General features: G+C 43.6%; 51 protein-coding genes and 1 riboswitch (1 of these 52 only partly in view). Of the genes, 13 read left to right on the forward strand and 38 right to left on the reverse strand.

Annotation, left to right across the window (positions count from 1 at the left end; translation table 11 throughout):
• On the reverse strand, positions 1-191 hold a 191-nt coding region (locus tag HMPREF9447_RS28825; protein WP_009131249.1), incomplete at its 3' end, for a peptidase associated/transthyretin-like domain-containing protein.
• A gap of 1097 nt (positions 192-1288) precedes the next feature.
• On the opposite strand from HMPREF9447_RS28825, the gene HMPREF9447_RS29285 reads away from it, so the two are divergent.
• Positions 1289-1423, forward strand: a complete 135-nt coding sequence (locus HMPREF9447_RS29285; RefSeq protein WP_259300996.1) for a hypothetical protein — start codon at positions 1289-1291, stop codon at positions 1421-1423.
• Between the two features lie 51 nt (positions 1424-1474).
• Here HMPREF9447_RS29285 and HMPREF9447_RS18265 read toward each other — a convergent pair whose 3' ends face one another.
• Positions 1475-2677 carry a hypothetical protein gene (locus tag HMPREF9447_RS18265; protein WP_009131250.1) on the reverse strand — a complete coding sequence of 401 codons (1203 nt, stop codon included), beginning with the start codon at positions 2675-2677 and terminating at the stop codon, positions 1475-1477.
• Positions 2678-3114: 437 nt separating this feature from the next.
• Between HMPREF9447_RS18265 and HMPREF9447_RS18270 the strand changes: the two genes are divergently transcribed.
• The 4 genes from HMPREF9447_RS18270 (at position 3115) to HMPREF9447_RS18290 (ending at position 6669) form a co-directional block, all read left to right on the forward strand.
• The gene (locus tag HMPREF9447_RS18270; RefSeq protein WP_009131251.1) at positions 3115-3804 is read left to right on the forward strand and encodes a response regulator transcription factor; all 690 of its coding nucleotides are present in this window, start codon (positions 3115-3117) and stop codon (positions 3802-3804) included.
• Positions 3779-5563, forward strand: coding sequence for a sensor histidine kinase (locus tag HMPREF9447_RS18275; protein ID WP_009131252.1), 1785 nt, complete (start codon positions 3779-3781; stop codon positions 5561-5563). Before HMPREF9447_RS18270 ends, HMPREF9447_RS18275 begins: the two co-directional genes overlap by 26 nt.
• Before the next feature lie 86 nt (positions 5564-5649).
• A riboswitch (cobalamin riboswitch) is annotated at positions 5650-5855 on the forward strand.
• A gap of 230 nt (positions 5856-6085) precedes the next feature.
• Positions 6086-6388 carry a GNAT family N-acetyltransferase gene (locus HMPREF9447_RS18285; protein ID WP_009131254.1) on the forward strand — a complete coding sequence of 101 codons (303 nt, stop codon included), beginning with the start codon at positions 6086-6088 and terminating at the stop codon, positions 6386-6388.
• Positions 6389-6435: 47 nt separating this feature from the next.
• Complete coding sequence (locus tag HMPREF9447_RS18290) at positions 6436-6669, forward strand: (4Fe-4S)-binding protein (protein ID WP_009131255.1); 234 nt, start codon at positions 6436-6438, stop codon at positions 6667-6669.
• A gap of 68 nt (positions 6670-6737) precedes the next feature.
• Here HMPREF9447_RS18290 and HMPREF9447_RS18295 read toward each other — a convergent pair whose 3' ends face one another.
• The 6 genes from HMPREF9447_RS18295 to mutY all read right to left on the reverse strand — a co-directional run bounded on the left by HMPREF9447_RS18295 (position 6738) and on the right by mutY (position 12727).
• Positions 6738-8111, reverse strand: a complete 1374-nt coding sequence (locus tag HMPREF9447_RS18295; RefSeq protein ID WP_009131256.1) for a tryptophanase — start codon at positions 8109-8111, stop codon at positions 6738-6740.
• A 123-nt stretch (positions 8112-8234) separates the two neighbouring features.
• Positions 8235-9125 carry a M23 family metallopeptidase gene (locus HMPREF9447_RS18300; RefSeq protein ID WP_009131257.1) on the reverse strand — a complete coding sequence of 297 codons (891 nt, stop codon included), beginning with the start codon at positions 9123-9125 and terminating at the stop codon, positions 8235-8237.
• Positions 9126-9144: 19 nt separating this feature from the next.
• Complete coding sequence (locus HMPREF9447_RS18305; protein ID WP_009131258.1) at positions 9145-9777, reverse strand: 4'-phosphopantetheinyl transferase family protein; 633 nt, start codon at positions 9775-9777, stop codon at positions 9145-9147.
• A 6-nt stretch (positions 9778-9783) separates the two neighbouring features.
• On the reverse strand, positions 9784-11130 hold the full coding sequence (locus tag HMPREF9447_RS18310) for a gliding motility-associated protein GldE (protein WP_009131259.1): 1347 nt from the start codon (positions 11128-11130) through the stop codon (positions 9784-9786).
• Between the two features lie 23 nt (positions 11131-11153).
• Positions 11154-11615 (reverse strand): single-stranded DNA-binding protein, encoded by a 462-nt coding sequence (locus HMPREF9447_RS18315; RefSeq protein WP_009131260.1) that lies wholly within the window; start codon positions 11613-11615, stop codon positions 11154-11156.
• A 71-nt stretch (positions 11616-11686) separates the two neighbouring features.
• A complete protein-coding gene (mutY, locus tag HMPREF9447_RS18320; RefSeq protein ID WP_009131261.1) occupies positions 11687-12727 on the reverse strand; it encodes an A/G-specific adenine glycosylase in 1041 nt (346 codons plus the stop codon).
• Positions 12728-12944: 217 nt separating this feature from the next.
• Between mutY and HMPREF9447_RS18325 the strand changes: the two genes are divergently transcribed.
• A complete protein-coding gene (locus HMPREF9447_RS18325) occupies positions 12945-13220 on the forward strand; it encodes an HU family DNA-binding protein (RefSeq protein WP_009131262.1) in 276 nt (91 codons plus the stop codon).
• A gap of 332 nt (positions 13221-13552) precedes the next feature.
• Complete coding sequence (locus HMPREF9447_RS18330) at positions 13553-15127, forward strand: Rne/Rng family ribonuclease (protein ID WP_009131263.1); 1575 nt, start codon at positions 13553-13555, stop codon at positions 15125-15127.
• A 96-nt stretch (positions 15128-15223) separates the two neighbouring features.
• Here HMPREF9447_RS18330 and HMPREF9447_RS18335 read toward each other — a convergent pair whose 3' ends face one another.
• The 7 genes from HMPREF9447_RS18335 to HMPREF9447_RS18365 all read right to left on the reverse strand — a co-directional run bounded on the left by HMPREF9447_RS18335 (position 15224) and on the right by HMPREF9447_RS18365 (position 23154).
• A complete protein-coding gene (locus HMPREF9447_RS18335; RefSeq protein WP_009131264.1) occupies positions 15224-16405 on the reverse strand; it encodes an iron-containing alcohol dehydrogenase in 1182 nt (393 codons plus the stop codon).
• Positions 16406-16551: 146 nt separating this feature from the next.
• Entirely contained in the window at positions 16552-17484 is a 933-nt protein-coding gene (locus HMPREF9447_RS18340) for a phosphatase PAP2 family protein (protein ID WP_009131265.1), read from the reverse strand.
• The gene (locus tag HMPREF9447_RS18345; protein WP_009131266.1) at positions 17481-18134 is read right to left on the reverse strand and encodes a CDP-alcohol phosphatidyltransferase family protein; all 654 of its coding nucleotides are present in this window, start codon (positions 18132-18134) and stop codon (positions 17481-17483) included. The genes HMPREF9447_RS18340 and HMPREF9447_RS18345 overlap by 4 nt, the downstream gene beginning before the upstream one ends.
• A gap of 7 nt (positions 18135-18141) precedes the next feature.
• Positions 18142-18651: a GtrA family protein gene (locus HMPREF9447_RS18350; protein WP_009131267.1), complete on the reverse strand. Its 510-nt coding sequence runs from the start codon at positions 18649-18651 to the stop codon at positions 18142-18144.
• Positions 18636-19109 (reverse strand): phosphatidylglycerophosphatase A family protein, encoded by a 474-nt coding sequence (locus HMPREF9447_RS18355; RefSeq protein WP_009131268.1) that lies wholly within the window; start codon positions 19107-19109, stop codon positions 18636-18638. The genes HMPREF9447_RS18350 and HMPREF9447_RS18355 overlap by 16 nt, the downstream gene beginning before the upstream one ends.
• A 101-nt stretch (positions 19110-19210) precedes the next feature.
• Positions 19211-20500, reverse strand: a complete 1290-nt coding sequence (locus HMPREF9447_RS18360; RefSeq protein WP_009131269.1) for an inositol-3-phosphate synthase — start codon at positions 20498-20500, stop codon at positions 19211-19213.
• 107 nt (positions 20501-20607) lie between these two features.
• Positions 20608-23154: a DUF5686 and carboxypeptidase-like regulatory domain-containing protein gene (locus tag HMPREF9447_RS18365; protein WP_009131270.1), complete on the reverse strand. Its 2547-nt coding sequence runs from the start codon at positions 23152-23154 to the stop codon at positions 20608-20610.
• Between the two features lie 336 nt (positions 23155-23490).
• Between HMPREF9447_RS18365 and aspT the strand changes: the two genes are divergently transcribed.
• Positions 23491-25185, forward strand: a complete 1695-nt coding sequence (gene aspT / locus HMPREF9447_RS18370) for an aspartate-alanine antiporter (RefSeq protein WP_044138362.1) — start codon at positions 23491-23493, stop codon at positions 25183-25185.
• A 139-nt stretch (positions 25186-25324) separates the two neighbouring features.
• Complete coding sequence (gene aspD, locus HMPREF9447_RS18375; RefSeq protein WP_009131272.1) at positions 25325-26941, forward strand: aspartate 4-decarboxylase; 1617 nt, start codon at positions 25325-25327, stop codon at positions 26939-26941.
• A 4-nt stretch (positions 26942-26945) separates the two neighbouring features.
• Here the strand turns inward: aspD and HMPREF9447_RS18380 are convergent, their stop codons facing one another.
• From HMPREF9447_RS18380 to HMPREF9447_RS18430, 12 genes are all read right to left on the reverse strand, one after another.
• Positions 26946-28259, reverse strand: coding sequence for a sensor histidine kinase (locus tag HMPREF9447_RS18380; RefSeq protein WP_009131273.1), 1314 nt, complete (start codon positions 28257-28259; stop codon positions 26946-26948).
• A 66-nt stretch (positions 28260-28325) separates the two neighbouring features.
• Positions 28326-29687 (reverse strand): sigma-54-dependent transcriptional regulator, encoded by a 1362-nt coding sequence (locus HMPREF9447_RS18385; protein ID WP_009131274.1) that lies wholly within the window; start codon positions 29685-29687, stop codon positions 28326-28328.
• Between the two features lie 123 nt (positions 29688-29810).
• Positions 29811-31304 (reverse strand): TolC family protein, encoded by a 1494-nt coding sequence (locus HMPREF9447_RS18390; protein WP_009131275.1) that lies wholly within the window; start codon positions 31302-31304, stop codon positions 29811-29813.
• Positions 31305-31515: 211 nt separating this feature from the next.
• The gene (hisB, locus tag HMPREF9447_RS18395; RefSeq protein WP_044138449.1) at positions 31516-32664 is read right to left on the reverse strand and encodes a bifunctional histidinol-phosphatase/imidazoleglycerol-phosphate dehydratase HisB; all 1149 of its coding nucleotides are present in this window, start codon (positions 32662-32664) and stop codon (positions 31516-31518) included.
• A gap of 2 nt (positions 32665-32666) precedes the next feature.
• The gene (gene hisC / locus HMPREF9447_RS18400) at positions 32667-33704 is read right to left on the reverse strand and encodes a histidinol-phosphate transaminase (protein WP_009131277.1); all 1038 of its coding nucleotides are present in this window, start codon (positions 33702-33704) and stop codon (positions 32667-32669) included.
• Positions 33705-33742: 38 nt separating this feature from the next.
• Entirely contained in the window at positions 33743-35035 is a 1293-nt protein-coding gene (gene hisD, locus HMPREF9447_RS18405; protein WP_009131278.1) for a histidinol dehydrogenase, read from the reverse strand.
• A 9-nt stretch (positions 35036-35044) separates the two neighbouring features.
• Complete coding sequence (gene hisG, locus HMPREF9447_RS18410; protein ID WP_009131279.1) at positions 35045-35899, reverse strand: ATP phosphoribosyltransferase; 855 nt, start codon at positions 35897-35899, stop codon at positions 35045-35047.
• Positions 35900-36310: 411 nt separating this feature from the next.
• Positions 36311-36802: a PaaI family thioesterase gene (locus tag HMPREF9447_RS18415; RefSeq protein ID WP_009131280.1), complete on the reverse strand. Its 492-nt coding sequence runs from the start codon at positions 36800-36802 to the stop codon at positions 36311-36313.
• Positions 36803-36825: 23 nt separating this feature from the next.
• Positions 36826-38385 (reverse strand): hypothetical protein, encoded by a 1560-nt coding sequence (locus tag HMPREF9447_RS18420; RefSeq protein ID WP_009131281.1) that lies wholly within the window; start codon positions 38383-38385, stop codon positions 36826-36828.
• 94 nt (positions 38386-38479) lie between these two features.
• A complete protein-coding gene (locus HMPREF9447_RS18425; protein WP_009131282.1) occupies positions 38480-38932 on the reverse strand; it encodes an N-acetylmuramoyl-L-alanine amidase in 453 nt (150 codons plus the stop codon).
• A 19-nt stretch (positions 38933-38951) separates the two neighbouring features.
• Positions 38952-39047 carry a smalltalk protein gene (locus tag HMPREF9447_RS28525; protein WP_009131283.1) on the reverse strand — a complete coding sequence of 32 codons (96 nt, stop codon included), beginning with the start codon at positions 39045-39047 and terminating at the stop codon, positions 38952-38954.
• Positions 39048-39123: 76 nt separating this feature from the next.
• On the reverse strand, positions 39124-39609 hold the full coding sequence (locus HMPREF9447_RS18430) for an HU family DNA-binding protein (RefSeq protein ID WP_009131284.1): 486 nt from the start codon (positions 39607-39609) through the stop codon (positions 39124-39126).
• 186 nt (positions 39610-39795) lie between these two features.
• Between HMPREF9447_RS18430 and HMPREF9447_RS18435 the strand changes: the two genes are divergently transcribed.
• The 3 genes from HMPREF9447_RS18435 to HMPREF9447_RS18445 all read left to right on the forward strand — a co-directional run bounded on the left by HMPREF9447_RS18435 (position 39796) and on the right by HMPREF9447_RS18445 (position 42672).
• Entirely contained in the window at positions 39796-40026 is a 231-nt protein-coding gene (locus tag HMPREF9447_RS18435; RefSeq protein ID WP_009131285.1) for a DUF4248 domain-containing protein, read from the forward strand.
• Between the two features lie 81 nt (positions 40027-40107).
• Positions 40108-42219 (forward strand): BT4734/BF3469 family protein, encoded by a 2112-nt coding sequence (locus HMPREF9447_RS18440; protein WP_009131286.1) that lies wholly within the window; start codon positions 40108-40110, stop codon positions 42217-42219.
• Between the two features lie 84 nt (positions 42220-42303).
• A complete protein-coding gene (locus HMPREF9447_RS18445; protein WP_009131287.1) occupies positions 42304-42672 on the forward strand; it encodes a helix-turn-helix domain-containing protein in 369 nt (122 codons plus the stop codon).
• A 467-nt stretch (positions 42673-43139) separates the two neighbouring features.
• Here HMPREF9447_RS18445 and HMPREF9447_RS18450 read toward each other — a convergent pair whose 3' ends face one another.
• The 10 genes from HMPREF9447_RS18450 to HMPREF9447_RS18490 all read right to left on the reverse strand — a co-directional run bounded on the left by HMPREF9447_RS18450 (position 43140) and on the right by HMPREF9447_RS18490 (position 54655).
• Positions 43140-43604: a DUF4405 domain-containing protein gene (locus HMPREF9447_RS18450; protein ID WP_009131288.1), complete on the reverse strand. Its 465-nt coding sequence runs from the start codon at positions 43602-43604 to the stop codon at positions 43140-43142.
• Between the two features lie 68 nt (positions 43605-43672).
• A complete protein-coding gene (locus HMPREF9447_RS18455; protein WP_009131289.1) occupies positions 43673-44515 on the reverse strand; it encodes an AraC family transcriptional regulator in 843 nt (280 codons plus the stop codon).
• 52 nt (positions 44516-44567) lie between these two features.
• Entirely contained in the window at positions 44568-44792 is a 225-nt protein-coding gene (locus tag HMPREF9447_RS18460) for a hypothetical protein (protein WP_244267645.1), read from the reverse strand.
• Positions 44793-44805: 13 nt separating this feature from the next.
• Positions 44806-44937 (reverse strand): hypothetical protein, encoded by a 132-nt coding sequence (locus tag HMPREF9447_RS29290; RefSeq protein ID WP_009131290.1) that lies wholly within the window; start codon positions 44935-44937, stop codon positions 44806-44808.
• A gap of 15 nt (positions 44938-44952) precedes the next feature.
• Positions 44953-46722, reverse strand: a complete 1770-nt coding sequence (locus HMPREF9447_RS18465) for a glycerophosphodiester phosphodiesterase family protein (protein ID WP_009131291.1) — start codon at positions 46720-46722, stop codon at positions 44953-44955.
• A gap of 43 nt (positions 46723-46765) precedes the next feature.
• Complete coding sequence (locus tag HMPREF9447_RS18470) at positions 46766-48577, reverse strand: RagB/SusD family nutrient uptake outer membrane protein (RefSeq protein WP_009131292.1); 1812 nt, start codon at positions 48575-48577, stop codon at positions 46766-46768.
• A gap of 20 nt (positions 48578-48597) precedes the next feature.
• Positions 48598-51915, reverse strand: a complete 3318-nt coding sequence (locus HMPREF9447_RS18475) for a TonB-dependent receptor (RefSeq protein WP_009131293.1) — start codon at positions 51913-51915, stop codon at positions 48598-48600.
• Positions 51916-52007: 92 nt separating this feature from the next.
• On the reverse strand, positions 52008-52997 hold the full coding sequence (locus HMPREF9447_RS18480) for a FecR family protein (RefSeq protein ID WP_009131294.1): 990 nt from the start codon (positions 52995-52997) through the stop codon (positions 52008-52010).
• A 112-nt stretch (positions 52998-53109) separates the two neighbouring features.
• Positions 53110-53727, reverse strand: a complete 618-nt coding sequence (locus tag HMPREF9447_RS18485; protein WP_009131295.1) for an RNA polymerase sigma-70 factor — start codon at positions 53725-53727, stop codon at positions 53110-53112.
• A 247-nt stretch (positions 53728-53974) separates the two neighbouring features.
• Entirely contained in the window at positions 53975-54655 is a 681-nt protein-coding gene (locus HMPREF9447_RS18490) for a DUF2490 domain-containing protein (protein ID WP_009131296.1), read from the reverse strand.
• Positions 54656-54921: 266 nt separating this feature from the next.
• On the opposite strand from HMPREF9447_RS18490, the gene HMPREF9447_RS18495 reads away from it, so the two are divergent.
• Positions 54922-56913 carry an LruC domain-containing protein gene (locus HMPREF9447_RS18495; protein ID WP_044138369.1) on the forward strand — a complete coding sequence of 664 codons (1992 nt, stop codon included), beginning with the start codon at positions 54922-54924 and terminating at the stop codon, positions 56911-56913.
• 80 nt (positions 56914-56993) lie between these two features.
• Here the strand turns inward: HMPREF9447_RS18495 and HMPREF9447_RS18500 are convergent, their stop codons facing one another.
• Positions 56994-57671: the 3' portion of a histidine-type phosphatase gene (locus tag HMPREF9447_RS18500; RefSeq protein WP_009131298.1), read on the reverse strand. The gene runs 597 nt beyond the window's last position; 678 of the gene's 1275 nt are visible here — the last part of the coding sequence; its start codon lies off the right edge, out of view — the gene reads right to left on this strand; the stop codon is at positions 56994-56996.

Raw genomic sequence — 57671 nt, forward strand, 5'->3', positions numbered from 1 at the left:
CCTTTCACTAACACACTAGCCCCAATGATCGGTTCACCTGTCGCGTCTACAACTTTACCCGTGATTTTCTTTGCTTGTTGAGTACTTTGGGAACTTGGCGTGTTTTCTCCATCGGCAGCTTTGACCAAATTCGGAGAAGACATCCCAAACAATACAAGCAATACTAATGATAAGCAATCATTTCTTTTCATAAGCTCTATAATTTGGATTTATTTGCAAACATATAAATAATTTTAGAAAACATTGCATATTCGTGATTAAAAATACCTAAATAAATATTAATTGATTTGCTTTTATACTTTAGCAAACATGAAATATATATTTAACAATAAAGCGATTTAAATAATCGATAATAAAATAATCACAATTATAAATTTTTTAAAGTAGAAGTAATCATTTAGAAGCGTAATCCCTCAATTATCAAACAAAATAACACGCTATTATGTTTTTAATCAGCTTTATGGCAATAACAAACATGAAACATCTTTTATATTATATACATCTTATTTAAAATAATAGTATAAGGCATTGCAATAAGAATTTAGAAATTAAAGAATTAAATAATTGAAAGACTTAACCTTAGAACTTAATTTTAATATTGAACTATTAATAAAAGTAGAATAGAAAAACAAAGCTTATTAACATAATCACAATATTTTAAGATACATAAATTTGAATAAAATGCAATCATCCACCATTAGGTAATATCCAAATTTTATCAAATAGCTATACTAATAAGATAAAAAAAAGATAGATATAGCATTTTATGAATTAGATGAAATGAGACAACACACATTATCAACAATCCTTCAACATATTACCCTGCTTGTTGAACATTGACACAAGGCAAGTAGATGATATATTATTAGTCGGACTATAAAGATACCACGGAGTTACTTCCTACCTCTATTTTTTAGTTTTAGATTTATTACATGGATAGTGTAAATTCAGAATTAAAATCAGATACATATTAAATATATCCTCATAGAAACTTATAATAAATATAGGTCATCCCCATATTAGTAGCACACAAAAATTACTAAAGCATACTTTATCATACAAGTACCAAGTTCTTATAAATAAAACAGTTTCTCTAAACAGGTGCTAACTCTTTAGTTAAATGAACTCACATCTCAGTTTATCTGTTTGATTATCAGTGATTAACCATATAAATATTGCTACTAATAGAATAGTTCTATATTTTATATTTAATTATTTGATTAATAGCACATAGCATACTTTGAGTTCCCAAAGTACTCAGCAATATAAAGAAATCACCAGTAAAGTTATGGACGCAACAGGTGAACCATTCATCATCGTCAGCGCATTAGTAAAGGGTACAGGTACAGACACTATGACGAACATCAATGACAACTTTTTGGTAGATACATCGATTGGTAGCACATTAGTAGCATCCATGTGATGGATATCAACCTGAAAGATATTGAGAATATATTATCCACTTTTCTTTCTTCTACTTTCCTATCGGTTGAATCTTCCTCCTCACATCCTTAGAAATCTCCAGAAACATATAGTTCAATTTGCCGGAATGAATGCCTTCTTTATTCTGCTCATACTTATTATTAGCATATTGCTTAGACTTATCAAATGTGAGACGCGACATCTGGTTCTGTGACTTACCTACCATCGTTGAATCCAGTTTTTCATCCGGAAAGAAGTCATCCAGATCCACATCACCAATCATAGTAGTTTCCAGGAAATTCATACTCTTACGACCCGAATCGGTATAATAGCCTACAAACATATGCCCCGGTGTACGCACCAGTATCGGTTCTATATTAATGGCGCGAAGCAAGGAAGCAAACAATACGCTTCCGTCCACACAGTTTATTTGCGAAGATTCCAATGCATCATCAAACGTGCGGACACGCTGCGAAAAGACTACATTGCTGGACAAACTGGTATTGGAAACAGAACTGTAACGGAAGTTACGCTTTTGAAGAATATTCCATAAAGCATATACTTGCTTGTCCACACCTTCGGCATTGCCTCCCTGATAGCCCAAGAAGCGATTGACAATACGCGTATTGAGCGCCTCACGCAACAATTTATCAATCATCGGATTTTCCTCATTAACATACGCTGCAAAGAAGATTCCCGTATCATGAAACTTTGTCCCGTTCGTGACATACCCCAACAAGCATTCATTAATGCTGCGGACAGAAAATGTACGCACCCTTTGCCCCAAGTCCTTATCATTCATTTCTGCTTTGATGGCCACACTGACCGGTTCTGCCTGATTATTATTCTTCAGCGCCTCATAATTCCATATAATATCGGGGTATATAGTATATTCTGTCCGCGGTTTTGCCAGCACGAACTCGGATACGGAACGGGAAAAGAATGGAGTCTCGGCAACTTCAATACGTACCCTGCTATACGCCTTTCCCGAACGAATCCGAATAGAAATACAGGATTTAGAGTTACCCACATACAAAGAATCAGCCGGAACAATGACTTGTGCATCCGTTGTTGCAACAGAAAGGATACTGGAAGGAAAGATATTGCCTCCCAACTCATCCGTTATCTCAAACCCGGAACGGAACGGAGCCGTATTCAGCCAAAAGGAACCTGCCACAACAATCACCAATAAAGCTATCAGAGCGGGTAAACGCCATTTATATCGCCGAAAATTTATATTAGTCAACTCTTTCATAACAATATTATTTATAGTAAGACAAAGGTAAGTATAAAAACTGAAAAACTGGGATGCAAAAGTAATAGTTTACAAGTTCTTCACCTTACCAAAACCGTGCCAAAACATTACCAACTCCATGTCAGGTCCGTATCACCTCCGTACCATCTCCGTATCTATACGCTTAAACCTGATATGAACCTAATACGGAATTAATACGGACCTGGTACGGAGGTGATACGGACCTGACATGGAGTTGGCACGGAGTTGATACGGAGTTAGTATGGACTTGATGCAAACCGGATTACCTTCAGTACATACTAAAATGTAACCAATTTGTAACACGTGTTTCACTTTCCCGTAACAAAATCGCCCCATCTTTGTCGGCGAAAAGAAATAAAGTATAACTTTGTGGTAGGAGAATTTGTTTTGAATACCTCATTTTAAATGAAAGAGCAATGAACGATTACCGTATTTTAGTTGTAGACGACGAAGAGGACCTTTGCGAAATCCTGAAATTCAACCTTGAGAATGAAGGGTATGAGGTGGATACGGCTAACTCCGCCGAAGAAGCACTGAAAATGAATATCAGTAGTTATAACCTTCTGCTACTGGATGTGATGATGGGAGAAATATCCGGATTCAAAATGGCCAGTTTGCTGAAAAAAGACAAGAAGACCGCCCAAGTCCCTATTATTTTCATCACAGCCAAAGATACGGAAAATGATACTGTAACGGGATTCAATCTGGGTGCGGACGATTATATTTCCAAACCCTTCTCGCTACGCGAAGTCATTGCCCGTGTCAAAGCCGTATTGCGCCGCACGCAGCAAGGGGAAACGGAACGTGAACCGGAACAAATCACCTACCAATCACTGACGATTGATATCACCAAGAAGAAAGTAAGCATTGACGGCGAAGAAGCCCCACTCACAAAAAAGGAATTTGAGATATTACTCCTGCTCCTCCAGAACAAGGGACGTGTATTCTCGCGAGAGGATATACTGGCACGCATCTGGAGCGATGAAGTCTATGTGTTGGACCGCACGATTGATGTCAACATCACCCGCCTGCGTAAGAAAATAGGTATTTATGGAAAATGCATCGTAACCCGCTTAGGATATGGATACTGCTTCGAAGCTGAATAATACCCCGCATTTCCTGTCGTTCAGCCGGAAGTTGTTTCTTTCGGTCATTTCGCTGTTTCTGGTATTTGCCGGATGCTTTCTAGCCTATCAGTATCAACGCGAAAAAGAATATAAAGTAGACTTGCTGGATATACAGCTACAGGACTATAACGAACGATTGCATCAGGAACTGTCCCATACTCCGGACAGCTTGTGGAGCGAAGTACTTGAGCAATATTTGCAAAAATATATCACCCAAGATTTGCGCGTCACCATAGTGAATGTACATGGAGATGTCTTGTTCGATAGCTATGAGAGCCAGAAGCTGGGCAATCACATTGGCCGTCCGGAAGTGCAAAAGGCGCTGACAGAAGGAAAAGGATATGACGTGCGCCGCACTTCGGAGACTACAGGAGTGCCCTACTTCTATTCCGCCACACTTTATGAGGATTACATCATACGCTCTGCCCTACCCTACGACCTCAACCTGATAAGACATCTGGCAGCCGACCAGCATTACATCTGGTTTACCGCCATCGTGTCGCTGTTATTAATATTCATTTTCTACAAGTTCACCTCCAAGTTGGGAACTGCTATCACCCAATTGCGCGAGTTCGCCAAACGTGCCGACAAGAACGAACCTGTAGAGACAGATATGCAATCCGCTTTCCCCCATAACGAATTGGGAGAAATCTCTCAGCACATCATCCAGATATACAAGCGCCTGCGTGAAACCAAGGAAGCGCTATATATTGAACGTGAAAAGTTGATTACCCACCTGCAAACCTCCCACGAAGGACTGGGTGTATTCAATAAGGATAAGAAGGAGATATTAGTTAACAATCTGTTCACACAGTACAGCAACCTGATTTCGGACTCCAACCTGCAAACTACAGAGGAGATATTCTCCATCAGTGAATTCCAGAAGGTTACGGATTTCATCAATAAATCCCCCAAGCGTCCGGGCAAGGAAGAGAAACGTATGTCCATCAACATCAATAAGAACGGGCGCATGTTTATCGTAGAATGCATCATATTTCAGGATTTGAGTTTTGAAATCTCTATTAATGACGTCACTCAGGAGGAAGAGCAAATCCGACTGAAACGGCAGTTGACGCAGAACATAGCGCACGAACTGAAGACACCGGTCAGCAGCATACAGGGATACTTGGAAACCATCGTCAACAACGAGAATATTTCCCGTGAAAAGATGCAGACTTTCCTGGAGAGATGCTACGCACAAAGTAACCGCCTGAGCCGGCTGTTGCGTGATATTTCCGTATTAACACGTATGGATGAAGCTGCCAACATGATTGATATGGAGAAAGTGGATATCAGCATGCTGGTAGGCAGCATCGTAAATGAGGTGTCATTAGAACTGGAAGAGAAACACATCACTGTAGTCAACTCTTTAAAGCCGAAAATACAGATACGCGGAAATTACTCTCTGCTATATTCCATTTTCCGCAACCTGATGGATAATGCCATCGCTTATGCAGGTATGGATATACACATCAACATCAGTTGTTTCCGTGAAGACGAGAAATTCTATTATTTCAGCTTTGCCGATACCGGTGTAGGTGTTTCGCAGGAACATCTGAACCGTCTGTTCGAGCGCTTCTACCGTGTAGACAAAGGGCGTTCGCGCAAATTGGGCGGTACAGGACTTGGACTAGCCATAGTCAAAAACTCAGTTATCATCCACGGCGGCACCATCTCAGCCAAAAATAATCAGGGTGGCGGATTGGAATTCGTATTCACTCTGGCAAAAGAAAAGTAATTAGCGGTTAGTGGTTAGTGATAAGTGATTAGTGCGAGAGGATTGAAAAATTAATCACTAATCACTAACCACTAATCACTTTTTTCGCTATCTTTGCGATGCATTGGTTTGCCATCTTTGTTCGGAGACGGCAATTAAAAGGGAATTAGGTGAAAGTCCTAAACAGTCCCGCTGCTGTAAGTTTCATGATATGTTGCAGGCAAAACAACCAATAGCCACTGGAAGCATGCTTCCGGGAAGGCGTCTGCCAACAGAAACAAGTCAGAAGACCTGCCATGCACTGTTTTTATCATTGCTTTCGAGGAAAAAGCGTTGAGTCTAATGAACCGGGCAAGTCGTCCCATCATTTTATTCATCCACCCTGTTTCAGAGAAAGTAAAGCAACAATAAACTCTGCCAAGTTTATTTGAATGATGTCCGGCCGAAGGGATTTCGTCCGGACATTCTTTTTCAGTATTTTCCCAAAAACAAATTCCATAGTCCGCGTGTTATACATACAGTAAACAATTAATACGTACAGTTATGGAAAAAGAATATGAACTTATCGACAATGAAGAACGTCATCAATACGAATTCCATGTCGAAAAATATACTCCCAAAATAGAGTATATCAAATCAAAAAACGGAGAAATCTATCTGACACATACCGAAGTACCCCCTCAGTTAGGCGGCAAAGGCATCGGTAGCCAGTTAGTAGAAAAAGCATTAAAAGACATCGAGAAGCAAGGACTCCGATTGGTTCCGCTATGTCCCTTTGTGGCCGGATACATTCATAAAAATCCGGAATGGAAAAGAATTGTATTAAGAGGAGTACACATTGGGTAAATTGAGAATTGAGAAATAAAGAGTGGTTACAGTAATAATGAATGATTATGAATATAAAGAAAGAATATACAAACGGTGAGTTGACCATCATTTGGCAACCCGGACTATGCCAACATGCAGGCATTTGTACCAAGACACTTCCCAATGTATATCATCCGAAAGAAAAACCCTGGATAACGATTGAAAATGCAACGACAGAAGAATTGATTGCACAAATCAAGAAATGTCCGTCCGGAGCTTTAAGCTACAGAATGAATAACGAAAAAGAAGAAGATAAATAAAAGTAATGAGGCTGCCAGTTTGAAATTGAATCCGGCAGCCTCACTTTTTTATTATGAAAAAGAAAGAGTTAAGTGCGTTCCAGTTGTACGGTGAAATGACGCATCAAAGGAGCCTCCCAAACAATACGAACTCCATGGGTAATACTCTCGCGGCGGTCGAAGACATTCTTCAATGCAACAGCTATCACCGCCATGTGGTTATCCGTATAAACACGGCGAGGAATGGCAAGACGCAGTAAATCCAGTCCGTTAAAACGATTCTCACGGGTCACGGGATCACGATCGGCCAGAATGTAGCCAATTTCACATCCTCTGATACCAGCTTCAAGATATAGTTCAACAGTCAACGTCTGTGCCGGAAATTCATTCTTCGGAACATGCGTTAATACTCTCGTTGCATCTACAAAGATAGCATGTCCGCCTGCAGGACGCTGATAAGGGATACCATATTCGTCCAGTTTCTTCGCCAGATACTCCACCTGACGGATACGAGTTTCCAGATTATCGAATTCCGTATTTTCATCCAGTCCTACAGCAAGTGCGCTCATATCACGACCATTCATACCACCATAAGTGAGATAACCTTCATACTGCACACAAAAACCTTTGGCACCTTCATACCAATCTTCTTTCCGTGTAGCAATGAAACCTCCCATATTGACGATACCATCTTTCTTGGCACTCATTGTCATACCGTCAGCCAAGTCAAACATTTCTTTTGTAATCTCCTTTATCGTCTTCTCTGCATATCCTTCCTCACGCATCTTAATGAAGTAAGCATTTTCAGCAAAACGAGCGGAGTCAAACAACACAGGTTTATTGTATCTATCAGCAAGAACACGGACTTCACGAAGATTTTGCATAGATACAGGTTGCCCGCCCGCGGTATTGTTCGTAATAGTAACAATGATAAATGGGATCCTGTCACCATATTCCTGCAATGCCTTCTCCAGTTTGACAGGGTCTACATTTCCTTTAAAGGGTATTTCCAACTGAGTATTCTTCGCTTCATCAATGGTACAATCCAAGGCAACCGCTTTCCGGCCTTCGATGTGCCCCTTGGTGGTATCAAAGTGAGAGTTACCGGGAACGATGTCGCCCTCGTGCACCAGATAAGAGAAAAGAACATTCTCGGCAGCACGTCCCTGATGTGTGGGAATGACATATTCGAAACCGGTCAGGCGAGTGATTACTTCTTTCAGTTTAAAGAAAGAGGAAGCTCCGGCATAACTTTCATCGCCCAGCATCATTGCTGCCCATTGGCGGTCGCTCATTGCTCCTGTGCCGGAGTCGGTTATCAAATCGATATATACTTGTTCGGATTTAAGCTGGAACACATTGTAATGAGCTTCTTTCAGCCATTGTTCACGTTCCTGGCGGGTACTCTTCCGAATGGGTTCCACCATTTTAATTTTCCATGACTCTGCAAAGGGTAATTCCATAGTGTTTACTTATCATTTTTGACATTTAGTTAACAAAAAGACCCGTATAAGTTCTTATACGGGTCGAATATACACATTAATACAGAATTCTCCAAGATATTTTATGTCTTTCTGTCAAAAAAATCACTCTTTTGATAAGAATTTCTTCTTCGCCTTCTTACTCATCTCTTGCATAATGAGGGGAACCGGATGTTCTGATACATAAATTTCACGCACTTCAGGTTTACCGGTCTTTTCGGAAGAGAGATAGAAGTCTGGTATATATGAATAGTCTTTCAGATCAGGACAATAAACATTGAAACGCAGATGAGAACCCTGCTCATAATTCTCTCCACCAATAATGCCGAGAGGTTGCCCGGGAATAACATCTTCGCCCGGAGAAACAAAAATCCCTCCATCTTGGAATAACTTATAACGAGCAAAAGTTCCATCCTTATGAAACACCTCCACATAATTCTCTGTTGCCTGAAAAGCAGTACTTTCAGACGTAGAAGCAGAATTATCGTTGACTTCCGTCACTTCTCCGCCACGGGCGGCAAAAATGGTATCGCCTACAGTCGTACGAAAGCCAAGTCCTGTCACACGTTTCTGTCCTTCCTTCCCAAGAAAATTATCCAAAGCAATCATACGGTTCACACGCACTGTTTTGCCTTCTGCCAGCGGAAAAAGATATATGAAGTTGGTATCTGCTTTCAAACGATAATTTCCCTTTCTATAGGTATAACGATATGAAAAGCCAATAGAAGCATTTTCAACAGCAGGACGCAAAGTTAAAAGACGAGTTTTACCAAAATGCGCAAGAGCTTCATGAACAGTTCCTTCAGGATAAGTAGTATTAGTCAACCTCGAGAAACTCAAAGAGACCGTATAGGGCGTATGAGAATCAGTTTCAGCATAGAAAGTTACTTCACCTTTGGAAGAACGTTCATAAGAGACCTTAACAACTCTGTCCGACTGGGCAGCGGCCAGTACAGGTAACATAAGGAAAAGAAAGAGATTATGTCGTAGTTTCATGGTATTATATTGTTTAAGATTAATCAGTCTGCCAAGTCAATACAAAGTCTTGATGCAATATATAATGGATGTGAAACTTCCGCTGTTCCGGTGTACGGTACTCTTCGGCAGAGAAGTCTCCTTTCTCAGAGACCGTGAACGGAAAGATATGCAGATGTTCCCGAAAATCCACTTCCGGTGTATTCATACATTTAAACATGACTTCTTTAGCTGACCAGTGGAGCAATAAAGACCAAGTATCCGTCCCCTGATAAGAAGAAACAATTTCATCGGTACGCATATACTTATGTGCCACTTTGTGCACCCGTTCACCGTATTGCTCTATATCAATCCCAACTTCCTTGCCGGGCTCGCCGATAATGACCGATACATAACCACGGGTATGGGAAATGCTGATAGAAGCAGTATTATCTGCCAGATAAGGCTTACCACTGGGACGATAAGCGATTTCTTTCTCTTCTCCTAACAAAGTGAACAGCAATACGCGGACCGACAACCACTCCAAACGACGATGTTCCGCAGAGAAGCACTGCATACCTTGCCGATATGTTTCTTGTTGCGGAAGCATATCCAATAGCTCGTCCAGCGTCTCGTCCATCTTCCAGACACCCCACTTATACGATGGTTCTATATGTTGTATGAAAAGAGACATATTCAATCAATCCTTCTTATCGGAGTCTGCCGGGAGTGGCTGGATAGTGAATTTGACTTTAAGAATACGACGGTTGTCCATCTCCAGCACTTCAAATTCATAGTGACTGTAAGTCACCTTTTCATGCAGAGCAGGGAATTCCCCTTTCAGTTCCAGCAACAATCCCGCAAGTGTATCAGCATCGCCCGCCACTTCATCAAAAACATCCTCGTCTATCTTCGTTATTTTATAGAAGTCAGTCAACTGTGTCTTAGCTTCAAACACCCACGTACACTCATTGAGAACCGCATACGTACGTTCTTCATCGTCATATTCGTCATGAATCTCACCCACAATTTCCTCGATGATATCTTCCATTGTCACAATACCCGACGTACCGCCAAATTCATCAACAACAATAGCAATATGAATTTTATTGGCCTGAAAGTCACGCAACAAGTCATCAATCATCTTCGTTTCCGGCACAAAATAGGCAGGGCGTATCAATGACTGCCAACGAAACTCACCCTTGTTCAGATGAGGAAGCAAGTCCTTGATATATAAGATACCTTTAATATTATCTCTATTCTCAGAATAAATGGGAATACGGGAATAGGCATTCTCAATAATACATTTCAGCACATCCTTGAATGGCGTGCGAATATCCAGATCCACCACATCCAGGCGGGAAGTCATCACCTCCTTCGCCGTTTCACCACCGAACCGGATAATACCTTCCAGAATATTGTTTTCTTCCTTCAGCTCCGCTTTATCAGTCAATTCCAAAGCATGCGAAAGTTCATCTACTGAAATATTATGATTCTTACGGGCGAAGTGCTTATTCAGAAAAGAAGTGGAACGCACCAGCACGGAAGCCAGCGGATAGAAAAGGGAACGGAACATCCAAATGCCTTTAGCCGCGAAACGGCAGAATGCCAGCGTCTTCTGTGCCGAATAAATCTTCGGCATGATCTCACCGAAAAGAAGCAAAAGGAAGGTCAAGATAACAGTCAGTATCAAAAACTCCGCAATAGGGGAATGAAACTCAAACACACTCATAAAAAAGAAATTGCAGAGCATGATAATGGTTACATTCACAAAATTGTTTGTTATCAAAATGGTCGCCAACAGGCGTTCTGTATCATCCAGAAGTTTACGGATTTTTTCATCCGAGGGGTGCTTCTTCTCGTCAATAGCATTCAAATCTGACGGAGAAAGAGAGAAAAAGGCTATTTCTGAAGCTGAGGCAAAGCCGGAAACAAGCAACAGCAAGCCTGCCAACACAATGGCGATAATTGCCGAAATAGTAGGGGTATGTACGGATATACCATTAAAAACTTCTGCCAACTGGCATGAATAAGCGTCTGGGTCCAAAGATTTTGGTTTTAGTTAAACAATTAGAACGGTAAATCGTCCGTTGTATTACCTTGTGCAGGGGTTGCCTGCGATTGTGCTATCGGTTGTGCAGGAGCGACACCTTGAGCCATATTTTGCTGCGGAGCAGCGGCACCCGGTGCAGCAGTTCCCCGTGGAGACAACATTTCCATATTATCGACAAATATTTCTGTAATATAACGTTGAATTCCCTTTTGATCATCGTAAGAACGGGTACGAATCTTACCTTCTACATAAAGCTTATCACCTTTATGCACATATTTGTCAACAATCTCTCCCAAGCGGTTCCGGAAAACAAGATTATGCCAATCAGTACGATCAGGAACTTGTGTGCCATTTTGCAAAGTATATCCTTTCTCCGTAGTTGCTAAAGAAAGCTGAGCAACGCAGTTTCCTCCATCATAATAGGTTACTTTAGGATCTTGTCCGACATTTCCAATCAATATTACTTTATTTACTGACATAAGCCTTTTTATTTGAATTTGCTGCCAAAATTAAACAGAATAATCACACAATGCAAGAATAAGCGCAACTTTTATAGATATTTCTCCAGGAATGCATGCACCAGGCGGGAAACTGCATACTGCTCCAAATCCTCTGTTTTCACCCGTTGGAAGGCAGAAAAAGAAGTGGAATTTTCTGGTAACACAACTTCGTAGAAATTAGTATATATCACCCTATGGGATAGCACATGCTTCACATTTCCGCAAACAAGGCGCAGTACCGGCATCTCTCCGCCCGCAAAAAATGCACGCACCTGCGGCAATTCCCCGAACTCCTCTTCCGATATGGGAACATCTGTTTCTATCAATGGAAGTTCGAAAAGATTTTTCCAAATGTCATTTCCCGTCCGCTTATGTAAATAGGTACACGCGCCCATGCGTACATATATATAATTGAAATATCGGTTGGTTGTTTTCGTCTTATGCTGTTTCACGGGTAGCTTTGCCACCAGATCATTCCGCAGGGCCAAACAGCTATCCGCCAAAGGACAAAACATACAATCAGCCGACTGCGGAGTACATTGTATGGCACCAAAATCCATAATAGCCTGATTATACACAGCGGGACGGGATTTATCCAACATCTCTTCCGCCAAAGCAGCAAAAAGTTTCTTTCCTTCCGTGCTATCTATGGGCGTGTCAATGCCGAAATAACGCGAAAGTACACGATAAACATTACCATCCACCACGGCATAAGGCATGCCGTAAGCAGATGAACAAATAGCCGCAGCGGTGTAGTCACCTACCCCTTTCAGAGCACGGACACCCTCATAAGTCACTGGAAAAGTGCCGTTCATGCTTTTGGCAGCCGCATGCAGATTGCGGGCACGGGAATAATATCCCAATCCTTGCCAATACTTCAGCACTTCATCTTCTGACGCTTCGGCCAAAGCCCCCACATTGGGGAAACGGTGGATAAAACGCAAAAAATATTCATAGCCCTGCACCACACGGGTCTGTTGCAGAATGATTTCCGATATCCATATTGTATAAGGGTCTGTGGTATCCCTCCAAGGCAGTTCACGCTTGTTTTCGGCGTACCATGCTATCAATTTCTCACTAAATATATTCATCTCTATTACAAGCACTTATAAAATTCTTTAAAAGGGCAATATTCTCGTTTTCCCCTCCTGAAGTACAAAAATAGCCCTTTTTCCCCCTAACAAAACTTAATCGGAAGACTTTTTTGGAAAATTGTCCAGAATATATTTTTTAGAGAGCGCAAAAAGCTATATATTTGCAGTCCAAAAAATTAGGAAACTATAGTAATAATATTTTTTTTAAAGAAAAATGACTAAAGCTGATATTGTAAACGAAATTACAAAGAACACCGGGATTGACAAAGTAACAGTACTTGCGACCGTTGAAGCGTTCATGGACACAGTAAAAGCATCTTTATCTAAAGATGAAAATGTTTACCTCCGCGGGTTTGGTAGCTTCGTAGTGAAGAAAAGAGCGCAGAAAACTGCTCGTAACATCTCCAAGAATACTACGATCATCATTCCGGAACATAATATTCCGGCATTTAAGCCTGCAAAAACATTCACCATCTCCGTGAAGAAATAATAAACAAGAGTATTAACCCATTAAATTATCGAAGCTATGCCTAGCGGAAAAAAGAAAAAAAGACATAAAATGTCTACGCACAAGCGTAAAAAAAGACTAAGAAAGAACAGACATAAAAGCAAAAAGTAATTTTTAGTCTGAAAGACAGAAATAAAGAACAAACTTGTGAAGCTATTTGTCTCGCGAGTTTGTTCTTTGTTTAAGTAGTAATTTGAAGTTAACAAAGTGACAAGGAACCAGGAGACAAGGAGGATTGTTGCAAAACATTTCCTCTTGTCAATTCGTAAACTTCACTCCTTTGTAAACTTGAACCTAAAAAAGCAAAAATAATTGTGACAAGCGAACTCGTTGTAGACGTACAGCCCAAAGAAGTCTCCATCGCCCTGCTCGAAGACAAGAGCCTGGTGGAACTGCAAAGTGAAGGAAGAAATCTCTCCTTCTCAGTGGGCAATATGTATTTAGGACGAATCAAGAAATTGATGCCCGGCCTGAATGCCTGCTTCGTGGACGTGGGTTACGAGAAAGATGCTTTTCTTCATTATCTGGACTTAGGTCCTCAATTTAACTCATTAGAAAAGTACGTAAAGCAAACTTTAAGCGACAAAAAGAAGTTACCCCAAATCACTAAGGCAACCATACTTCCCGATCTTGAAAAGGATGGCACCGTAGCCAACACACTCAAGGTGGGACAAGAAGTAGTGGTGCAGATTGTCAAGGAGCCTATCTCGACCAAAGGGCCGCGCCTGACTTCCGAAATCTCATTTGCCGGAAGATACCTGGTGCTGATACCTTTCAACGACAAGGTTTCCGTATCACAAAAAATTAAATCGAGCGAAGAACGCGCCCGCCTCAAACAACTGTTGATGAGCATCAAACCGAAGAACTTCGGTGTTATCGTCCGCACTGTTGCCGAAGGAAAACGCGTGGCCGAGCTCGACGGAGAGCTTAAAGTTTTATTAAAACATTGGGAAGACGCTGTTACCAAAATACAGAAAGCCACCAAATTCCCTACATTGATTTACGAAGAAACTAGCCGTGCCGTAGGCTTACTGCGCGACTTATTCAATCCCTCCTTCGAGAACATTCACGTCAACGACGAAGCTGTGTTCCACGAAATCAGGGATTACGTAGCACTCATCGCCCCTGAACGGGCAGGAATTGTGAAGCTGTATAAAGGCCAACTCCCTATTTATGACAATTTTGGTATCACCAAGCAAATCAAGTCTTCGTTTGGAAAGACGGTTTCATATAAGAGTGGTGCCTACCTGATTATTGAGCATACTGAGGCGCTTCACGTAGTAGACGTGAACAGCGGTAACCGCACCAAAAATGCCAACGGACAGGAGGCTAACGCACTCGAAGTGAATCTGGGAGCTGCCGACGAACTGGCTCGCCAGCTGCGACTGAGAGATATGGGTGGTATCATTGTGGTGGACTTCATCGATATGAATGAAGCCGAAAACAGACAAAAGCTTTACGAACGTATGTGTGCCAACATGCAGAAAGACAGGGCAAGACATAACATCCTACCGCTCAGCAAATTCGGTCTGATGCAAATTACCCGCCAGCGTGTGCGCCCGGCAATGGATGTCAATACCACAGAAATCTGTCCCACCTGTTTCGGAAAAGGCACAATCAAGTCGTCTATCCTCTTTACGGATACTTTAGAGAGTAAAATTGACTACTTAGTCAACAAATTGAAGATTAAGAAATTCTCGTTACACATCCACCCGTATATCGCTGCTTACATCAATCAGGGGCTTGTTTCCCTGAAACGGAAGTGGCAGATGAAATACGGATTTGGTATTAAGATTATTCCAAGCCAGAAACTTGCGTTCCTGGAATATGAATTCTACGACCCGCAAGGGGAAGAGATTGACATGAAGGAAGAAATCGAGATTAAATAAAAAAAGACGGCGAAGTAATTTAGAAACTTCGCCGTCTTTTTTATTCTTCCGCCGCTTTTTTCGAAAAACCCGCCGCATTTTATAGAGACACAATAATCATTCGTTTATACATGCCAGCCGATATATCTCTTTACTATCCTGTTTCGTCAGTTTCACATAATTACCTACGAGCTCTCCCTTATTACGGTGCAGACTGTCCGCCAGACGGTCAATATCAGGATTCTCAATGCCCAGTTCCCTAAACGTCACAGGAAGCCCCAGAGAGCTAAAGAAAGCTTTCAGTTTACTGATACCTTCAAGAGCCACTGTTCTCTTATCTCCCGACTCTGAAACGCCCCAAACACGAACGGCATATTGGGCAATCTTATCTACATTATGTTCCACCATCCACGTCATCCATGCAGGGAAGATTACGGATAATCCTGCACCGTGGGTAACGCCATAAATCGCACTGATTTCATGCTCCAGAAAGTGAGAAGCCCAGTCTTCTTCGCAGCCCACGCCACACGTCCCGTTATGAGCAATCATGCCAGCCCACATTAGATTGGCACGCGAACCATAATCCTCGGGATTCTTCATAACCTTGGGAGCTTCGTTAATGATAGCCATCAAAGTACCTTCACAAAGACGGTCACCAATCTCCACCTCTTGCGTATTAGTGAAATAACGTTCCATGATGTGTGCCATCATATCAGCTACACCACAGGCAGTCTGGAAAGGCGGCAAAGTATAGGTCAGTTCCGGATTCATGATAGAAAACACCGGACGTAGAACTTCGGGCACACGCAGGCTAAGTTTCTGCAAGCCGTCCAATTTGGTAATAACAGTATTACCGGAACCTTCACTGCCGGCAGCAGGAATAGTCAGGACTACAGCCACTTTCAAGGCTTTCTTCACTTTGGCTTTACCAATATAAAAATCCCAGAAATCACCATTATAGAGTACACCCGCGGCTATGGCCTTTGCCGTGTCAATAACGGAACCGCCACCTACAGGCAACAACATATCAGCCTGCTCACGACGGCAAAAGTCAATACCTTCATATACCTTCGTATCTACCGGATTGGGTTGTACGCCACCCATTAGACAATATTCAATCCCTGCTTCCAACAAAGACTGCTTCACCCTATCCAGCAAGCCGCTCCGCACCACAGAGCCGCCACCATACACAATCATCACCTTCCGCGCACCGTGCTTCCGCGCCAGTGTACCAACTTGCATTTCTGTTGCTTTACCGAAGACGAATTCGGTAGGACTATAAAAAACAAAATTATTCATGATTCATATGTTATATATAAATGATAATTTATTAGTGATTAGCGTTTAGTGATTAGTGATTAGTAGGCTGCGCTATTATTCCGCATGGCGCTTATCACTAATCACTAAACACTAATCACTGAACGAAGCTCCGCTTCGCTAAATTATCATTCAACGTATTTACTATACCTTTCAAAGAAACGCTTGAACGCTCCCCACTTCATCAGCCCTTTTTCAAAAACCAAGATACCCAGCAGTGCGCAAGATATCCCCAGCAGAACATCAATCAAATAATGATGTCCCGAATAAACCGCCGTACACCAGATGCCCACCATGATAAAGGCAAATAATGCTATCAGCCAACCCTTGCAACGATTCATTATTGCATAAGCCAACGCTACAACCATATACGCCGCATGCAATGAAGGCACAGCAGCAAATACATTGGCATTACGCCCATAGATTGAATTAAAAATAGTGCATCCCATCAACTCATCGAAGCGTCCCAGCCCCGCTACATTTCCGGGAGTATCCAGCATAGCTTCGAAACCATAATTCATGGCATACCAGGGCGGTGCCGCAGGATGAATATAATATCCCGCAAAACCAATCAGATTTACAAGCAGAAAAACCATTGCAAAGCGCAGATACATCCGGCGGTCTCCTTTCAGATAAAGCCACAAGCCGAAAGCAATAGGCACAGGTACCCAACAAAGATAAAACACACCTGCAAAGAAATCGGCAACAGACCAATGGTGTATAGCAAAATATTCGCAAGGAATAAGCGTAACCCCATTCACCGATATGCCGAAAAGGGATTTCTCTGCTTCATATAAGCCCTGCACATCAATAGGATTCACCTGATAATTGGGATATACCCGCATCCAGTCATAAGAAACGCCAAAAATAATAAAAGGCAGTAACGCTACTGCCAGTTTACGGGTTGTCTTCCCTGCAAAAAACAAAACAAAAAACAAACCCGCCATCAGGAAATGCTCCGGGCGGAGTCCGATACAAGCAGCCGTCAATAACAGGAAAACAAATGTTATGACCACTACCAACACCGTTTCTCTCACCGGAGGAAAATATCTTTTTATCATTTATTCAAAAGTTTATAGCAATGTGCCAGACGGACAAAAGCTGTCAGATTAGCTAATACGGCAATCACTGCCAAAGGAATAATCAATATCAACATCGGGTCGAAAAGCGTGCAATCGGAGAAGATGCCACAGAACAGGGCTCCCAAAGCGGTCAGCACTACTCGTTCGGGACGCTGCATGATACCCACTTTGCACTCCAACCCCAGCCCTTCGGCACGTGCACGTACATAACTCACCATCAGCGAACCAATCAAAGCAAGAAACGTGATAATAGAACCTATCAGATATCCCTGCAATATGAGATAATAAAAAATGCCAAACAGAGTAAACAGTTCACTGTAACGGTCGAGCACCGAATCATACAAAGCGCCAAACGTAGAAGACATGTTGCCCAAACGTGCCACACGACCATCCATCATATCAAACAGTCCGGCAAAAAGTATGAGTCCTCCCATCCAGCCCACCAGAGAAAGGTCTTCTTCGGCATCTGTGAATAACCCTGCATAAATAAATACACCAGCAGCCACAATGTTGAGCACCAGTCCGGTAGTAGTAATAAAGTTAGGCGTAATGCCTATTTTAATCATGCCACGCACGAGGGGGTTGATAATCTTGTATATCACCTGTTGCAGCCAATCTCTATAATTCATGTTCATCCTATTTATGTTCCAAACGTTGTTTCAGAAATCTTTTTAAGTTGTGGTTCCGGTAAACGAAAAACCGTTGCAGATAATAGTTCCAGAAGAATGCAACCAGCAAGGCTACAGTAATCTTAGACAAGATAAACACATCGTAGACGTAATATCCCAACAATCCGTTCACCCACTTCATCCGTGCCAGCCATTCCGTCAAGGCAAAAGTACCCCATGTATTAATCAGGATGCTCCCACCCCAAACAATAAAATACTTCAATCCTACATGTATCTTTTTGCAATCCTCTGCCTTGAATACCCATTCATAGTTGATTACACAATTGACAATGCCACCAATCACGGAACCAATGAATGTGGCATACAAATAATAGATACCGAATAATTTTACCAAAAGAATAGTAATCAGAAAATCAATCACAGTCGCTATCTGTGCAGAGAGTTGTGCCTTCATAAAAAGCCACGCTTCCCTACGCCAACCGGCAAACCGACTCTTTTCTTCTATTCTATCAGCCATCTCACCACTATTAAAACAATAAAACCATACACTCCTGCCAGCACATCGTCCATCATCACTCCCACACCGCCCGGCAATTTTTCCATCCGCCGGATGCCCAGCGGTTTCAGAATATCAAAAAAGCGGAACAGTGCAAATGCTGCCACTCCATACCATACGTGACCTGCCGGAGCCGCCAAAAGCGTTATCCACACGCCCACCATTTCATCCACCACCACGCGCGAAGGGTCTTCGCCCCAGTAGGGTTCCAAACGGTCGGTAGCCCATATACCGGCCACGGTGAACAACGATACCAGTGCAACAGTGATCCACAACAGACATGTTTCTGATATAAACATAGCAAGCCCGAACCAGACAAGCGTAGCCAACAAAGCGCCCGCCGTGCCCGGAGCAAAAGGAGAAAAGCCCGAGCCAAAGCCCGTGCCTATAAGAACAGGGAAGAATGAAGGTTTCTTCATTGAAAAAAGATATAAAAAAGTGATAAAGCGGTAAGGTGATAAAGCGATAAAGTATATTACCACTTTATCACTCTACCACCTTATCACCTTATTATTATTTATTAATCCAGATAGCTCGGTGATTTTTCACCCACCATCGTGCGGATTGTTTCTTTCACCATTCTCCATTGAGTGAACAGGTCGTGTACCGGCTCATTCTCAAAGTCATGCATCGGACTCTTGCAGAAGAATGACAACCAGGTCTGGATGCCAGACATGCCTGCGCGCAATGCCAAGTCACTGAAGATAACGAGGTCGAGTGCGATAGGCGCTGCAAGGATAGAGTCGCGGCACAGGAAGTTAACTTTGATTTCCATCGGATAACCCATCCATCCGAAGATATCAATGTTGTCCCATGCTTCCTTATTGTCTTTGCGGGGAGGATAATAGTTGATACGAACCTTGTGGTAAACATCACCGTAGAGATCGGGATATTTTTCCGGTTCAAGGATGTTGTCGATAACAGACAACTTGCTGACTTCCTTCGTCTTGAAGTTTTCGGGCTGATCGAGCACTTCGCCGTCGCGATTACCCAGAATGTTGGTAGAGAACCAACCGCTTACACCCAGCATACGAGTCTTGAACATCGGTGCAAGCACTGTTTTCATCAGTGTCTGACCGCTCTTGAAGTCTTTACCGGAAATGGGCACATTCATCTTCTTGGAGAATTCCCACATGGCCGGAGTATCTACGCACAAGTTAGGCGCACCCATGATGAACGGAGCACCTTCAGCGATAGCTGCATAAGCATAACACATACTCGGAGAAATCACTTCCGTGTTGTTCGCTTTCATCGCTGCTTCCAGCGAAGCGAGAGACTCGTGCTCTTTGCACAACGGAACATAGATTTCGGTACTTGCAGCCCACAACACAGCGATACGCTCGCAGTTGTTGGCAGCTTTGAACTTACGGATATCTTCGCGCAGTTGCTCTACCATTTCCCAACGGGTAGCTGCATCCTTAATATACGTACCGTTCAAACGCTTTGCAAAGTTATGGTCAAAAGCTGCGGGCATCGGTTTGATAGCCTGCAATTCCTCCTTCACGAGGTTCAGGTCTTTCTCTTTCAAGACCTCCGCATACATCGCAGCATCATAAGCGTTATCAGGGAAAATATCCCATCCGCCAAAAACAATGTCGTTCAAATCAACCAAAGGCACTACGTCCTTGATTAGTTTTTCGTCGTTGTTCTCCATGCGTATTGTGGCCATCTGTGCAATAGAGCCTATCGGCTTTGACAGCCCTTTGCGAGCAGCCAACGTACCTGTTATCATGGTCGTTGAGACCGCACCACCCACTCCGACTACCAGTACACCCAAACGACCAGTTGCCGGCTTAATGTTTTCTTTCATTGCCATTGTATCTTTTAAAGTTTAAAAAATTGCTCAAATTTAGGCTATTTTGTTCAATTGAGACTCGTCATTTTATCCGATTTAATGTTCTATTAGTAAGATTTAAGTTAAAACGTCATGTGTAGACTAATTCTAAGGCCGGATTTATCAATTCCGGGCAGATTTCTGTAAGTTAATCGCCAGACATAATCGAGGCGGATAACCTTCAAAATATTTTCTACACCGACGCCCACTTCCATATACGGGGTATCCCCCATAAAAGAGGTTGTGGCAGGGAAACGGAACAGGTCATTGCTGACCGACGGGTTATTCTTGTCGCTCAAATTGCCGTACAAACCGCGAAAGGAAAGGACTTCGCGCCATTTCAACTTTTTCAGTAGCGGAACACGGTTAAACAAAAAGCCATTAAGGTAATAAGTTACATCCCACGAAGCATATTCATCGTTCATAAACTCCATAGCATTCATCAGCGTATAAGACTCCGGCTGGATGGTATAAGAAAGATTGGCGTTTGGAATTATCAGTAACGGGAAAGGTACTTTGTTCCAAACTTTTCCTGCTTTCAAGATAACATCCGTGTATCCGAAAGCCGAGAACCAAAAACGCTTCTGGAAGCCGGCCTCCGTATAATGATAAGTGTAATCGCCTCCCAACACTCCCTTTGCAGCCACCGTATGCGATAGCGAAAAAACCGGGGCATCCAGCGAAACCGGGAAACGGTTCCATTGCGTCTGAAAGAATTTCTCATTCGGTGCATAACGCAACTTTACTTCAAACTCAGCATTTGATATCTGCTCCACCGGTGTTGCCATCTCATCCTGCCTCAGAAAAGGGATGAGATAAGAAGACTCATCCTGCCGGAAACGGCTCGTAAGCTGGAAAGAGAAACCAGAATAAAATTCATTCGTATAAGTCAGTTCGGCTTTACGCTGATAACCGATGCGGTCGTCTTTCTGACGTTTCAAGGACAGAAAGACGTTATCTTGACTCGTATACAAATAATGTTGCCCATACTGATTGACATCCGATGTATATCTCGCTTTCAAAGAATGAATCGGAAATTCATTGGCATACTCCTTCTTTTTATGGAAAGAATATTCCACTTCCGCCATACCTTTCAAACGGTGGTCGTCAAAACCATAAGCCATATATCCCTTATAAAATAGGTGTGGATTCAGCCACGCCGTCGTCATGCCTCCTGCACGCAGACGCACGCCTTCCAGGGTATTCCCGCTGATAGTGGTATTCATCATACCTATATAGAACAGAGGCTCTTTTTCTTTCGGCGCAGGTATATATCCGGTGAAGAGAACCTTCAACGTCTTCTCCGTCCAGTAATAAACGGGATAGGTACGGAGTTGCGCCATCATTTTATCCACAGAGGTTTCTTTCTTGCTTACTTCCACCTGCCGGTTATCATCCCAATAAGCCTCAGAGCGATGCGCGGCTTCGGAAGGTTCAATCACTTTCTCCGGTTTTCTGAAAGCAGTCAGAGCATCTTCGGAAGGCTCATAGACATAATTTCTGTAGTACACGTCCCGCTTGGCATAAATACCATCACTATTATCAACCAGTTTGAACTCGGTAGTGATATGCTCATCCGCAAGCTGTCGTGTGCCGTCTTCACCGCGAGTGAAATTCTGCTCCAAAGACATGTAATCCACAAAGTTCAGATTGATTTTCTGCGGAAAATTCATGGTGGCACGACGCACGAAATAGGTGCTGTCCAGTGTGACGTAAAGATGGCCTGTAAAACCGAACGATTCGGAGTTGAAGGGAACAAAGGTCAGATCCACACAAGGCTGACCTGCTATAGTGAGCGTGTCCATGAGGTAATATTTATAAAAAGAAGGGCCTAAGGAAGACAACGGGCTGACGAACTTGTTGGTGAACAACGTGATGTTATTCTCGTAAATATCCACGTCCGTCATTGTGACGCTGATGGCTTGTTCCATACCTTGCTGCGAAAGCATTTCGTCCACACCGGCCTGTCGGCGGGCATACACACGCTGCTTCTCACTTTTGGGCGATTTACGGTAATAATCCGTAGCCAGCAACTCGCGGTTGGAAACGGCAAGCACGGGCTTTCCCGTAACGGCGGAAGTATCCACGTAATCCGTCAGGAACTTAAATTTGCGATAAAGCCATTTCTGTTGCTTCACGCTGTCGAAATTATTGATGGCAAAGGTCATCTTTTCATAGCGGTCTCGTTGCCAGAAGTCCAACTCTTTGGGTGAGTAATCATCCCGGTGCTCAATCATTTGTTTCACAAACTCCACAGCTGGATTATCTTTCTTTTTATATCGTTCCCGTTTCGGTTTCACCACCACCTCGTTCAGGGCATACGTTGCCGGAGAAAGGGCGATGTTAAAACGCACATTGCGTGCCGGGTGAATGAGGCGAGTGTACTCATTGTATCCAACGGCAGAAATAACCAGCACAGCCTGGGCACGATACGTTTTGAAAGAAAAATTTCCTTTGTCATCGGTCATACCTCCCTCGGTAGTACCTTTCAGGTACACAGATGTGTAAGGCAGAGGCTCACGGGTTAACGAGTCTGTAACAACACCTTGTACCATATATTGCGCCCATAGGGGCAGACTCATCCAGCAAAGGCTGATGAGTAGAAAAATCCTTAAAAAAGTAAAACGCATACCTGTTTTTGTATTGAAGGATAAATGATAATTTATTAGTGATTAGCGTTTAGTGATTAGTGATTAGTGGGTTGCGCTATTATTCCGCATGGCGCTTATCACTAATCACTAAACGCTAATCACTAAACGAAGCTCCGCTTCGCTAAATTATCATTTATCCTTTTTTTTGAGTGGGCAAAGGTACAAAAGAAAACTCTTTTAGAAAGTTCAGTTTTACTCAATAAATGTTCTAAAAAACCACTTTTGCCCAAAACACTTCCTTTTATAAGCTGTTGTATAAGTGAAACGACGCAGAGAAGCATCGAAAAAACAATTAACAACCTAAACAACTTAATTATGGAATGGATAATAAACCAGCTCAGGGAGCGCCCCGAACTTGCCATATTCCTCACCCTGTTTCTGGGGTTCTGGCTGGGCAAGCTGCGTATCGGGAAGTTCAGTCTGGGAACGGTCACAAGTGTATTGCTTGTAGGCGTATTGGTAGGCCAACTGAACATTGACGTACCGGGTCCCATCAAATCCGTATTCTTTCTACTCTTCCTGTTTGCCGTCGGCTACAAAGTAGGCCCGCAATTCTTCCGCGGACTGAAAAAGGACGGACTTCCACAGGTCGGCTTTGCCGTACTGATGTGTGTGTCCGTACTGGTCGTAACCTGGCTTCTTGCCCTACTGATGGGCTACAATCCGGGGGAAGCAGCCGGACTCTTAGCCGGCTCACAAACCATCTCAGCCGTTATCGGAGTAGCCGAAGACACCATGGCAAACATGGGACTCACCGAAGCGCAACGGCAGAGTTATATCAATATCATCCCCGTATCTTATGCCGTGACTTACGTCTTCGGTACGGCAGGTTCAGCTTGGGTACTCTCCACCCTCGGCCCCAAACTCTTGGGCGGACTGGAGAAAGTGAAAGCCGCCTGCAAGGAACTGGAAGCCAAAATGGGCAGTTCCGAAGCCGACGAACCGGGCTTCATGCACGCTGCCCGTCCCGTGACTTTCCGCGCATATAAGGTTGAGAATGAATGGTTCAAACCGGGCCGCCGTGTGATAGATCTGGAAGTCTACTTCCAGCAACACGACAAACGCTTGTTCGTGGAACGCCTGCGCAAAAAAGGTATTGTCCGCGAAGTAAGCCCGAACACCATACTGGAAATAGGAGATGAGGTCGTACTTAGCGGACGCCGTGAATACGTCATCGGTGAAGAAGACTGGATAGGTGAAGAAGTGCAGGACGCGCAGTTACTCGACTTCCCCGCAGAAACCTTGCCCGTCACAATCACCAAAAAGACATTTGCCGGAAAGACGGTAGCCAATATCCGCAGACAGAAATTCATGCACGGTGTCAGCATCCGCAGCATCAAGCGGGCAGGAATTGAAATTCCCGTATTGGCACAAACCAAGCTGGATGCCGGTGACGTCATCGAAGTGGTAGGCACCAAACAAGAAGTGGAAAGTGCTGCCGTACGCATAGGTTATGTTGACCGACCAACCCATCAAACAGATATGATATTCGTAGGCTTGGGCATCCTGATAGGTGGTCTGTTCGGTGCACTGTCCATCCACATCGGCGGTGTCCCCATCAGCCTGAGCACAAGTGGTGGCGCATTGATAGCCGGATTATTCTTTGGCTGGCTGCGCAGTAAGCACCCTACGTTCGGTCGTATTCCCGAAGCATCGCTGTGGGTACTGAATAATGTAGGATTGAATATGTTCATCGCCGTAGTGGGCATTGCCGCCGGACCGAGTTTCGTGCAAGGTTTCCGGGATGTGGGACTCAGTTTGTTCATTGTAGGCGCCGTAGCCACTACCCTACCGCTAATCATAGGTTTACTGCTTGCAAAGTACGTCTTCAAGTTCCATCCCGCCATTGCCCTGGGATGCTGTGCCGGAGCACGCACCACGACAGCCGCACTGGGTGCCATACAAGATGCCGTAGAGAGTGAGACGCCTGCGCTGGGTTATACGGTGACGTATGCCGTAGGTAACACCTTATTAATAATATGGGGTGTTGCCATTGTGCTCCTGGTTTAACTCCGGTCGTGCAGGAAGCAAAGAATCTACGGCCTGCACAAAACTAATCTCCGCGATGCAAGAAATTAGTTTCTTGCACTCCGAAGATTAGTTTATCGCCCTCAAAGAAATGATATAATACAAACTTAAACTTAACTATATGGATACCAAGAATTTTGAAAAGAAAATGGAGACCATCAGCCCTTTCGAGTTGAAGAACCGTCTCATTGATATGGCCGACGAAAGCCTGAAGAAAACCGCCCGCACCATGCTGAATGCCGGGCGCGGTAACCCCAACTGGATAGCCACCACCCCACGCGAAGCCTTCTTCCTGCTGGGACAGTTCGGCCTGGAAGAATGCCGTCGCGTGATGAACCTTCCCGAAGGTATCGCCGGTATTCCCGAAAAATCCGGCATTGCCTCCCGCTTCGAAGCATTCCTCAAAAAGAACAATGCCGCCCACGGTGCCCAACTTCTGGAACAAACCTACAACTATCTGTTGATGCAGCATGCCGCCGACCCCGACTCACTGGTACACGAATGGGCGGAAGCCATCATCGGCGACCAATATCCCGTGCCCGACCGTATTCTGCACTTCACCGAAATACTGGTTCAAGATTATCTGGCACAAGAAATGTGCGACAACCGTCCGCCACGTGGCACTTACGATCTCTTCGCCACTGAAGGCGGCACCGCCGCTATGTGCTATGTCTTCGACTCTTTGCAGGAGAATTTCCTCCTTGACAAGGGAGACAGCATCTTTCTCATGGTTCCGGTCTTCACCCCTTACATTGAAATACCACAACTGAACCGTTACCAATTCAACATGACCGAGATACATGCCAACCGCATGACGGACGATGGTTTCCATCTCTGGCAATACAATGATGAAGACATCGACCGCCTGAAAGACCCGTCTGTCAAAGCACTCTTTGTCACCAACCCCAGCAATCCGCCCAGTTACGCCCTCAGCCCGGAGACGATGGCACGCATTGTCAATATTGTAAAAAATGATAATCCGAACCTGATGGTCATCACGGATGATGTGTATGGCACATTCAGTCCGCACTTCCGTTCGTTCATGGCGGAACTGCCGCATAATACGCTTTGCGTGTATTCCTTCTCCAAATACTTTGGAGCTACGGGTTGGCGCGATGCTGTCATCGCCCTGCACGAAGATAATATTTTTGATAAACAAATTGCCCGTCTGCCGAAAGAGAAGCGCGAGGAACTGAACCGCCGCTATTCAAGCCTCACGCTGGAGCCTGCAAAGTTAAAGTTCATCGATCGCATGGTGGCCGACAGTCGCCAGGTAGCACTTAACCACACTGCAGGGCTGTCATTACCTCAACAGATGCAAATGAGCCTGTTCGCTTCCTTTGCCTTGCTGGACAAGGAAAACAAGTATAAACAGAAGATGATGGAGATTATTGAAAGACGTCTGCATGCCTTGTGGGATAACACCGGATTTACGTTGCTGAAAGACCCGCTTCGCGTGGGATATTATACGGAAATCGACATGCTGGTATGGGCAAAGAAATTCTACGGAGATGAGTTTGTAGACTATCTGAAACACACCTACAGCCCGCTGAACGTCGTGTTCCGACTGGCGAAGGAGACATCCCTTGTTTTGCTCAATGGCGGCGGCTTCGACGGTCCGGAATGGAGTATACGTGCTTCGCTTGCCAATCTGAACGAAAAGGATTACGCAGTCATCGGACAAGGAATCAAAAGGATACTTGACGAGTATGCGAAGGATTGGAAAAAAACTAAATAATGATTTATGGAAATATTATGCGGAATCGCGTCAAACCATCGCTATACGTGCGCAGTGAGAACGTACAGCCATGACGCGTCAAGACTTCGCGGATAAACACCAAGCCGATTCCCTGCCCGTTCGGTTTGGTGGAGAAGAAGGGACTGAAGAGCTTTGCTTCAGTCTCTTTTGTTATACCCGGCCCATTATCCACAATTTCAATCGTCGTAGGCGCAATCGTACGCACCACTACCCTTCCTTGCTTAATGGTTCCTTCAGGCGCATGCTCTATGCTTTCCGCAGCATTCTTGATAATATTCACCAGCACCTGTTCCAAAAGAGAAGCATCCAGACGCACCGGCTCCACCTTCGGGTCACATTCCAGCCAGAGGAGGATATTCCGGTCATTGCACATTCCCTCCATAAAGCGTTTACACATAGACACCAGTTCATTCACTTTCACAGGAGCCAAGGTCGGTTCAGGAATCTTCACCACATCGGCAAAACGAGTGATGAAACGGCTCATGGAGAAGCAACGTTCCGTACAAACCCGCATCACATCGCAAATGTCCTCCATATCCTCTTCCGTAGAAAGTGCCTGTTCCACGGTATCGAGTGTGGACGTAATACCCGCTGTCGTATTATTCACCTCGTGCGCAATCATACGAATCACCTTTTCATACGCACGTTTCTCGGCACGCATCACTTCTTCCGTCATCTTTTCTATCAGATAAAAAGGATGATGAAATCCCCTGTCAATAAAAGAAGAGTGAGTACATTTATAAATATTCGCATCATTCAGCCGCACCACAGAGGTGTGATCTTTAGGGATGGTGGCAAGTTCCTCAGCCAAAGGAGAATCTATGCTCTCCATCTTTTTGCCCATCACCTCTTCCAGGTGTACCCCCATCATTTTCAATCCCATCGGATTGAGTTGGGATACTTCTCCATCCAGCGTAGTGATGACAACGCCCATCGGTGATGCCTGGATAAGCAAATCCAGAAAATGGTTCTGTTCGCGTAAGCGCAGACGTTCGTTCTTTAATTGCTCCATCATACGGTTGAACACATTCACAATGCGGTCCGCCTCGTATTGGCCTACTTTGCTGAGCCGGCTGCTGAAATCCTGTTCACGCAACAGTTCCATACCGCTGCCGATGATATTCATCGGCTTCACTATTTTGCGATAGAAGATTATCAGGAACACCAGGATAAATGCGATGATACCCTCTACAATATAGAGGTGTAACGGCTGTATCCCTTTTGCCAAGTAGATAAGCACCCCGCCCAAACCCAAAAGGAAAAGGACAAGTATGGAGAAATAGAACTTTATTCTCACGTTGTTAGTGATTAATGGTTAGTGATTAGTGATAATCTGTTAATGATAAAGCCTGCTAAGCACTCATCACTTATCACTAACCGTTATATTAAACTTTTCCAACCTTCTGTAAAGCGCAGCACGGCTGATGCCGAGCGTCATAGCCACCTGGCTGAGATTTCCCTTATGGCGGTCCAGAGCTTGCAGAATAGTCTGACGTTCAATCTCGTCCAGCGTCATACCTGCCAGTGATGAAGAATCCGAAGCCTTCACCGGATCATCGTGGCGCAGGTACTGCGCATCAAAGTCCGTGGCATCCAGTGTCGACTTTCCACTGACAAGGATGGTGCGTTCCACAAGGTTCTTCAATTCGCGGATATTTCCCGGATAAGGCAAACGGGAAAGGAAGTTCAGGGCATCTGCCGAAAACTCTGTACGGGGCAATCCGTTCACCTCTGCCTGGCGGTCGGCAAAATGACGCGCCAACAAAGGAATGTCCTCACGACGCTCACGCAAAGAGGGCAGCTTAACGGTTATCAGGTTGATACGATAGAATAAATCTTCACGGAAAGTGCGTTCCGACACCATCTTGCGGAGGTCTGCATTCGTGGCAGACACCACGCGAATATCCGTCTTGCGGGGACGGCTGTCACCCAACACTTCAAAAGTCTGATCCTGAAGCACACGAAGCAACTTCACCTGACAGGAAGGGTCAAGATCACCAATTTCGTCCAAGAAGATGGTACCTTTGTTTGCCAGTTCGAAGCGGCCGACGCGGTCGGTGGTGGCATCCGTAAAGGCGCCTTTTTTATGACCGAACATTTCACTCTCGAAAAGGCTTTGCGAAATACCGCCCAGATTAACTTTTACGAACGGTTGTTTCACCCGCTGACTATTGATGTGGATGGCTTCCGCAATCAGCTCCTTACCTGTTCCACTCTCACCGGTAATCAGTACCGAGGCATTGGTGCGGGCAATGCGGGCTACCGTATTCAGCACTTCCATCAGTCCTTGTGACTTTCCGATGATATGGCTGCGGTTCAGCGTTTCGCTCTGCTCTTCCTGCGCATCTTTCGGAGCGGCAGTCAGTTCAAGGGCTGTCTCGATGCGTTGTAGCAAGGCGGCATTGTTCCACGGCTTCGTGATGAAATCGAACGCACCTGCCTGCATGCCCTGCACGGCAAGTTGAATGCTGCCCCACGCCGTCATCAGGATAACGGGTACATCGGGACGGAACACCTTCACTTGTTTCAGCAAAGTCAAACCTTCTTCTCCGGTGGTGGAAAGCGTGAAGTTCATATCCATCAGAATGAGGGAAGGTGCTTCGGCACGAACCACATCCATTGCTTCGCGCGGTCCGGGAACGGTTTGAGCTACATATCCTGCACGTTTCAGCATAAAACTGAGGGAAGAACGCACGGCACTATCATCGTCGATTATCAGTATCATAAGGTTTTCGTTGTTTTATGGTTTGCAAAAATAACTATTTTCGCCACAGAGGACACAGAGGACACAGAGTTTTTTCAATATATTTTCTTTTCCTCTGTGTCGTCTGTGTCCTCTGTGGTGAAATTATCCTCTCACAATGTCGTCAAAGTCAGCTTCCAACTCACAATTACGCTCAAAATCCCAAAGCGTCAGACTGCGGATCTGATAGAAATAGTACCAATAGTAATAGAGCTCGGAAATATGCTTTTGTCTTGCCGCATCTTTCGAATTCTGTGCATCGTTCAAGTCCAGCGTACTGATTTGACCTATCAAGAAGGTCTCCACACTGGTTTTATAGCGTTTCTCGGCAATGCCATCGGCCTCCTGGGCAATGCTAAGCTGTTGCGCCTGGTTATTAAAGTTAGCTACCAACAGGAAAATATCCTGGTTAAAGTTCATCTGTTCCTGACGGATTCTGGAAAGTACCACTTCACGGTTACTCTTTGCCACACGCACCTTTCCGCGACGCTTGCCCCAGTCCAGAATAGGAATTTTGACGCCCACCTGCACAATTTGGTTATCGAGCAGATCCTGATAAGCAGACGTAAGGGTTCTGTCCTGCCCCGTATATCCCACACTGGCAAAAAGGTCAATGCTACGCAGATTTCCACGAGCCGTGGCTACTTCAAAATCAGCCTCTAACTGGCGGCGGCGGATATTCTGTGCAAATGAGTTGCGCTCCAAAGATTTGTTCAAAACAAGGTCATATTCCATCTTTATATCCGGTGCAGATTCCGGCAACATCGGATTCAAGTTTTCATCTTCCGACAGTCCGAGGAACGAACGTAACTGGAACATTTTCGCATTCAGGTCACTTTCCGCTTCCGTCACGTCTGCCTTACCTTGCAGGGCATTCAGTTTCAACTGCAACAGGTCATTCTCAGAGATTTGCCCCATTTTGCGTTTAGCTATCGCCACTTCATACAGACGGTCGGCATTCATTTTATTCTGACGGGCAGTATTCAGATTCTCCTTTGCCAGCAACAAGTTGAAGAAATAGGTGATAGTCGTCATCGTCACCCGTTCCGTAGCAGTGATGAAGGCGGCTTTTGCCTCAGCATACCTCACAGGCTCAATGCGGCGGTTCCATTTCAAGCTGTTCACTCCAAAGATAGGTTGCGTCAATTCAAGGCTGACGGGAACAGACATGAACCGTTTATCTCCCCCGGAACCCAGTTGCTTGATGTATTCGAGGGAAGATGCAAGCGACAGTCTACCACCAGTGAACCATAAGTTCTGGTCGATGGAGAGAGTTCCGGAAAGTCCCAGCGTGTTGTTGCGCACGAAGGAGTAAGTACCATCCGAGTTCTGATAGCGACTGTAAGATTTATTGTAATTGGGCAATGTACCGTTCAGGTTCACCTCCGGCAAGAGGTCTGCACGGAAAGTACGATATTCCCAGTAGGCAGTTTTCAATTCGTTCAGTGCTACGGCGGCATCCACTGACTGTGTACGTGCCAAAGCTATCGCTTCGTTTAAAGTGATAAGACGTTCGCGTTCGTTTGTCAATGTATCGTTCTGTGCAAAAGCGGCGAACGGAAATAGCATGTAAGCTGCGAGTAAAATATTTCTTTTCATGTTTATCTAAAAATTGTTATAAACAGAAAAGCAAAGAGTGTGCCAAAGCGGCAGAAGCCCTCTGGGCGGGGGTAAGTGTTCGTTTTCGGACAGTGAGGTTGTCCATTTATGAACGGTAATTTAGTGATTAAGGGTTAGTGATTAGTGATTAGCAGGCTGCACTGTAATGCCGCATGGTGCTAATCACTAATCACTAACCCTTAATCACTAATCAAAGTACCCCTTTGCTACTTGGTAACTCAAAATGATAGATATCTCGTTTCACCGCCATCTTTATCGCACGTGCCAGTGCTTTGAAGATGCCTTCTATCTTATGATGTTCATTCTGCCCTTCCGCTTTCACATTCAGATTCATCTTGGCGGCATCGCTCAGCGACTTGAAGAAATGCAAAAACATCTCTGTCGGCATCTCTCCTATCTTCTCACGGTTGAACTCCGCATCCCACACCAGCCACGGACGGCCGCCGAAGTCCAGACACACCTGGCAGAGGCAATCATCCATAGTCAGGGCATAGCCATAACGTTCGATGCCACGCTTGTTGCCCAATGCCTGATAGATGCAGTCTCCCAAGGCAATCGCTGTATCTTCTATCGTATGATGCTCGTCCACTTCCAGGTCACCTTTCACGCGGATGGTCAGGTCCAGTCCGCCATGCTTGCCTATTTGTTCCAGCATATGGTCGAAGAAGCCCAGCCCGGTATGTATATCGCAGGCGCCATTCCCGTCCAGATTCAGGGAGACAAAGATATCCGTCTCCTTCGTTGTGCGCCTCACTTCCGCTGTCCGTTCTCCGGCAAAAAGGAATTCGGCTACTTTATCCCAATCTTTCGTAACCAAGGCACACACAGATTCCAGTCCTTCGCAAGTTGCCGCACCGCCTTCCGATACAGGTTTCAACAACGTGGTGTCATCTTGCAGGAAAATAGCCCGGCATCCCAGATTCTTCGCCAGTTCCACATCCGTAGGACGGTCACCGATAACGAAGCTGCCCGCCAGGTCATAGTCCGGATTACTCAGATATTTGGTCAGCATCCCTGTGCGCGGCTTCCTCGTGGGAGCATTATCCTCCGGCATACTGCGGTCGATGAAGATTTCATCAAAGGTGATTCCTTCCCCTTCCAGGGTTTTCATCATCAGGTTATGCGCCGGCCAGAAGGTTTCTTCCGGGAAAGATGTTGTGCCCAGCCCATCCTGGTTGGTTACCATCGCAAACTCAAAATCCAGTTTGCTGCGGATAAAACCGAGATTACGCATCACTTTAGGATAGAATTCCAACTTTTCCAGCGAATCCAACTGGTAGTCGACGGGCGGCTCTATCACCAATGTCCCGTCACGGTCTATAAATAATACTTTCTTCATACTCATTTGTATTTTTCCAGCGCTTCCATCAATTTATCATTCTCCATCCGTGTTCCCACCGTCACACGCAGGCAGTTGCCACAAAGTGAAATAGAATTACGATTGCGGACAATGATTCCTTCACCTACCAGATAATTGTAGATTTTCACCGCATCCGTCACCCGAGCCAGGAAGAAGTTGGCATCCGAGGGGAATACCTCTACCGTCAGAGGTAGCTCGGCAAAGCGTTTAGCCAGCTCGTCACGCTCCTCAATCAGCCTCTTCACCCAACGCTCTATCTCATAATACTTGTGCAACATCTCTATTGCCTGTTTCTGAGTGAGTTGATTCACATTATAGGGGTATTTTATCTTACTCAGAATACCGATAATATCTGTAGAAGCAAACGCCATTCCCAGACGGATAGCTGCACATCCCCATGCTTTGGAAAACGTCTGGAACACCACCAGATTGGGATATTTATCCAATTCTTGCAAGAACGAAGGAGAAGCAGAGAAATCATTGTATGCCTCGTCCAGAATCACCAGTCCTTCAAATTCACGCAACACTTTCTCTATTTCGCTACGCAGCAAGTCATTCCCCGTAGGATTGTTGGGCGAGCACAGGAAAATCAGTTTCGTCCGTTCATCCGCAGCCGCCAGCAACTTGTCCGCCGAGAACTGGAAATGCTCGTCGAGCAACACCTTGCGGTATTCCACATCATTCACATCGGCACACACCTGATACATGCCGTAAGTAGGATCGATAGCCACTACATTATCACGTCCCGGTTCACAAAATGCACGGAACACGAGATCGATGGCCTCATCACTACCATTTCCCAGAAAGATATGTTCGGGAGACACTTTCTTGATTTTCGAAAGTTCCATTTTCAGCTCCCACTGCATCGGGTCGGGATAACGGTTGTGCGGCAGGTTATACGGATTCTCGTTGGCATCGAGAAACACCGATGCAACCGCACCTTTATATTCATCACGTGCCGAAGAGTAAGGTTTCAGTTTCCAGATATTCGGACGGGTCAGTTCTTGCAATGTTCTCATAATTTCATTTACGATTTACAATCGAATTCTCTTATTTTTTAATTTTCAATTTTCAATTTACCAAGTCTTACGGTTACCGCATTCTTATGTGCATCCAGATGCTCGTTCGCCGCCATCTCTTCAATAGCCGGACCGATATTCTTCATCCCTTCCGGACGGATTTCCTGGAATGTAATCTTACGGATAAAACTGTCGAGGCTCACACCGCTATACGCTTTCGCATAGCCATTAGTGGGCAGAGTATGATTCGTTCCCGATGCATAATCCCCTGCACTTTCCGGTGAGAGCGAACCTAGGAATACAGAACCTGCATTCACCACACGCTCCGCAACCTGCATATAATCCGCAGTCTCCACTATCAGGTGTTCGGGGGCATATTCATTCGTCAGTTCCAGCACCTCTTCCATATCCTTCACCACAATGAGCTTACTGTTGGCAAGAGATTTCTCCGCAATTTCCTTACGTGGCAGGAGTTCCAATTGGCGCTCCACTTCCGCTTTCACAGCCTGCTGCAATGCTTCGGAAGTCGTAATCAGCATAGCCTGACTATCCACACCGTGTTCCGCCTGGCTCAGCAAGTCCGCAGCCACAAATATCGGGTCCGCGGTCTCGTCCGCCAGCACTTCCACTTCCGATGGTCCGGCAGGCATATCAATCGCTACGTCACGCAGGCTGACCAACTGCTTCGCAGCCGTTACATACTGGTTTCCTGGACCGAATATTTTGTAAACCTTCGGCACACTTTCCGTTCCGTAAGCCATTGAAGCAATAGCCTGTACGCCGCCTGCCTTGAATATCCGATTCACACCTGCCACTTGTGCGGCGAAAAGAATGGCGGGATGCACCCGTCCTTCCCTGTCCGGTGGTGTGCAAAGCACAATCTCCCTGCAACCCGCTATCTTTGCAGGCACAGCCAGCATCAGCACAGTAGAGAACAGTGGAGCCGTTCCTCCGGGGATGTACAAACCCACCTTTTCAATAGCCACCGCCTTTTGCCAGCACGTCACGCCGGGCATGGTTTCCACCTTCTTGCCTTCAAAGCGCTGGGCAGCATGAAAAGTCTCTATGTTCTGTTTAGCCAGACGAATAGCCTCTTTCAGCTTTTCGTCCACCAGCGTCTCCGCTTCTTTCAGTTCCGCCTCCGTCACCACCAGCGATGTCAGTTCCACTTTATCGAACTTCGCTTCCATCTCCAGCACCGCACGGTCGCCCTCTGCACGCACGCGGTCTATAATCTCCCGCACCGTATCGAACAGATTCTCAGTATTCATCACCGGACGTTTCAGTATCTCCGCCCATTGTGATTTATCCGGATTATTTATTAATTTCATACCCTTTCCTTACAATATCATTTTCTCAATCGGCAACACCAAAATACCTTCCGCCCCCAGCGACTTCAACTTTCCGATAATCTCCCAGAAACATTTCTCATCCAACACCGTATGCACTGAGCACCAGCCTTCCTGTGCCAGCGGCATCACCGTAGGGCTCTTCATCCCCGGAAGCACCTGAATGATTTCTTCCAAACGTTCTTTCGGCGCATTCATCAACACATACTTCTTATCTTCCGCCGTCTTCACTGCATCCATACGAAAAAGCAACTCTTTCAGAATCTCTTTTTTCTCCGCACACAAATTCCGGTTACCAATCAGCAGTGCCTCCGACTTCATCACCACTTCCACTTCTTTCAACCGGTTGCTCACCAGCGTAGAACCGGAACTTACAATATCAAAAATCGCATCCGCCAGTCCGATACCCGGTGCCACTTCCACCGAACCCGTGATAACATGTATCTCCGAATTTACTTCCTGAGTTTTCAGGAAAGTAGAAAGAATTCCCGGATAAGACGTAGCAATCTTACGCCCTTCGAACCACTGCACACCGGGATACTCTATATCCTTCGGAATAGCCAGCGACAGACGGCACTTACTGAATCCGAGACGCTTGATGATTTCTGCATTCTCATTCTTCTCCACATATTCATTCTCACCCACGATACCGATATCTGCCACTCCCGTAGCCACCGACTGCGGAATATCATCATCACGAAGAAATAATACTTCAATAGGGAAATTGGACGACTGTACCAGCAACGAACGTTTCATTACACTCAGTTTTATATCCGACTCTCCCAGAAATGACATCGTCTCATCATAGAGACGGCCTTTAGCTTGTACTGCAATTCTTAATAACATAACTTTATTTATAATTTTACGATTTAACCATTTACAAAAACTAAACTAGACTTAACTAAACTCCCAAAAACAAAAAAACGAGGCCTGCCATTATCCGGCAAGCCTCGTCATTCATTGTATCTTCAATTTATGCACATACAACCATACGCCTACCGATTATTCGTCAGGTAATGATGATGGTGATGATGTGCAACAATATTTTTCATACGATTCTTTTGTTTTGATGCGACAAAAGTAAACTATCTGTTTGAAACTTCCAAAGAATTATCACAAAAAGTTTCGTTTTACTATCATTTTCTTAGTTTCACCACAGAGGGCACAGAGTTCACAGAGGAAAAAAGTTATCTGTATGGGAATCTATATTCTCAGATATTGAATCTCTGTGAACTCTGTGTCCTCTGTAGTGAAAAATCAAATCAGCGGCAGAATTTCTTCCTGTTCCACGTCACAATGATGGAAAAACATCTCCTTCTCCGACTTCTCCTGCGAGAATGTGAAATAAGTACATACCGATTCGGTACAAACCTCTCCAGCTTCATTATAAAGTTTTGCGTCGATAATCACGATATTCCGCTTCTGCTCGCGTATGGACGCCCGCAACACCACATGCGAATCTGTGGTAGACACCGACTTGCGGAAACGAGTTTCCATCTTCGAGGTCACCCCGGTAGTCTGCAACTTACGGATTATCACCCAGCCACAAATCTCGTCAAGCAACACCGACTGAATTCCGCCGTGCAACGTCTTGACCCAACCTTGATACTCCGGACGCGGCTTCCAGATGCTCACCACCTCATCGCCATCCTCATAAAACTCCATTTTCACACCAGCCTCATTATTAGGAGCACAACCGAAACAGTTGTATCCTTCCAGGTCTTTCCACGGATTGATAATCTTCTTCATACAGTCTTGCTTTTTATATAGTTTTATTCATAATATACATACTCGCGTTCTTCGTACACTACAGGCACATCATTCACATACTTAATCCTGATTTTCCAGTTGCCACGGTCGTCTTTGTGGAATTTATAGACATACTTCGTTTCCTCCGTTTGCCCGTCGAGCCGTTCCGTGCCCGAAATCATCTCACCTTTCGCATTGTACCGATACGTATACACATTACTTCCCGTTCCGGGAGACAGCAAATACTCCTCTCCCACAATGCGCCCCTGGAAATTATACGCTCTCCGGACCGGATAAACCGGTTCATCTCCTTCGGGCCGGACAAGCACTTTGCGCTCCACTTGCTGCCCATAGGAATCATATATATAACGGAATTCCTGACATTTTGTTCCATCTGCCTTATAGCCCACTTCCTGCACCGGATTTCCCTCCAAATCATAACGGAACACATCTCTCCGCACCGCTTGCCCTTTTCCATCCAATACCGAACAGTGCTTCAAACGGCCCTCCTTGTCATACAGATAATTCTTGCTTCCCGTCAGCTCATTTGCCGGAGTATAATAACTTTCTTTAGATAAATTGCCATTTTCATCATATTCATACCGGATATTCTTTGTAGGCACCCCCGTTTCCGAGAATACTTCTTCCCGGGTCTTCCGCCCGTTTTCATCAAATTCACATACAAAGAACAGCCCTTTCTTTTCTCCCTTGTCCACAGCTTGCGCACCTTTCGGCACAGCCACATACGAATTCTGCCGCACCTTCTTCACTTTACCATGCACAGGCAATTTCTCCCGGTCATTTCCACTACCGGCATATTCTATATCCCGGCAAACAATGAATTTCGGTTCTCCGTCTTCTCCGCAGCCTTCAAATCTCTCCGTCCAGTTGCCCGCTTCGTCTATTTTTCTTATAGGGTTCTTCTTCTCATCCTCTTTCACTACTCTCAGCTTCCCCATATGCAGCACACCCATCCTTTTCAAGACTGTCGTATCCCATTTCTCTACGGAGAATTCTCTCAAGCGCTCCATTTTTTCGTCCGAACCATGCAATATCACCACTTGTTCCGGCTGTCCGTCCACACTATACATGATTTGCCTTCCCCACGTGGAACCCTTTTTATAATCGTGATTATATTTCTTCAGCACCTTTCCTTCTTCATTATACAAGGCAGAAACTATCCTAATGGTATCTCCCTGCCCGTCCATAAAGACAATACAGTTCAGACGGCCTTTTTCATCATATGTATAGTCCCAGCAGTCACTCACTCCCCTCTCTGCCGTAGCATAAATTTCACGGGACACCTGTCCGTCGGCATTATAGAGATATACCAGCTTGCCATGCGGACTGCCGTCCGGTTTCAGCCTGTTCTCCACCACTTCCCGACCTTTGCTGTCATACTTCACAAACTGAATATAATCCACCACCTTACCCGTCACCCATGAAGTATCCTTCAATACAGGCTCATAAACCACTGTACGTATATTTTTAACGCCCGGATAATCTCCGGCACGAAGCGCAGCCGGAATTATGGTCAGCAACAGGAAAGAAACAAATATTTTATACTCCTCAAAAAATCTCATATTCAATAGTCTTTTTCAATAACGTTGCCACAAATGTAACAATACTTCGGCACGCACAAAAAAAGACGGGAAGTTTTTTACTTCCCGCCTCCCTTTATCCAACGTCCTGAAACTCTGCTTTTACTTCGAAACAAGGACATTCCTTTATCCTTTCCCACGGATCAACGATACCGTTATAATTCCTGTCAGGACTCAAATCCCGATGCCCCACCACCTTGGCTTCCGGATAACTTTGCAACAAAGTGGAAACAAGACGATGCATCGCCTCCGTCTGCCGGGATGTACGCGTGTCGGCAGGACGACCGTTCACATCCAGTCCACCCTCATAACACACCCCGATACTATCCGCATTATATCCGCGTGCATGTGCTCCCGGCACATCTTCGGGCCTCATTAGTTCCACTAGCCCCGACTTGCGGATATAATAATGATACCCCCATGATGAAAGGCCTCTGTAGCGATGGGCAATATCCACATCGTGGGCACTGAAATCACTGTCTGCCCTTGTAGCGGAACAGTGAATAATAATCAAATCAATTTTTCTCATCCTATCATCTCCTCCAAAATTAGACCGTCATCGCATGAGCGCTCAATGCCCCCAATAGAGCAGAAGCTACAGCGATTACTACTTTCAAAATTGCATCCCAGGTTATTTTCTTCATAATAATTAATGATTGGTTATTAGTTATAACTCCCTCCCACCGCGCAGCCTTTAATTTTTAATTTTCAATTTTTAATTTAACCAAGTGGATCCTCCTCAAGTCCTCCTTCCCCACTACCGGAGCCTCCTCCCTCCGAGCCACTGCCTCCCGTGCCGGGAGTCTGTAAACTTCGCGTCAGCACACGGGTATATGCCATCGTCTTGGTGATGTCCGTCAACCCCTTGCCGGGCCGGAAGTTCACTCGCGATTTTTTTATCATGGAGGCAGTAAAATCTTCCGCCTTTTCCACACCCTTGCTACTGACCCCCATTTGCATAGAGCCCAAATCTCCCAGTCTCACAATGCGTCCCGCCTTCAAAGCGCGTTTCGCCTCATAAATGATGCCCGCCAGTGCAGCACGCACATCAGTTTCCGTGCATGTGGTACGCCCGGTTATCGCCTCGCACATTTCGTCGAAGTCCAACTCGCCCGAAGCCTGCGCCAGGGCATAATACTTACTCGGCTCATCCTTCTTTGAAGGATTTTTACGAGCCACTACCGAATAGTTCATGGATGTTGCCATAATAAAATTAAATTTAAAATATATGTGAATCATTGATTTACACAGCAAAGATAGCTTTCCCGAAACACCCCTTTATCGCCAATGAAGCTTTACGAATATTATTGAAACAAACACGTCCCAAAACTTTCTCAGACCGTTTATTTTTAGTAAATTTACATCACATTAGTAATCAATAAAGATAAAGACATGAAAGAAGAAAAAAGCACCTTCACAGTGCGCAGTTACACAAAATCGGAACTGGCTCACCTCTACAACCCGCAACTCACCCTCAAAAATGCCACACAAGTACTTCGCCGCTGGATACTCCACAACTCCGAATTATATGCCGGGCTGGTTCACCTGGGCTATCAGGACCGGAACCGAATTTTCACACCCCGCCAGGTGCAGGAAATAATCAATTATCTGGGCGAGCCTTAAACATAACTTTACGCAGAAACGCAAAAGTTATTCCCTGTTATCGTACACATTCGTTAATTTGCACCCAAATTTTAACAAACAATGAAGTATTCGTATTTTCAAAACAAAAAACAGCCGCCCGTCGGCGAAGTAACCGACCAAGAAGTGGTCAACCTCATCCGCCACGATGAGAAACTGGCACACATGACCCTTGACATTCGACAGCATATTACTGCCAATGACATCGCAACCGCTGATTTCATAAAAGGAGAACTCTCCTCCGTCACCTTCTCCGCCCGCTTCACCGGCGGACGCCGGTATGACAAGCTGACAGAGTACAACGGAGAAATCGTCATCGATCTCGACAAGAAAACTCCCGAAGAACTGGTACGCATTTCAGAAGCCGTCACCGGAAATCCGTTCACCCATATCAGTTTCACCAGTCCGAAAGGCAACGGCTACAAACTGACTGTACAGACCAGCCTGCCCGACGGCACCCTGCCGCAGTCTCCCGAAGAAGTCCGCAATTATCATGCCCACGCTTACGATCAGGTTGCGGCACTCTACGAGGAACTTTGCCAAACGGACATCGACGAATCGGGCAAAGACATGACACGCATCTGCTATCTGCCCCACGACGAAAACGTCTACCTGAATCCCGCCCCGCAGATTCTCATTATCGACCTCAACCGTCCGCTCAGGGAAAAGAAAAAGAAAACTCCCGGACGAAAAAAGGCTGCTGCTACAGCGGAAAGCACAACCTCCCGCCTGAAACCTTCGGATCACATCTGCTATACCCAAAGCGAAAGCCATTCCCTACTCACCCTCCTTCTTTACTACCACGACCATAAAAACAAGTACGAGGAGGGCAACCGCAACAATTATCTGTTCAAACTGGCCTGCACCTACAACGCTTATGGCATCCCCAAAGAAGAAGTCCTCCCTTTCCTGCACCTCAACTTCACCGATCTGCCACCAGAAGAAATCAACTCCCTGACAGACAGTGCTTACCAGCATACCGGTGAACATAACACATGCAAACTGACCACTCCGCAATGGAATTTCCTCCGCATCGGACAGTACATCAACAGCCATTACGAAACGCGTTACAACCAGATGAAGCACCGCATGGAGTGTCGCAAAAAGGGGGAAGATGATTTCGTCACGCTGGACGACATGACGAGCAACAGCATCTGGCTGGAACTGAACGAAGCCGGTTACCCTTGTAGCGTCAAGAACATGGAGAACCTGATCTACTCCGATTTCAGTTTCTCCTACCATCCCATCCGCGAATATCTGAATCATCTGCCCCAATGGGACGGCATCGACCACATCGGCCTTCTCGCCGGCAGCGTTCACACCCTCCCCGCTCAGACTGAGTTCTGGCTGAAAGGTTTCAGACATTTTCTAGTGGGTATGGTTGCCGCCGCCACACGGGAAGAGGTAGTGAACCACCTTTGCCTCCTGCTATGCAGCAAGCAGAACCTGGGAAAAACCACTTTCATCAACAACATTCTGCCGCACGAGTTGCGAACCGATTACCTCAGCACCGGCATCATCTCCGCCGGAAACAAGGACGATCTCTCCCGCATGTCGGAATACATGCTTATCAACTTCGACGAGTTCGAGGGCATGACAGGTCACGAGTTAAGTCTGCTGAAGGACCTCATCACCCGCAAGTTTATCAGCATTCGCCTGCCCTATGCCCGCCACACCCAGAACCTGCCACACTGGGCTTCCTTTGCCGGCACCTGCAACTATCCGCAAGTGCTGTACGACCCCACCGGCAACCGCCGTTTCCTCTGCTACGAAATCGAAAAGATAGACCGCCTCGAAATCGACTATGCGCAGCTTTATGCCCAAATCAAGCATCTGCTGGACAGTGGTTACCGCTACTGGTTCGAAGCCTATGAGAATGATGAGATAGAACTCAACAATAAGCCTTTCCTCTTCCAGACTCCCGAAGAGGAAATGGTACTGACGCACTTCCGAAAACCGGAGCGCTTCGAGAGTTTCAAGTACATGACTGTAAGTGAAATGGCAGAGGAAATCCGAAACAGAACCGGCTATCAATATAATCATGCCGGAAAGATTCTGATAGGAAAGATCCTCACCAAATACGGTTTCCAGTATGTGACAAGCAAGAATATGAGGCGCTATGAAGTGATACTTCTGGAGGCGGAGAGTGTGAGAAATAATCAGTTGTATCAATAAAGATATACCATTAACCGGATATATGCATCCATAGATGAAACGTTAAACAATTTCCAAAAAGAAAACTATATAGGAGGCATATATATGAAGATTAAGACAGAAAAAGAATTCCGCGCTTATCAAGCAGAAATGGAGAGCATTATCACTAAAGGTACATCTTTGGGTGATATGGAATTATTGAGTGAGGAAGACAAAACAAAATACATAGTCCTCTCTCAAGCCATCAGCGAATGGGAAGCTGCCTATCATCCACTACCCGGAAGAGTTTCAACTTTGATTACTGATGCTATTCGGGCAAAAATGGAAGCGAATAACTTAAAGCAGAAAGAAACAGCTAAATGTCTGGGAATATCAGAATCCAGAGTCAGCGATATTCTGAATGGTCGCCGTTCATTGAATCTTAATATCGTGAAAGTGAAATCATTCTACACTTTAAACGCATCAAACGGTTAGGTAGAAGTAGATTACTTCTATAACTTCCCGGATATACTTTTATTATAGTAAGTAATCACTTTCTATTTTTATCTTCCTCACGAAAGTTTTAGAAAGTAACCTATCTCTACCTAATCGTTCCAATGAAAAAGACATCGCCAACACAATTCATATAATAAAAAGTATGATGAAATAAAAGCCAGAGAAACAGACTTCAAAAAGTTGGCGGAAAATTTGAAAAAAGCGGTGAAAGATTTGAAAAATATGACGGTATTTTTCAAATCTTTCGCCGTTTTTTTTCCGTAACCCTTTCATTTAATCATTCATTTCATTGAAAGGGATGACAATACAATATTTTTTCGGAAGTATATCTTCAATTTCTAAACTGATAAAAATATGAGTGAATTTGTATTATCAAAGTTCACTTTATGTTTATGATTTCCTCAAGAATGAGCTGCTAACAGGCAAAATGCAATAAGGGCAGAAAATCATTTCCGCCCTTTCCCCTTACCCAATACATGCATCCTCACTCCTTTATATAGAATTCTTTTCCTTTTCAACACATGAAGCACCCCGAAAACACTCACGAAAATACCGATTCTATAATGCCACAATCCCATCGCAGAGTTGACGCCATCAACAAAGAGTATCAACGACAGCCCCGAAACAACAGCCAGCAAGAAAAGCACCGACAACAGCAACACGACTTTCCTTTTGCCTTTGCACCCTATCATTTTCAACCCTTTATACCAGCCCCAATGACTCTTGACATGAACAATCCCAAGCACCATAAACAACAAACTGACAATCGTGTGGAATACTGCCCAATTGTGCCACACCTCATGATCAGTTCCTTCTCCTGCAATGTGCAACTCGACACCCGTATAAAATGACAAAACAAATACGGGAACCAACAATAAATCCGTCAAGTAAATAAATCTGTTTCTATTCATCTTTTTTATTTGCAAAGATACCGCACATTGATAAATAGAAGGATAGACTATCCGAGGTGAAGATTGTACTATTCGAGGTATTTCTTCCGATAGCAAGTGGGACTCACTCCCACCGCCTTTGTAAACAACCGGGTAAAATAGGTATAATCATCTATTCCCAGATGATTTGAAATCTCCCGTATCGTCAAGGACGTGTACGCCAACATCCGTTTAGCCTGCAATATGAGTTCGTTCTGGATGTACCTACTGACGCTCACGCCCGTAACACTCTTTACCACTTCGTTCAGATACACCGACGAGATGTGCAAAGATTCTGCATAATGAGACACTTCTCTGTTTATCTGCTTTTCCGAGGAAAGCAGTTCTTTGAACGCCAATGTAATTTCAACGTGTCTTCTGCTTTTGGACTGTTGCCCTATCATTTTCCGAGTGGCATCCGTTATAATCCCAACGACGGCACCTGACAGATTTTGCAGCACAGTTTTCAATTCGTCGTTTTCCTGTTCGCTGATTCTGCGGAGGATCATGGAAAACAGTTGAGCCAATTCGGAGCGTTGCACATCGTTTAGCTTAAATGGTATCGGCGCCAACGTATCCTCGGCAAGAATTTGCTTTGTCGGAGTGTCTATAAATACCCCGTCGATAAACAGAAGGAGCGCCTTTGCGTCGCCCGTATCCACAATATGATGAACCTGATGCGGCTGGGTACAGATGACGTCGCCCGCCGACAAAATACAGTCTTTGAAATCAACGCTGACACGACACGTTCCGCTCTCCACCATACCGAATATATAGTAGTTATCCCGATGAGTGTAATCGATCATCCTGTTCGGTGAAGAAGGAGAAACCTCCTTTGCAAATATCCCGAAGTCTGACTGCTGAACTGCTTTATGTATAGGAATATCCGTCATTCAGATGTTTTTTGGCAAAGTTAGCAAAAAAGGCGGATTACTCCGCCTTTCATCATTCATACTCAGGCAATTCTCCCGCCCGTATCCGCTTTGCATACGACAGCAGCGACTCCCCGCTCATTATTTTTCCCGTCTCCACATTCACCACATCTATCATCGAAGTCAGCGAACGGATAATCTGTGTATAATTGTCCGCTCCATTGTAGCGCAACTTCCCTTGCTCTATCAGGTTCACAACAACTCTGGCAACCACCTTCGGGTTACCGTAGTATTCCAACCGGGCAGGTGTATCATGCTTCTCCGTCTGCCGGATCTGCCGGAGCAGACTTTTTTTTCTCTACACTAACCAGCAGCTCTTCAACGAGCGCATACTCGCGATCACTGGCAATTTTCAGCGCATCGCGCAATTCTTCTAATTCCATAATCAATAAAATATTTTATTTCTTTATTTTTATCTTTAGGTAAGCGCGGTCGTCAAAAGAACAGTTTCCTTTCTTTATCCCTTTTGTACTCTTATACAACCGCATACACATAGGATCTTTCTCCAGAATATCTGTAAGATAACATTCCGATTCATGCAAGGTGGAATACAAATGAGGATAACCGTCAGAAGACAATATCACCTCTTCCGCATCTCCAATGGGGAAAATATTCACCAGTTTCATCTGCACGGGAAAGCCATCAAACACAGGGAAGGCAAACCGCTGGCCTTCTACCGGACAATTCTGCAAAACAGCCTGTTTCTGCAGAAAAGGATAGATAAATTCCCGTCCCGGATCGTGAGATTCCAGATCTTTCATTGTAGCCCCGTCCAGCAAAGCCACTTCATTGACCGCCGCACGGGCATTCGCCATAATAGCATCAATCTCCTTCTCATTAGAGGAATACAGATTACCAATGATACACTGACAATCACCCACCTGCCAAACTTCACTCCGGGCATAACTATAAATCACGCCATTAGCCGTGAAACGTTTGCCCGGCTCTGCTTTTAGCTCATCAAGCAAACCATGCTTCACATAAAAATCATGTATTTTCTCCGTTATCTTACCAATAGCCTCAGCAGCATCAATATCTTTCGAAAAATCGCGTATAGCCTCTACGGCGAGCTCCATAGCCAGTCGGCCGGTTTTCTTACCCTCGTAAGTGAAGGTGGATTTAGCCGTAGCACCATCAATTACCGCCGCAAAGTAAGGTGTAATAATAATACCATCCTCATTGGTCTGAGGACTCTGTTTGCCTTTCAGGAAGCACTCCTCAACTGTAAAATAAGGAACGGAAGGAGCCTGAAATTCATTTTCTGACTGTAGATATGTCCAATCAAGTTTGCAATCCATTACTTTCAATTTATGTTTCAAATAGTCAATCAGGTATGCCGGACGGTCGGTCTGTAAGATCGTTGCCCCCAGATTATCTATCAGATATCCATACCCTTTATCCCGGTTTGCCAGTGAACAATCGTCATCATGCCCGCCCGCATGTGTATCCCATAAAGTATTATACCAGATATGGGATTTCCCGGCCATTATCTTCTTCACTTCGTAGGGCAACGGGTTGGTATCATGGGCAAACTTAAATTCAATAGCCACTGGTTTCAATACCCGAAGATAATCATTTAACTTCTGAATGGCATCTTCTTCATCCAAATTAACCTTCGGCATGAAAACCACCTTATCCAGATATTTTCCGTAATCACGTTTCACTTCTTCTGCCGGAGCATTGCTTTTCATTATCACCAGATTGGTGGTTCCTGTCTTCTCTAATAATTCATATACTTGATCGAAATAGTCAAAAGCCTTATCCAAATTAAGCATAACATGTCCTTTGGCAACCAATAATGCCTCTTCAAGAGTGGGAACCTTGTAAATAGTTTTAATATGGCACCCGTTCCGCAAACGCAGTTTCTTTATTTCAGCCAATGTATATTCTTCAGGTTTCCCTTTTCCGGTAGTAGTGCGGTCGAGGGTATTGTCATGCAGTAAAATCAGATATCCGTCTTTGGTACGAGCAAGATCTATTTCAACAATATCTACTCCCATTTGAATGGCATTTTCTATGGCTTCCAAGGAGTTTTCACAAGCATTGCGCCAGTCACCGCGATGAGCCGCCACCAATACATCCTTGCACTGAGGATTAAAAAGCTTTGTCCTTATATCATCAAGCCTGTTTGCCCAAAGGGCAAAACAGGTTGATAAAAGACAAAACATGAATAATACAAATATTCTTTTTGTCATAATTACTCAAATAAAATTAATAATACCCTTCGTTTTGTTCTTCTTCAATTGGTCCTACAGGATCTAAACGATCAATATGAGTCTGAGGAATGGGACGTAGCTTATGATAAGGCTTAATAGCTGCTTCTGCTTCAGAATTATATTTCTTCACCCATTCATAAAATTTCTCCGTACGTACTAAATCTTCCCAACGACAAATTTCACCCAACAGTTCACGACCACGCTCATCTAACATAAACGATACGAAATCACCGGCTGAAAGTTCAGCAGCAGTTACTTTTATATCATCATAAGTACTGTTCATATCATTAATATCTCCCCCTTCAACTTCCCAGTATTGTGCAGTTTTAGTTTCTCCATCTGCCCATGCGGCACGTTCACGGATGACATTAATATATTGGGCAGCCAAATCAAAATCACCTTTCCTGCCAGCCGCCTCGGCAGCTATCAAATAGGTTTCACCTAAACGCATGCGTACCCATTCACGTGATGATGCTCTCTCTGCAACAGAAGGGCGATTAGGAGCCATGTGCTTGATTAGAGTAGGATAATGCTTGGAATCGTGTACCTCATACGGATAATAAGTATAAGATTTATTAGCACGCAGTTTCTTCATCTCTATGCTGTTCTTTGTGAATCCGGTTTTCTCGATGGTGTAATATATAGCCGTATCACCTACTTCAAATTTCTTTTTTCCTGCTATCTGTCCTTTCGACGGATCAGGAGTGAAATAGATTTCACCTTTATCTTCAAGTTGTTCCCATACAGGAATTGTCTTTGTATAGTTTGACATATACGCCCAACGAAAACTCTTATAAAAACGAGAATCGTTTTTACGGTCGTAAAGTCCGAATAAGACCTTATCTGTCGGACGATAACGCTTATATGGACGCCCATAAAATATATCACGTTCCATACCGGCTTCGTCATCATAAACCGGCAGCCAATATAAATGGAAAGTATTCCCTTCATCATTGAAAATAGGATTTGAAGTAAACTGGACAGCAAAAATCACTTCAGAATTTCCCATGTTATTTATATCCCACAAATCTGCAAAATTCTTTTGCAAGCGATAAGAACTATTCTTTATCACATTCTCTGCAAAATAGAGAACACTATCCATATCTGTTACCTTTTGTCCACGAACATCTGCCACAGCACTCCCTCTCGTTAAATAGACTTTAGCCAACAAATGTGAAGCCGCATAGGAAGTCGCTTTTCCCTTTTGTGAGTCATCCACCTTTTCCGGTAAATATTCAACAGCCGTACGCAAATCGGTAATAATCTGTTTGTATATATCTGCTATTGCAGTGCGTTTAAAATCGGTACGAATCTCGAAGCTGCCTTCAGTTACCAAAGGCACTTTTCCAAATTGCTGTACTAATTCAAAGTATAAAAAAGAACGGATAAAAAGCATCTCGCCCAGCGAAGTCATCTTTTTGGATTCACTCATATCAGATTTACGAATCTGATCCATAGCAATATTTGCATCACTGATACCTTTATAATGATTCTCCCACAATTTTGACAAGATACTATTTTCCGGGTTCAATTGAGTACCATAGCCATTAAACGATGTTTTATTGTTTCCATCGCTTCCGGCAGTAAACAAATCAGTACCTAATTCAGTTAACACGTCATATCGTTCACCACCACATCCCCAACGTAGAAAACTATATGCAGCAGCCACTGCCGCATCCACTCCTTGCTCGGTTCCATAATAATCATAAGTCATTTTAGGGGCATCGTCCTCACTCAACCAATTGGCACAACCTGTGGTTCCGAGCAACAAACTAACCATCAACAAAAATACATTTATCTTTTTCATATTCAGTTACATTTATAAGGTTACATAGAAAGATTTACACCAAACATCCAAGTACTATAACTTGGTGAAGTACGTCCATTAGCTCCCTCCGGATCAACACCTGTAAAATTAGTGAAGATAAAAGGATTATTAGCACTCAAATAAAACCTTACTTTATTCAACATAACTTTCTGTGTCAGGTCTTTCGGCAGAGTATATCCCAAAGTAATATTTCTAATTCTCAGGAAATCCGCTTTATCATATCCAATAGTAGAGATATAATCCAGCTTCTCAGTATCTGCACTCGGACGAGGGAAATCATTGGTAGGATTATTGGGAGTCCAATAATTTACCCTGACAGAATTGGCGCGTCCGGGCTTCTCCATAAATTCGATATCATTTTTCAGCATACGTCCAATACTGGCATACAAGAAAATAGAGAAATCAAATCCCTTATACTCAATATTATTCACCAAACTTGCCACAAACTTCGGACGCTTATTACCCAAAATAATCTTATCCTTATCTGTAATTTTATAGTCTCCATCCACATCTCTAAGTTTGATACTGCCCACTGTAAAGTTTCCTCCTTTTTCGTTAAACTTAGCCATCTCTGCTAAATCTTCCGGTGTATTTTGCCAGATACCGATCTTCTCATAATTATAATATACGTCAATCGGATTACCGATAAACCAACGGTTACCAATGTCATCTGACTTTCCGTTATACAATTCCACAATTTCTTCTTTATTAGCAGAGAACATCCAATCTGTACTCCAAGTAAAGTTATTGGTCTGGATATTACGCGTATTCAAAGTTATTTCAATACCCTTGTTACGTGTAGACCCTACATTAGACATCACACTGGAGAAACCGGATACCACCGGTAATTGACGTTCAAGCAACAAATCATGTGTGTTCTGCAAATACAACTCGACAGAACCATTGATACGATTCTTCAGAAAACCAAAATCGAACCCGATGTTCCATTGATCAGTAGTTTCCCACGTCAAAGAGCTATTAGCCATAAGAGAAGGAGCATAACCCATTATTTCCGTAGTACCATTGTTATAAACATAACGTTTCTTTCCAAGCTTTCCTCTCGTCTGATAGGGATCTACTGAAGAGTTACCTGTCTTACCATATCCTAAACGAAGTTTCAGGTTATCTACCCAAGAAAGTGACTTCATGAAAGATTCATCACTAATTCTCCACGCCAAAGCTGCTGATGGAAATAACACCCATTTGTGACCGTCAGCCAATCGTGAAGAACCATCATAACGTGCAGAAACAGTCAATAAGTAACGCCCCAGATAATTATAGTTGATACGCCCCATAAAAGATGCCATATTCCACTTTACATAATCACTGTCTACGCCATCAATTAATAAACCGGAGGCCAAATCATAGTACTTTAAGATATCAGACGGAGTGTTTTGTACAGAAGCTCCCAAGGTTTCCTTTAAATCTTGCTGGATGGACTGCAAAAGAGTTACACCTAAAGAATGTTTCTCATTGAAATCGCGATTGTAAGTGAAATAATTCTCCCAAGTAATCATCGAATACTTTTCCACAGAATTACTGGCAGCAGAATTTCCCAACTGTCGTTCTGTTGTAGCAGAAGCAAAGTATTCATAGTCTTGCACAGTACGCGAATCAATACCCAAATTGGAACGGAAACTCAATCCTTTTACAGGGAATTTAATGTCCACAAAATAACTACCTAAATAGCGACTGGTCTTCAAAGGACGGTCAACGGCACCTTCTACTGTATTCATCAAAGGGTTATACATTTGAGAGTCACCACCAACCAAACCAGGATAAGTACCATCTTCATTGATAAAACGCCCCAATGGAGTTATACGATATAAGTACATGTCAGTTTCCATCCCACTGCCCCGGTTCTGAACTGAATGAGAATATTGAGTTTGCCCGCCAAATTTAATATACTTATTAATATTGTGACTGATATTGAAACGAATTGAATAGCGTTCATAGTCTTTATCCTTCATTATACCCTCTGTTTTATTATAAGTGACCGAAGCCATAAAATTAGTTTTTGCACCACCGCCGCGGATGTTCAATTGGTGATCTGTGATGAGTCCATTACGTGTCACATCATCAAACCAATTGTATGAACGTATTTTTGAAGGATCATAATTACCATTTTCATCATAAGCCATCATTACAGACTCTAATACATAAGGATCTTGCTTGAACATAGGAAGCAGCATATCTTGCTCTTTATTAGGAGTATCTGAAAGATATTTGTTGGAGCCACTGCTGTTGCGATATGCTTCACGGGTATATTCAGCATATTCTGCTCCATTCATCAAATCCAGTTTATTTTGTATAGTCTGTACACCGACATAACCATTATAATCTATTTGCGTTTTTCCTTCCTTACCCTGCTTAGTGGTAATAATGATAACACCATTTGCTCCTCTTGAACCATAAATAGCTGTTGCCGAGGCGTCTTTTAAAACTTCCATAGATTCAATATCCGAAGGACTTATCTCTCCCATACCGCCAGTAACAGGAATTCCATCTACAACAAATAAAGGATCATTGCTGGCATTAATAGATCGTTTTCCTCTGATCAAAATAGAAGGTGTTTCTCCCGGCGCCCAATTAGAAGTGGAAACAACAACACCAGATGCACGCCCCTGTAAAGCCTCTACAGCCGATGTAGCCGGAACAGAAGAAATAACATCAGAGCTTAAAGATGCAACAGATCCCGTCAAATCACGTTTCTTTACCGTACCATAGCCGACAACCACAACTTCATCTATCAACTCACTATCTTCTTGAAGTACTATATTGGAAAGTTTCTTATCGGATGCTTTCAATTGAATAGTTTTATAACCAACATATGAAATAGTCAAAATAGAATTCTCAATAACATCATTCAAAGAAAATTCACCATCTACATTAGTAATTGCACCATTCGACGTCCCTTCTTCCAAGACTGTAGCACCAATTACAGGTTCTCCCTTTTCATCAATAATTTTACCTGTAATTTTCTTCAGATTTTTTTTAGAAGTTCCTGTCACGTCTTTCTTAGATATAACAATCATTTTATTCTGTATACTGAATGCCAAATTCTTATCAAGGATTTCAGAAAGTACCTTTTCTATTGGAGCATTTAAAAAAGATTTGGTAATTTTCTTTTCTCCATCCACTTCGTTGATTTCATAAATAATAGATAAACCAGTCTGTTGCTCTATTTCCTTTAAGACTGATTTCAAAGGCTGCGCCTCGAAATCTTTGCTCACAACTTGGGCATTTGCCATACCACAACTTATGCATAAGGCCACTAATAAAAGCAACCGACACAAATGTTTCTTCATGTTGTCCATAGTGTAAAAATTAGAATCGTTGTTAATAAAAACTGTTCTTTAATTTGTTAGACATAGTTTGAATACTAAAAAGGTTGAAACTAAAACATGTTTTATTCTCGTATATATATATATTCTTTTTTACGTTCCACAGTGATCGGGATAATCTTTTGCAAAGCTTCCATAACCTCACTTATCGTTTCTTGGTTCCGAAGTGAGAAATGGAAAGTTTTATTCCCCAATTGTTCTGATTCAAGCTGAATTTTCACATCATATTGTCTGGATAATTTCACAATCAATTCTTTCAACGTGATATGGTCGAACTCTAATTTGTTCTCTGACCAGGCTTTTGATTGCGAAGCATTCACCCTGTTACGGGTAAATCTCCCAGAAAGCAAATCCAGACGTACAGATTCTCCGGGCTCCATCTTCACAGTTTGCTCACCACGCAAAAGTTCCACACTTCCTTCAATTAAAGTAGTAGTGACAAAATTATCATCCGAATAAGAAGATACATCGAATTTCGTACCTTTCACTACCACATCATAAGCCATTGTCTCTACAATGAATTGTTTGCCACTGTGCTTAGTGACTTCAAAATACCCCTCTCCTTCTAATTTCACCCGGCGATTACCAGTATTGAAGTTATTGGAATATTGAAGTTTAGAGCCCGCATTCAGCCAAATCACCGTACCGTCCGGCAAAGTCATTTTGCTCTTTTCACCATAAGGTGCTTCAAGCGTCAGGTAAGTCTCCGGCTGCAAATACGAAATTGTATTCCATATACCTAAGGTGGTTCCGGCTGTCAGAACCACAATCGCGGCAACAGCAGCTATCTTTCTCCAGAACGTGAATTTAGAGGACGGCAGCATCGGAACAATAGTTTCACGGGTACGCATCTTAACTTGCAATCTCTCCCATTCGCGCTCTGTCCTCTCATCAGTTTCCGAAGAAAGCAGCCACTCATGTTCCCATGCCTTGAACTGCGAATAATTCTCCTCACTCTCCTGAATGAACTTGAATAAACGGTCTTCGTCCACCCTCGAAATCTGTCCTTCGAAGTAATGGATAGCCAATATCTGAATTTGTTTTTCTGTTTTCATAATTTCGCTCTCTAAAGATGTAACAACTATAATTTATCTTACCCAACCCTCATATAAAGAAAAAAGCAGAAAAAAATCTATTTCCTGCTTTTTCAACCAACCATAAATATTCTCATTCATTAAAAATCACCCAAGCCAATAGCATAATATAAATATCCAGCGGATACTTATCCTTGAAATGTTTAGAGAAGTTATTCAGTGCCTTAGCTATTTGCTTTTCTACCGCAGTAGTGGAGATTTTGAGTTTATCCGCTATCTCCCGGTTTTTCAGATTCTTAAAACGGCTCATGATAAAGACTTCGCGGCAGCGCTCCGGAAGATTGTTTATCACAATCTTGATTTGTTCCTGCAACTCATCATATAGCAGCCTGTATTCAGCATCCAGCGCAAAGTCGGCATAATACAGCCTCTCTTCTCCTTCCTGATTTGCCAAATATTCTATCTGATGTTTCTCAATAATTGAAAGGTGTTTGAGATAATTGAGGCAACTGTTGCGCACCATAGCAAACAACAGCGAAGTAACAGATACCGCAGAAAACAATTCCCGCTTTTCCCAAAACTTCAGGAAGCACTCCTGAATAATGTCTCGTGCCACTTCTTCATCTTCCACAAAACGGATAGCATACCCTTGCAGTCTAGGGTAATATCTCTTAAAAAGAAACTCGAAAGCATCCTTGTTATTCTGCTTAATCTCTGATAATAATACTTTCTCGTCTGTGAATTCTGTCATAACATTTCCATCATTTAGGGCATAAAAGTACGGTGGACTTCTTACAGGAATATTACAAACATATAAATATCCGAAGTCGGTTAACGAAATACAATGTTCGGCATTTTTTATAAGATATGCAAATTGTACCGGAAATATTATCAATCAATCTCCAGAGGAAAAAGATAAGAGGGCCTATCATGAGAAGGATATTCTTCAAGAAAAATGTATAGGAGAATATACCAGCTAATACATATTATTCAGCTATTTAGAATCTGTAAATCAGTTCCCATCCCAGAACATGCCTGTCCAAATCACTTTCGTGCTGATAACAATAGAACACATCTGCTGTCCAGCGGGAAGACAATCTTGCTTCCACGCCACCCCGAGCGCGAAAACGAGTGGCATGGAACCATTCGTCCTGCCCCAAACCGTGGTATTGCTCTAAAGAAACATATGGTGACCATGTAGTTACCTTGTAAGCTATCTTCAGGCGGGTACGAAGACGGAATTCATCTGCCCCGCGTCCATCGAAAGTATGCTGGAAACGTTCGCGCAAGGTAAACGTCCATTGGCGCTTTTTGAGAGTGGCAGAAACTCCTGCATGATAACGATGCCGCGATTTCCAGATATCTTCACCACGATTACGATAGTGAAATTCGTAACCGCCTTCAGCTTTTAGAAATGAAAGAAGACGAACAGAAGCACCTACGCCAAATCCCCAACGATCTATCTCATCCAATGCATCACGGGTACGCATCTCCACATCTCCATAAAGTTCAACCTTAGATGTTACATTATATCTGGCTTTCATCTTATTCCAAGTTACAAAATCACTGTCCTGTGCCTTCAAAGGAAATAGGCAAATAACGAATAGCACAATCAACAGAGAAGCAAATCTCGGTAATAAAAAGCGTCTTTTCAACATATTATTCTTAACTGTTTTCATTCATTTTCTTTTGAGTTCACAAAGCTAAAGATAAATTCTGTAATAATTCTGTAATACTAAAGTCATTTCCACAACAATATCAATCCAAGTCAGGGAAAAAACTGAAATATCTCTGATAACAATTGTTTCATTCCTTTATATTTAACATTTTACACCTATTCAATAGATATGTTTTTAATCGAGACAACAAAATTATTATATATTTTGTTATAAAATCCATTCATTAATTGTATATTTGCAAAACATTCATGCCAATACTACGATTTATGAGAAAAAGACTATTAGGGATGATGCTACTTACTACAACTTTGACTTTTGCCCTAAGTAGCTGCGCCGATAAAAATGTTTATCAGGGTCCCAAAGAAAACGACAAAGAATTCAACGAATTCGACTACGAAACAGTTCAAAGCGAAGTTAACTTGGAAGTTAGCTATTTAAACAGCGAAGTACAAGCTAACGTTTATTTTGAATTGTATGATGAAATGCCCGTTACTCCTGGTGAGTACAACTACATTAAGCGAGATGATGTATCCCCTCTATTCGCTGCATACACTGACAACAACAGCGTTTTCAATGGAAAAGTGGAACTTCCCGCATATGTGAAGAAAGTATATATTTATACCCCGGCATTCTTTGCACGGACTTTGATAGAAACGGAGGTCATCAACGGAGTCATCAAAGCTACAGATGATGTGACAAATGTAGACACCCGCTTAATCACTGAAACCAATAAAGAATATGACAGTTATATGCTAACACCAGCGACAAGTACTCCGGCGGCATACAAGGATGAACGCTGGAAAAAATGGTTAGGCAGCTATAATAAATGGAAGAATGGCGAAATAGACTATGTATACAAAGGAGATAAATTAGCAGCGACAAAAGATGATAATCTCTATACCGCGCATACAAGAGTTATCAACGTCAATAAAGATTGTCCGGAAGAATATCGTAGCTACTCGGATATGTATATCAGTAAAGATGCGGAAGTAGCCGTCACTTACCTTGGACAAAATACTTGCTGGAACTGCTCTATGGGTTATTATTACTATAAAGAAGGAGAAAAACCTGCAAGCCTGAAAGACGCCCATATCATCATGTTGTTCCCTAATACGCAAGATGGGCAGTGGGTAAATAATCCAGGTAATGCCAAACGAACTGCCGGTATAAACAGATTAACCCCTGTTCAACTGAAGTATTATCCTGAAATAGCAAAAGGAAGTATGGAGAATGGGACTAATGCATTCCCTGCCGGATACAGAATAGGTTTTGTTCTTGCCAATAATGCATGGAGCAATCGTGTGTCAGGATTCACTGGCGATAATAGGTATCGTGCAGCCACATCAGAAGGCCTCAGCGTGAACAATGCAGGAGTAGCTTTTAATGAACCTCGTACGGCAGTATATAAATATGGTGACTGGGTAATGATTTCGTTTGAAGACTTCACTACGGACCATAACTTTAGTGACGTTGTGATGACCATGAAATCGAATCCGGTAGATGCCATTACAGATGTACCCGAAGTAGATCCTGACGATGACAAAACTACAGTACAACCTTCATTGAAAGGTACCTTTACTTTTGAAGATTTGTGGCCTAGCAAAGGAGATTATGATATGAATGACGTTATGGCACGCTATTCTTATGGAAAGATTTTTGATGTAAACAATAAGATTTATAGCGAAACTTTCGTCTTCAAAACCTTTGCAAACGTGGCAACAAACGCCAACGGTCTGGCATTCAGACTGACATCTAATGGTACTGTATCTTCTGCAACTTTTGCTGTTCGCAAAGCCGGAGAAACAGAGTTCAAAGAAGCTCAATTACAGTATGAGTCAGCAGACAATGTATACATATTGACAAACAATGTGAGAGACAATCTGGGAGACGAATACAAGGTAACCGTCAACTACAGTTCACCAATCACTCAGCAGTCTGATGCAGAAGCTTTCATTTTCAAGAATGAAGATGGTGGAAAACGTTGGGAAGTACACCTTCCAAAACATAAACCGACATCTAAAATGGAAATGTCTTATTTTGGCCAAGATGATGACGCTTCAAAACCTGAACAGGGTATCTACTATGTGCGTAATGGTTCCTACCCGTTTGCCATCTTCCTCAGCGGAGCTGACGAGAATGATTTGAGTAAGATTCTGGATAAAGCAAATGAAAGAACGGCTATTGAAATGCTTTACAGCGGATACTCCGGATGGGTTGAAAGCAATGGTACCCAAAATAAAGATTGGTATAAAAAATAAGAAAAGTAATCTGATTCTTAGATTATAAACTCCTTAAAATATAGAGGGCTGAAATATCGAATTTCAGCCCTCTATATTTTTTAGTTTTTCTTGAAAGCAGCCAACTTATTCCTATAATAAGTTTCTACATCCTTCCAATGATAATATGGAGCCATATCACTCTCCACCGGAAGTTTCATCTCCTGTTCATTCAGCAGTACCTTCACCAAAATATCATCACTCCCTTTTTTGCGGAAGAAGACAAACTGGATATTGCTTGCCATTGGGAAAATCTTGTAGTTGCGCCATACTTCATCGAGCTTATTCAAATCAGTAGTCTGATAACCGCAATCACCCAATTCCATAAGACAGGCCAAAGGAAGTAGACAGGACTCATGACCGAAACGGAGAGTAGCACTATTTTCCTTTTTCACAATGCAAGTATCTGCCGCATTAAGAAAACTTTCCAGCAGATTGGATTCCAGATAAGGTATTTTTCCTCCTGTAAGAGGTGAAGGACCATAAAAAACATACCAGTTCTTATTGCTAACCTGCCATAAATCATAACACTCTTCTTTAGTGAACAGAGAGTAGAGTTCCAGGTCAGTGTCAAGACTCTGCATATTGCTTGCCAGATCAAAGAGATTGGTCATCAATTTGCCGGCATCTATTTTCCATTTCACATAATCTGCATTGTTGAATAATGCTGCCATGAGACGTTCCGGATGCACATGCTTCTCTCTCAAAGCCACCTTAAGCTGATTCAGTTTGTCCGCCTT

The organism is Bacteroides oleiciplenus YIT 12058, assembly GCF_000315485.1.
In the GTDB taxonomy this organism is placed as follows: Bacteria; Bacteroidota; Bacteroidia; order Bacteroidales; family Bacteroidaceae; genus Bacteroides; species Bacteroides oleiciplenus.

Coding starts and splice junctions, on each gene's coding strand:
- mutY (WP_009131261.1), bottom strand. CDS start 12,727: ATGAATATATTTAGTGAGAAATTGATAGCATGGTACGCCGAAAACAAG.
- HMPREF9447_RS18325 (WP_009131262.1), top strand. CDS start 12,945: ATGACTAAAGCTGATATTGTAAACGAAATTACAAAGAACACCGGGATT.
- HMPREF9447_RS18345 (WP_009131266.1), bottom strand. CDS start 18,134: ATGAATTATAGAGATTGGCTGCAACAGGTGATATACAAGATTATCAAC.
- HMPREF9447_RS18420 (WP_009131281.1), bottom strand. CDS start 38,385: ATGAGATTTTTTGAGGAGTATAAAATATTTGTTTCTTTCCTGTTGCTG.
- HMPREF9447_RS18340 (WP_009131265.1), bottom strand. CDS start 17,484: ATGATAAAAAGATATTTTCCTCCGGTGAGAGAAACGGTGTTGGTAGTG.
- hisG (WP_009131279.1), bottom strand. CDS start 35,899: ATGTTATTAAGAATTGCAGTACAAGCTAAAGGCCGTCTCTATGATGAG.
- HMPREF9447_RS18270 (WP_009131251.1), top strand. CDS start 3,115: ATGAACGATTACCGTATTTTAGTTGTAGACGACGAAGAGGACCTTTGC.
- HMPREF9447_RS18285 (WP_009131254.1), top strand. CDS start 6,086: ATGGAAAAAGAATATGAACTTATCGACAATGAAGAACGTCATCAATAC.
- HMPREF9447_RS18265 (WP_009131250.1), bottom strand. CDS start 2,677: ATGAAAGAGTTGACTAATATAAATTTTCGGCGATATAAATGGCGTTTA.
- HMPREF9447_RS18425 (WP_009131282.1), bottom strand. CDS start 38,932: ATGAGAAAAATTGATTTGATTATTATTCACTGTTCCGCTACAAGGGCA.
- HMPREF9447_RS18495 (WP_044138369.1), top strand. CDS start 54,922: ATGAGAAAAAGACTATTAGGGATGATGCTACTTACTACAACTTTGACT.
- HMPREF9447_RS18275 (WP_009131252.1), top strand. CDS start 3,779: ATGGATACTGCTTCGAAGCTGAATAATACCCCGCATTTCCTGTCGTTC.
- hisC (WP_009131277.1), bottom strand. CDS start 33,704: ATGAGAACATTGCAAGAACTGACCCGTCCGAATATCTGGAAACTGAAA.
- HMPREF9447_RS18350 (WP_009131267.1), bottom strand. CDS start 18,651: ATGGCTGATAGAATAGAAGAAAAGAGTCGGTTTGCCGGTTGGCGTAGG.
- HMPREF9447_RS18475 (WP_009131293.1), bottom strand. CDS start 51,915: ATGGACAACATGAAGAAACATTTGTGTCGGTTGCTTTTATTAGTGGCC.
- HMPREF9447_RS18355 (WP_009131268.1), bottom strand. CDS start 19,109: ATGAAGAAACCTTCATTCTTCCCTGTTCTTATAGGCACGGGCTTTGGC.
- aspD (WP_009131272.1), top strand. CDS start 25,325: ATGGATACCAAGAATTTTGAAAAGAAAATGGAGACCATCAGCCCTTTC.
- HMPREF9447_RS18465 (WP_009131291.1), bottom strand. CDS start 46,722: ATGTTTTGTCTTTTATCAACCTGTTTTGCCCTTTGGGCAAACAGGCTT.
- HMPREF9447_RS18470 (WP_009131292.1), bottom strand. CDS start 48,577: ATGAAAAAGATAAATGTATTTTTGTTGATGGTTAGTTTGTTGCTCGGA.
- HMPREF9447_RS18390 (WP_009131275.1), bottom strand. CDS start 31,304: ATGAAAAGAAATATTTTACTCGCAGCTTACATGCTATTTCCGTTCGCC.
- HMPREF9447_RS29285 (WP_259300996.1), top strand. CDS start 1,289: ATGGACGCAACAGGTGAACCATTCATCATCGTCAGCGCATTAGTAAAG.
- HMPREF9447_RS18315 (WP_009131260.1), bottom strand. CDS start 11,615: ATGTCAGTAAATAAAGTAATATTGATTGGAAATGTCGGACAAGATCCT.
- hisB (WP_044138449.1), bottom strand. CDS start 32,664: ATGAAGAAAGTATTATTTATAGACCGTGACGGGACATTGGTGATAGAG.
- HMPREF9447_RS18305 (WP_009131258.1), bottom strand. CDS start 9,777: ATGTCTCTTTTCATACAACATATAGAACCATCGTATAAGTGGGGTGTC.
- HMPREF9447_RS18430 (WP_009131284.1), bottom strand. CDS start 39,609: ATGGCAACATCCATGAACTATTCGGTAGTGGCTCGTAAAAATCCTTCA.
- HMPREF9447_RS18295 (WP_009131256.1), bottom strand. CDS start 8,111: ATGGAATTACCCTTTGCAGAGTCATGGAAAATTAAAATGGTGGAACCC.
- HMPREF9447_RS18480 (WP_009131294.1), bottom strand. CDS start 52,997: ATGAAAACAGAAAAACAAATTCAGATATTGGCTATCCATTACTTCGAA.
- HMPREF9447_RS18415 (WP_009131280.1), bottom strand. CDS start 36,802: ATGAAGAAGATTATCAATCCGTGGAAAGACCTGGAAGGATACAACTGT.
- HMPREF9447_RS18290 (WP_009131255.1), top strand. CDS start 6,436: ATGAATATAAAGAAAGAATATACAAACGGTGAGTTGACCATCATTTGG.
- HMPREF9447_RS18360 (WP_009131269.1), bottom strand. CDS start 20,500: ATGAAAGAAAACATTAAGCCGGCAACTGGTCGTTTGGGTGTACTGGTA.
- HMPREF9447_RS18335 (WP_009131264.1), bottom strand. CDS start 16,405: ATGAATAATTTTGTTTTTTATAGTCCTACCGAATTCGTCTTCGGTAAA.
- HMPREF9447_RS18365 (WP_009131270.1), bottom strand. CDS start 23,154: ATGCGTTTTACTTTTTTAAGGATTTTTCTACTCATCAGCCTTTGCTGG.
- hisD (WP_009131278.1), bottom strand. CDS start 35,035: ATGAAATTAATAAATAATCCGGATAAATCACAATGGGCGGAGATACTG.
- HMPREF9447_RS18490 (WP_009131296.1), bottom strand. CDS start 54,655: ATGAAAACAGTTAAGAATAATATGTTGAAAAGACGCTTTTTATTACCG.
- HMPREF9447_RS18485 (WP_009131295.1), bottom strand. CDS start 53,727: ATGACAGAATTCACAGACGAGAAAGTATTATTATCAGAGATTAAGCAG.
- HMPREF9447_RS18300 (WP_009131257.1), bottom strand. CDS start 9,125: ATGAAACTACGACATAATCTCTTTCTTTTCCTTATGTTACCTGTACTG.
- HMPREF9447_RS18455 (WP_009131289.1), bottom strand. CDS start 44,515: ATGACGGATATTCCTATACATAAAGCAGTTCAGCAGTCAGACTTCGGG.
- HMPREF9447_RS18385 (WP_009131274.1), bottom strand. CDS start 29,687: ATGATACTGATAATCGACGATGATAGTGCCGTGCGTTCTTCCCTCAGT.
- HMPREF9447_RS18450 (WP_009131288.1), bottom strand. CDS start 43,604: ATGAATAGAAACAGATTTATTTACTTGACGGATTTATTGTTGGTTCCC.
- HMPREF9447_RS28525 (WP_009131283.1), bottom strand. CDS start 39,047: ATGAAGAAAATAACCTGGGATGCAATTTTGAAAGTAGTAATCGCTGTA.
- HMPREF9447_RS18440 (WP_009131286.1), top strand. CDS start 40,108: ATGAAGTATTCGTATTTTCAAAACAAAAAACAGCCGCCCGTCGGCGAA.
- HMPREF9447_RS18435 (WP_009131285.1), top strand. CDS start 39,796: ATGAAAGAAGAAAAAAGCACCTTCACAGTGCGCAGTTACACAAAATCG.
- aspT (WP_044138362.1), top strand. CDS start 23,491: ATGGAATGGATAATAAACCAGCTCAGGGAGCGCCCCGAACTTGCCATA.
- HMPREF9447_RS18445 (WP_009131287.1), top strand. CDS start 42,304: ATGAAGATTAAGACAGAAAAAGAATTCCGCGCTTATCAAGCAGAAATG.
- HMPREF9447_RS29290 (WP_009131290.1), bottom strand. CDS start 44,937: ATGGAATTAGAAGAATTGCGCGATGCGCTGAAAATTGCCAGTGATCGC.